46 protein-coding genes, 2 pseudogenes and 1 riboswitch are annotated in these 57,671 nt (G+C 34.1%); of the genes and pseudogenes, 35 read left to right on the top strand and 13 right to left on the bottom strand.

What is annotated here, in order from left to right; all coding sequences use genetic code 11:
- Positions 1-398: 398 nt before the first annotated feature.
- Positions 399-743, top strand: a pseudogene (locus CN946_RS19055) (hypothetical protein); the annotation flags it as partial.
- A 236-nt stretch (positions 744-979) separates the two neighbouring features.
- Here the strand turns inward: CN946_RS19055 and CN946_RS19060 are convergent.
- The 4 genes and pseudogenes from CN946_RS19060 to CN946_RS19075 all read right to left on the bottom strand — a co-directional run bounded on the left by CN946_RS19060 (position 980) and on the right by CN946_RS19075 (position 6,404).
- Positions 980-2,794 (bottom strand): annotated as a pseudogene (locus CN946_RS19060) (sensor histidine kinase).
- Positions 2,791-3,471 (bottom strand): response regulator transcription factor, encoded by a 681-nt coding sequence (locus tag CN946_RS19065; protein ID WP_098232390.1) that lies wholly within the window; start codon positions 3,469-3,471, stop codon positions 2,791-2,793. The pseudogene CN946_RS19060 and the gene CN946_RS19065 overlap by 4 nt, the downstream one beginning before the upstream one ends.
- Positions 3,472-4,140: 669 nt before the next feature.
- A complete protein-coding gene (locus CN946_RS19070) occupies positions 4,141-4,440 on the bottom strand; it encodes a hypothetical protein (RefSeq protein ID WP_098862532.1) in 300 nt (99 codons plus the stop codon).
- A gap of 122 nt (positions 4,441-4,562) precedes the next feature.
- The gene (locus CN946_RS19075; protein ID WP_098862533.1) at positions 4,563-6,404 is read right to left on the bottom strand and encodes a terpene cyclase/mutase family protein; all 1,842 of its coding nucleotides are present in this window, start codon (positions 6,402-6,404) and stop codon (positions 4,563-4,565) included.
- Between the two features lie 397 nt (positions 6,405-6,801).
- On the opposite strand from CN946_RS19075, the gene CN946_RS19080 reads away from it, so the two are divergent.
- The 12 genes from CN946_RS19080 to CN946_RS19135 all read left to right on the top strand — a co-directional run bounded on the left by CN946_RS19080 (position 6,802) and on the right by CN946_RS19135 (position 21,828).
- Positions 6,802-8,136, top strand: a complete 1,335-nt coding sequence (locus tag CN946_RS19080; RefSeq protein WP_098862534.1) for an aspartate aminotransferase family protein — start codon at positions 6,802-6,804, stop codon at positions 8,134-8,136.
- Entirely contained in the window at positions 8,133-8,831 is a 699-nt protein-coding gene (locus CN946_RS19085) for a CoA transferase subunit A (RefSeq protein ID WP_098862535.1), read from the top strand. Before CN946_RS19080 ends, CN946_RS19085 begins: the two co-directional genes overlap by 4 nt.
- A complete protein-coding gene (locus CN946_RS19090; protein ID WP_098862536.1) occupies positions 8,816-9,478 on the top strand; it encodes a 3-oxoacid CoA-transferase subunit B in 663 nt (220 codons plus the stop codon). Before CN946_RS19085 ends, CN946_RS19090 begins: the two co-directional genes overlap by 16 nt.
- A 15-nt stretch (positions 9,479-9,493) precedes the next feature.
- Entirely contained in the window at positions 9,494-10,807 is a 1,314-nt protein-coding gene (locus CN946_RS19095) for a peptidase (RefSeq protein WP_098862537.1), read from the top strand.
- On the top strand, positions 10,785-11,648 hold the full coding sequence (gene ablB / locus CN946_RS19100) for a putative beta-lysine N-acetyltransferase (RefSeq protein ID WP_098862538.1): 864 nt from the start codon (positions 10,785-10,787) through the stop codon (positions 11,646-11,648). Before CN946_RS19095 ends, ablB begins: the two co-directional genes overlap by 23 nt.
- Positions 11,649-11,713: 65 nt before the next feature.
- Complete coding sequence (locus CN946_RS19105) at positions 11,714-13,102, top strand: sigma-54 interaction domain-containing protein (RefSeq protein WP_098862539.1); 1,389 nt, start codon at positions 11,714-11,716, stop codon at positions 13,100-13,102.
- Between the two features lie 253 nt (positions 13,103-13,355).
- Positions 13,356-14,786, top strand: a complete 1,431-nt coding sequence (gene kamA, locus CN946_RS19110; protein WP_056474596.1) for a lysine 2,3-aminomutase — start codon at positions 13,356-13,358, stop codon at positions 14,784-14,786.
- Entirely contained in the window at positions 14,786-15,064 is a 279-nt protein-coding gene (locus tag CN946_RS19115) for a YokU family protein (RefSeq protein ID WP_098429402.1), read from the top strand. Before kamA ends, CN946_RS19115 begins: the two co-directional genes overlap by 1 nt.
- Positions 15,065-15,248: 184 nt before the next feature.
- Positions 15,249-16,670 (top strand): amino acid permease, encoded by a 1,422-nt coding sequence (locus CN946_RS19120; protein WP_098862585.1) that lies wholly within the window; start codon positions 15,249-15,251, stop codon positions 16,668-16,670.
- 535 nt (positions 16,671-17,205) lie between these two features.
- The gene (gene licT, locus CN946_RS19125) at positions 17,206-18,039 is read left to right on the top strand and encodes a BglG family transcription antiterminator LicT (protein ID WP_098862540.1); all 834 of its coding nucleotides are present in this window, start codon (positions 17,206-17,208) and stop codon (positions 18,037-18,039) included.
- A gap of 407 nt (positions 18,040-18,446) precedes the next feature.
- Positions 18,447-20,309 (top strand): beta-glucoside-specific PTS transporter subunit IIABC, encoded by a 1,863-nt coding sequence (locus CN946_RS19130; protein WP_098862541.1) that lies wholly within the window; start codon positions 18,447-18,449, stop codon positions 20,307-20,309.
- Between the two features lie 76 nt (positions 20,310-20,385).
- On the top strand, positions 20,386-21,828 hold the full coding sequence (locus tag CN946_RS19135; protein WP_098862542.1) for a glycoside hydrolase family 1 protein: 1,443 nt from the start codon (positions 20,386-20,388) through the stop codon (positions 21,826-21,828).
- Between the two features lie 86 nt (positions 21,829-21,914).
- Here CN946_RS19135 and CN946_RS19140 read toward each other — a convergent pair whose 3' ends face one another.
- Complete coding sequence (locus CN946_RS19140; protein ID WP_098862543.1) at positions 21,915-23,348, bottom strand: APC family permease; 1,434 nt, start codon at positions 23,346-23,348, stop codon at positions 21,915-21,917.
- 528 nt (positions 23,349-23,876) lie between these two features.
- Here CN946_RS19140 and CN946_RS19145 point away from each other — a divergent pair.
- The 5 genes from CN946_RS19145 (at position 23,877) to CN946_RS19165 (ending at position 29,902) form a co-directional block, all read left to right on the top strand.
- A complete protein-coding gene (locus CN946_RS19145; protein WP_218012666.1) occupies positions 23,877-25,214 on the top strand; it encodes an APC family permease in 1,338 nt (445 codons plus the stop codon).
- Positions 25,215-25,578: 364 nt separating this feature from the next.
- Entirely contained in the window at positions 25,579-26,877 is a 1,299-nt protein-coding gene (locus CN946_RS19150; RefSeq protein WP_098862544.1) for a Glu/Leu/Phe/Val family dehydrogenase, read from the top strand.
- A gap of 20 nt (positions 26,878-26,897) precedes the next feature.
- On the top strand, positions 26,898-27,182 hold the full coding sequence (locus CN946_RS19155; protein ID WP_098862545.1) for an SAV0927 family protein: 285 nt from the start codon (positions 26,898-26,900) through the stop codon (positions 27,180-27,182).
- A gap of 106 nt (positions 27,183-27,288) precedes the next feature.
- Positions 27,289-27,537, top strand: coding sequence for a biotin/lipoyl attachment domain-containing protein (locus CN946_RS19160; RefSeq protein WP_098428243.1), 249 nt, complete (start codon positions 27,289-27,291; stop codon positions 27,535-27,537).
- A gap of 232 nt (positions 27,538-27,769) precedes the next feature.
- On the top strand, positions 27,770-29,902 hold the full coding sequence (locus tag CN946_RS19165) for a sigma 54-interacting transcriptional regulator (RefSeq protein ID WP_098862546.1): 2,133 nt from the start codon (positions 27,770-27,772) through the stop codon (positions 29,900-29,902).
- Between the two features lie 35 nt (positions 29,903-29,937).
- On the opposite strand, the gene CN946_RS23880 is transcribed toward CN946_RS19165, so the two are convergent.
- Complete coding sequence (locus tag CN946_RS23880) at positions 29,938-30,072, bottom strand: hypothetical protein (protein ID WP_286133985.1); 135 nt, start codon at positions 30,070-30,072, stop codon at positions 29,938-29,940.
- Positions 30,073-30,313: 241 nt separating this feature from the next.
- On the opposite strand from CN946_RS23880, the gene CN946_RS19170 reads away from it, so the two are divergent.
- From CN946_RS19170 to CN946_RS19200, 7 genes are all read left to right on the top strand, one after another.
- A complete protein-coding gene (locus CN946_RS19170) occupies positions 30,314-31,807 on the top strand; it encodes an aldehyde dehydrogenase family protein (RefSeq protein ID WP_098862547.1) in 1,494 nt (497 codons plus the stop codon).
- A 71-nt stretch (positions 31,808-31,878) separates the two neighbouring features.
- Positions 31,879-33,249, top strand: coding sequence for a putrescine aminotransferase (locus tag CN946_RS19175; protein WP_098862548.1), 1,371 nt, complete (start codon positions 31,879-31,881; stop codon positions 33,247-33,249).
- 101 nt (positions 33,250-33,350) lie between these two features.
- The gene (gene gabT / locus CN946_RS19180) at positions 33,351-34,721 is read left to right on the top strand and encodes a 4-aminobutyrate--2-oxoglutarate transaminase (protein ID WP_098862549.1); all 1,371 of its coding nucleotides are present in this window, start codon (positions 33,351-33,353) and stop codon (positions 34,719-34,721) included.
- On the top strand, positions 34,718-36,175 hold the full coding sequence (locus CN946_RS19185; RefSeq protein ID WP_098862550.1) for an NAD-dependent succinate-semialdehyde dehydrogenase: 1,458 nt from the start codon (positions 34,718-34,720) through the stop codon (positions 36,173-36,175). The genes gabT (CN946_RS19180) and CN946_RS19185 overlap by 4 nt, the downstream gene beginning before the upstream one ends.
- Before the next feature lie 111 nt (positions 36,176-36,286).
- Complete coding sequence (locus CN946_RS19190; RefSeq protein ID WP_098862551.1) at positions 36,287-37,471, top strand: CaiB/BaiF CoA transferase family protein; 1,185 nt, start codon at positions 36,287-36,289, stop codon at positions 37,469-37,471.
- A 13-nt stretch (positions 37,472-37,484) separates the two neighbouring features.
- Positions 37,485-38,702, top strand: coding sequence for an acyl-CoA dehydrogenase family protein (locus tag CN946_RS19195; RefSeq protein ID WP_098862552.1), 1,218 nt, complete (start codon positions 37,485-37,487; stop codon positions 38,700-38,702).
- A 343-nt stretch (positions 38,703-39,045) separates the two neighbouring features.
- The gene (locus CN946_RS19200) at positions 39,046-39,480 is read left to right on the top strand and encodes a DUF488 domain-containing protein (RefSeq protein WP_098862553.1); all 435 of its coding nucleotides are present in this window, start codon (positions 39,046-39,048) and stop codon (positions 39,478-39,480) included.
- 119 nt (positions 39,481-39,599) lie between these two features.
- On the opposite strand, the gene CN946_RS19205 is transcribed toward CN946_RS19200, so the two are convergent.
- Complete coding sequence (locus CN946_RS19205) at positions 39,600-39,950, bottom strand: hypothetical protein (RefSeq protein WP_098862554.1); 351 nt, start codon at positions 39,948-39,950, stop codon at positions 39,600-39,602.
- Positions 39,951-40,290: 340 nt separating this feature from the next.
- Between CN946_RS19205 and CN946_RS19210 the strand changes: the two genes are divergently transcribed.
- Positions 40,291-40,836, top strand: a complete 546-nt coding sequence (locus CN946_RS19210; RefSeq protein WP_098862555.1) for a hypothetical protein — start codon at positions 40,291-40,293, stop codon at positions 40,834-40,836.
- A gap of 288 nt (positions 40,837-41,124) precedes the next feature.
- Here CN946_RS19210 and CN946_RS19215 read toward each other — a convergent pair whose 3' ends face one another.
- Complete coding sequence (locus CN946_RS19215; protein ID WP_141546944.1) at positions 41,125-42,135, bottom strand: LacI family DNA-binding transcriptional regulator; 1,011 nt, start codon at positions 42,133-42,135, stop codon at positions 41,125-41,127.
- 459 nt (positions 42,136-42,594) lie between these two features.
- Between CN946_RS19215 and CN946_RS19220 the strand changes: the two genes are divergently transcribed.
- The 3 genes from CN946_RS19220 to CN946_RS19230 all read left to right on the top strand — a co-directional run bounded on the left by CN946_RS19220 (position 42,595) and on the right by CN946_RS19230 (position 47,085).
- Positions 42,595-44,016, top strand: coding sequence for an aldehyde dehydrogenase family protein (locus CN946_RS19220; protein WP_286133986.1), 1,422 nt, complete (start codon positions 42,595-42,597; stop codon positions 44,014-44,016).
- Between the two features lie 228 nt (positions 44,017-44,244).
- Complete coding sequence (gene gabT, locus CN946_RS19225) at positions 44,245-45,549, top strand: 4-aminobutyrate--2-oxoglutarate transaminase (RefSeq protein ID WP_098862558.1); 1,305 nt, start codon at positions 44,245-44,247, stop codon at positions 45,547-45,549.
- A 153-nt stretch (positions 45,550-45,702) separates the two neighbouring features.
- On the top strand, positions 45,703-47,085 hold the full coding sequence (locus CN946_RS19230; RefSeq protein WP_098862559.1) for an amino acid permease: 1,383 nt from the start codon (positions 45,703-45,705) through the stop codon (positions 47,083-47,085).
- 308 nt (positions 47,086-47,393) lie between these two features.
- Here CN946_RS19230 and CN946_RS19235 read toward each other — a convergent pair whose 3' ends face one another.
- Positions 47,394-48,056 (bottom strand): HAD family hydrolase, encoded by a 663-nt coding sequence (locus tag CN946_RS19235; RefSeq protein WP_098862560.1) that lies wholly within the window; start codon positions 48,054-48,056, stop codon positions 47,394-47,396.
- A 61-nt stretch (positions 48,057-48,117) separates the two neighbouring features.
- Positions 48,118-49,167: an NAD(P)/FAD-dependent oxidoreductase gene (locus tag CN946_RS19240; RefSeq protein WP_098862561.1), complete on the bottom strand. Its 1,050-nt coding sequence runs from the start codon at positions 49,165-49,167 to the stop codon at positions 48,118-48,120.
- Positions 49,168-49,369: 202 nt separating this feature from the next.
- On the opposite strand from CN946_RS19240, the gene CN946_RS19245 reads away from it, so the two are divergent.
- The 4 genes from CN946_RS19245 to CN946_RS19260 all read left to right on the top strand — a co-directional run bounded on the left by CN946_RS19245 (position 49,370) and on the right by CN946_RS19260 (position 53,292).
- Entirely contained in the window at positions 49,370-50,215 is an 846-nt protein-coding gene (locus tag CN946_RS19245) for an ABC transporter ATP-binding protein (protein ID WP_098862562.1), read from the top strand.
- Positions 50,166-51,086, top strand: coding sequence for an iron-hydroxamate ABC transporter substrate-binding protein (locus tag CN946_RS19250; protein WP_098862563.1), 921 nt, complete (start codon positions 50,166-50,168; stop codon positions 51,084-51,086). The genes CN946_RS19245 and CN946_RS19250 overlap by 50 nt, the downstream gene beginning before the upstream one ends.
- Before the next feature lie 188 nt (positions 51,087-51,274).
- Positions 51,275-52,285 carry a FecCD family ABC transporter permease gene (locus tag CN946_RS19255; RefSeq protein ID WP_098862564.1) on the top strand — a complete coding sequence of 337 codons (1,011 nt, stop codon included), beginning with the start codon at positions 51,275-51,277 and terminating at the stop codon, positions 52,283-52,285.
- Positions 52,282-53,292, top strand: coding sequence for a FecCD family ABC transporter permease (locus CN946_RS19260; protein ID WP_098862565.1), 1,011 nt, complete (start codon positions 52,282-52,284; stop codon positions 53,290-53,292). The genes CN946_RS19255 and CN946_RS19260 overlap by 4 nt, the downstream gene beginning before the upstream one ends.
- 60 nt (positions 53,293-53,352) lie before the next feature.
- Here the strand turns inward: CN946_RS19260 and CN946_RS19265 are convergent, their stop codons facing one another.
- The 3 genes from CN946_RS19265 to CN946_RS19275 form a co-directional block, all read right to left on the bottom strand.
- Positions 53,353-53,940 carry a xanthine phosphoribosyltransferase gene (locus tag CN946_RS19265; protein ID WP_098862566.1) on the bottom strand — a complete coding sequence of 196 codons (588 nt, stop codon included), beginning with the start codon at positions 53,938-53,940 and terminating at the stop codon, positions 53,353-53,355.
- 103 nt (positions 53,941-54,043) lie between these two features.
- Positions 54,044-54,145, bottom strand: a riboswitch (purine riboswitch).
- 73 nt (positions 54,146-54,218) lie between these two features.
- Positions 54,219-54,785 carry an HD-GYP domain-containing protein gene (locus CN946_RS19270; RefSeq protein WP_098862567.1) on the bottom strand — a complete coding sequence of 189 codons (567 nt, stop codon included), beginning with the start codon at positions 54,783-54,785 and terminating at the stop codon, positions 54,219-54,221.
- 34 nt (positions 54,786-54,819) lie between these two features.
- Positions 54,820-56,253: a BglG family transcription antiterminator gene (locus CN946_RS19275; RefSeq protein WP_098862568.1), complete on the bottom strand. Its 1,434-nt coding sequence runs from the start codon at positions 56,251-56,253 to the stop codon at positions 54,820-54,822.
- Positions 56,254-56,643: 390 nt separating this feature from the next.
- Between CN946_RS19275 and CN946_RS19280 the strand changes: the two genes are divergently transcribed.
- Together CN946_RS19280 and CN946_RS19285 are read left to right on the top strand one after the other, a co-directional pair.
- Positions 56,644-57,126 (top strand): hypothetical protein, encoded by a 483-nt coding sequence (locus tag CN946_RS19280; protein ID WP_098862569.1) that lies wholly within the window; start codon positions 56,644-56,646, stop codon positions 57,124-57,126.
- Between the two features lie 279 nt (positions 57,127-57,405).
- A complete protein-coding gene (locus CN946_RS19285; RefSeq protein ID WP_098428227.1) occupies positions 57,406-57,639 on the top strand; it encodes a heterocycloanthracin/sonorensin family bacteriocin in 234 nt (77 codons plus the stop codon).
- Positions 57,640-57,671 lie beyond the last annotated feature (32 nt).

Raw genomic sequence — 57,671 nt, forward strand, 5'->3', positions numbered from 1 at the left:
GTTTCGTTCATTATGACTAACCTGCCATTTTGTTGAATAAAAAAGGAGCTCCAAAGCAACTCATGTTGTACAACTAATGCATGAGTTAGTTACATAAGAAAGTTTCATTTCAACTTTATCTCATCTTCATTTCATCTTTACATAGTCTGGTTATCCTTGTACCTGTAACACCCAATATAACTATGAAAAGAGGTTTTAAAATGGTAAAGCATAAAACAAAATTATTCACTGTACTTGGAATCTCAACAGCATTATTAGTAGGAGCTGGCACTACATACGCTGCTCAAAAGGAAAAAAACGAGTCAGTAAAAACTGTACGATCTAATCAAAATAAACAAGTAAAAACAACAGTAAAAGCACCAAGCGCTAAAGAAATTCAATCGGTATTAAAAGGTCAACCTACACCTTCAAATATTAAAGTGGAAGGCTTTTTTTCTACAAAAGGTCAACCTGATTATACTGCAGATTATTTTTTAAACGATGGAAAATTATTTTCTATATTAAAAATAAACGCACAAGAATTAAAACAAGAATTAGCAACAGGAAAGACTGTAGTTGAGATTGCAGCTTCTAAAAACGTTTCTAAGCAACAAGTGATTGATGTTATTGCAAAAACACAGGTTGATGCACAAATTCAAGGTGGAAACACTGGCGATCATTCAATGGAGCAAATGTTAAAAGATATTGAACCAAAAGTATTACAAGTCATCGAGCATAAAACTGAAACTCCATGGAAGAAATAAATTAACCAATCAGTAATATAACTATGGTCTCCCCTACCATACAATAAAAGAACCCTATTCTTCTTCTAAGAGAACAGGGTTCTTTCTTTTTGCTTCCTTTTCCTCTTACAATTTAATAATTTCCTTATAGAACTATACTGCCCGATAGTATGCGTTAGCTTGAAATAAAAAATCGCCCTTTTGACTAGGGCGATCCAACAAAAAGAATTGTATGCTTAAATTTTTCAAACACATTTTCACTTATTTTTATTTAAACAAAAATAAAATAATACACCATCCGACGTATTCATGACCCCGTACCTAGCATCATGTAAGTCCAATATATTTTTTGAAATGGCAAGTCCTAACCCAGTGCTACCTTCTGATCGTTGTCTAGACGTATCTCCACGATAGAAACGTTCCCAAACTTTATCTAATTGGTCATTTGGAATATGTGACCCCTTATTTTCCACACTTACTTTCACTAGTTCATCTTCAATTGTCGTTGAAATATAGATATGTTCATGAACAGGTGTATAGCGGATCGCATTTGTTATATAGTTCGTGATGACTTGTTCAATTCGATGTTGATTTGCGAACACTTCGATTGAAGTTAAATCTTTATGAATCGTAAGTTCCTTTTCCACAATTTCTAAAGATAATTGACTACAGATTTGATCAATTACTTTATCAATTAAAAAGGGCTCCATTTTCATTTTATACGTTCCAGACTCGTATTTTGCAAGGTCAAGCATATCGACAATTAATAGATCCATCTTGTCGACTTCCTTTTCCATCGCTTCAAAATAATAGTCCTTCTTATGACTAGCAACACCGTCTTTCAGTATCGATATACAGCTTTTCATAATACTGAGTGGAGTCTTCAATTCATGAGAGACACCTGAAATGAACTCTTTTCTTGTATTTTCTAATTGCTTTTCTTTCTCAATATCTTGTTGTAGTTGTGTAATATGTGAGTGTAGCGTATTTGAAAGCAAATTAATATTCTGAGATAAGTCGCCTTACTCATCTTTCGAATGATATTCAATTCGTTCTGAAAAATCTAAGTGCGCAATTTTTCTTGTTGTATCGTTAATTCTTAATAAGGGTCTTGCAATTTTGATTGAATAATAAATGGATGCCAAAATTGTAAGAAGTAAAACAAACGCAATTATATAGACAAAATAATCTTTTACCATCCGCACAGCTTCATCTACTGGTTGTAAAGAAGCCATTGAAAAAATATAATTTGTTTCACCATTTTCATCTTTAACCGGATCGATAAATAATTTATACTTGATTCCATTTTGTTCATAATCAAGCGTTTTGAACATTTCGTACTTAGTTTGTTCATCAAACAATAAGCTCGTTTGAAATTCATTAATACGATCCATAAATAAGTTATTTCTATAAATAATGCTAGAAACATCATTCCGATCAGGAATCCGAACAGTTTGTACAATTCCTTTCCGTTGATGGATATCCGCAATATATTTTTGGGATAGTTCTACTTTTTCCTTTAAATCGAATTTCTTATTACTAACTTGAAGGGACTTATCAATATTTTCCCATATGGATTGATTAATCCAGTATGAATTACGTTGAACTACGTAAAGATAATAAGGGATTGTTACGTTATGTTTCTCAATCGTATTAACATCTACAATATCACCTTTTGAAATAGGTGGAGTATCCTTTAACAGGTCGACTTCTTTTAATAAATGATACAAAGGAATCTTTATTATTTGATTTGAATTTTTATTAGTTCCTATCTTAATTTCCACATAATAATCTTGTGCTGTTTTTATATTTCCATTTTGATCTAGTGTTGTAATCCATGTATTTTGAGCACGATAAAAGTCTTGCTCTAATTGCTGGATTGTTTGAACATTACCTTTACTTTTTAGGTATTGTTTCTCAAATGATTTGATACTTGATTTTAGATCATTTACTTTACGATTGGCATAGTATTGTTTAAAAAAGATTGTTTGACCAATATAAATGGATCCAGTGATAAGCAAACATAAAGTTGTTGTTAATAAAAACAGTTTTAAGACTATCCCAAATTTCATACGGTTTCCTCAAATTTATATCCTGTTCGAATGATCGTTGAAATCAGTTTTGATTTACTGCCTAATTTCGAGCGTAAATTACGTATATGTGTATTAATTGTTCGATCATCACCATTGTAGTCATAACCCCAAACCTTTTGCACGAGTTGTTCCCTTGTAATCACAATCCCCTGGTTTTGCATTAAATAAGTTAATATTTCAAATTCAGTATGGGTTAAATTGATATTTTCACCATCTACTTGGACTTTCCGTGAAGAAAAATCGACCGATATGCCTTGTTTAGATAATGTAACTTTTGAGTTCTGATTCGTTTTATATCGACTTTCAAGCAAACGTTTAATTCTTGCCAGCAAAATTGGAGGACTATAAGGTTTTGTAACATAGTCATCGGCACCTAACTCAAACCCCAGAAGTGTATCATCCTCATCAACACGTGCAGTTAACATGATAATTGGTACATTTGAAGTTTTACGTATTCTTCTACAAACTGCCCAACCATCGACATTCGGCAACATGATATCAAGAAGAATGAGATGAAAATCTTGTTCTTGAAATAACTCCAATGCTTGTTCACCATCAATCGCTTCGATTACTTCATGACCTTCATTTACTAAATAATCTTTCACTATTTCACGTAAAATCGTTTCATCTTCTACGATTAAGATTTTGTACTGCATTATTTTCCCACACTTTCTTTCGAAACTTTACTTTTCCCTTATTTTATCCAATTATTATTTAATATCTGAACGATTCCACTGTGAAAATAGCTACCAAGAACAAACTTACTTAACTGAAGACCTAATTTTCAGTTCATTAAGATACGTATGCATGTGAGTTTTAGTTTCTTGAAACTTTTTACTAGAATTCAGGATATTTATAAAATCGCCTGTTCCGAAAAAATTATAGACTAATGAGATAAAGATGAGATAAAGATTTAGCGAAAAAGTAATTAAAAAACAAAAATAAAAGCTAACAAATTTGTTAGCTTTTAAACTTTATTTTTAATATTTTTCACTTGCATTGCAACAAATAGGATAAATACTTGATTAAAAAAGGATATCTTAATCCTTTTTTAAACTATTAATATAGTTAAAAGCTTATGCTACAAGGCCATTTTTTACCAACAAATTTAATTATATTTCCATGGAATTGATAACTAATTTTTTCACGTTCTTATTCAACTAAACTGCCATTATGTTGAATAAGGCATCTATCGTATATTTCTTATTTTTATATAAAATCATCCACACAAAGAGGCCTATAAAATCCCTCCTAGAAATAATTCAAAAGAGTAAGCTTATAGGCCATTTATTTAAAAAAATATAAAAATTACTGTCTGCAATTAATTAAAACCAAGAACGTCTTCTACTGCTTCTTATCATATTCCACATTTCTTTTTGGTGATCAGGATCTTGTGGGTTTACGTTACAATTCATTAGCCATTGAGCCGCGTTTTCACGTTGTTCTGCAGTTATTGATACACTGCAGCAATCGGATAGTCTATCGATCATATGACATGCACCTTCTCGGGTTTTTAAATCATTTTTACGATATGATCGAAGAATACTATAAATACGTGGAAACTTGCGAGGATCACAAACTTTACCACAAAATTCTCTCATTAAGCTTGGGTCAAGATTTCCCATAAAGCCACTCCTTTATTGTTTAAACCATTAACTAAAATGACATACACACATATATTTTTTCAACAATGTAGTATATGCCGTCAAGGAAAATAAGGACAAGGCGTTTAACTAGAAATCGCAAATTAGTCACTTGTCTCATATTTTTTTAGATAATGACTTAAAGTCAATAAGGGCCAAATATGACGATAACTATGGTAATTTATATAAAAATGACCTGGTAATCCTCCACCTGTTGGATAGGTCAATCGCTTATCATGGACCTTTAACCAGTTTAAAATGTTTGCGATTCCATCATCAATTTCACTAGTGGGATAATCGTTGATCGAAATGAGCGTATCTACAACCCATGATGTATGAACAATTGTCGAATAAGAAAGAGGGATATACTTTCTTTCTATGTCACTTTTACAAGATTCACCCCAGCCACCATCTTCGTTTTTTATATTGAGTAGCCAGTTATTAGCTATTTGAATGCTAGGGTGACTTGAAGGGATTCCGACCGATTTCATACCAGTAATAGCGGCCCATGTTCCATAAATATATGAAATTCCCCAACGACCATACCAAGAACCATCTTCGTGTTGATGATGGATTAACCAATTAACCCCATCCTCAATTCTTGGATGAACCATATTTAACTTTAATTTGGATCCAAGAAATTCGAGTGTTCGACCAGTCAAATCTGCTGTAGATGGATCGACTGCAGTATCAACAAAATTTTGGATAGGGAAGATGAGTTTTAAGTACTTGCTACTGTTTTTTTCAAACGATGCCCATCCGCCGTCCTTATTTTGCATATCAAATAACCATTTCACTCCAGCGTTCCAAGATTTTCGATAATCGGCATCTATTAAAGAGAAATCCGTTGTTGCTCTTAAGACTGCTTGTGTATCATCTACATCAGGATTTTGAGTATTGCTGTCTGAAAATCCCCATCCACCTAAACAAATCTTATGGTCTTTCTCGACAAGTGTATGTTGGAGGGAGACTAAGTAGTTAGAAGCGGACTCGATCGCTTTATCATTTATTGGCACACCTGCTTCCTGCAACGCGTAACTAGTGAGTGCTGTATCCCATATTGTCGAAGGGGAATTTTGGATATGAAGGGAATCTTCCAATTCAAATAGGAAAGATTTTATACCTAAAACAGCATTTTGAGTTACGGGAGAAGTAGCTTGATAGCCTAATGAAAGAAGTGCATAAATTCCAATAAAAGTAGCGCTGGCATAACTAGATAATGTTCCATCCCTTTCAATATTTTGAAGAATATATTGCTCGGCCTTCTTAATAGCCACTTTGGATAATGAATTAATGAAAGGCACTTTAAAATTTGGGAATTTCCGCTTTTTGTTCATCGCTTTAAATTTACTGTTTGTAAACAAATGTTGTATTGTAGGCGTCCATTTATTTTTAATCGTAAATCTTTTTTGTCCTAATATTAAAAGTGGAGCAAAGTGGAATCGAACATAAGAACTAAATTTAAAGAAGGACAAAGGAAAAAACTTTGGTAAATTCATTAAAAGGAGAGGGACTGGAAAAAAACTGGGCCATGGATACAATTCATGTAAAGCAAGCATAAATTTTGTGGAGATGTGTACACTCTCTAATCCTCCATTTTGACGAATGAACGCTTCTGCTTTCTTCATTTTTTCATCTGTAATTTCTATATAACCCGAAAAAAGCAACGCGGTGTAAGCTTCTACAGTTACGGATAAATTTCCTGAGTCATCATCAAAAAGCTTCCAGGCCCCACTGACGTCTTGCTTTATTAATAAACGATTTACCAGTTTCTTAATTAGTTCTTCATCATGACAATCAATCGTTCTTAAAATAATAATCATATAGGCATCTGTCATAGGACCACTCTCGAAACAATATTTCCAAGATCCATCATCACTCTGATCCAATTTAATTTTATCTATTAAACTATCTATCTCAGTTCTAACTTTCTCCGATAAATCCATTTTTAATCTTCACCGCCAACTGATTGTGATCCCTATTTTTTTACGTTAAAAATTATAAATTGGCAGCAGGGAATCTAACTCGACGTGGTTGCCAATTTTAAGGGTTAAGTATAAGTGCAACTACGCCTCTGACTTCACCTAAAAGGTTCTTCAGTCAACGAGTTTTCTTTATATAGATATGTATATGGCTATCAATTGGGGCGGGCAACTATCTGTACAAATCTTTTGTTAAGAAGTAAAAACAGTTAATTAATTTTTGATTACAGAGATTAAGTGTAAAAAATAAAAAGGAAGTATCTCAGAAAGCAAGAATACTAAAAAATACCCTCTATTTAAATTTCCAATATTTAGTAGTGTGGCTTTTTTCGTTTTATATAAGGAAGGGTGGGGATAAAAAATGGAAAGAGATTATTTAATTAAACCATTACTTGGCCAGCATTACCCTATGATTTCGCATGGAAAGGGTGTGTACCTATTTGATAAAGATGGTAATAGGTATATTGATGGTTCATCAGGCGCAATTACTGTAGGTATTGGGCATGGGGTTGAAGAAATCATTGATGTTATGACTGAACAAGCAAAACAAGTTTCTTTTGTTTATCGTTCACAGTTTACTAGTGAACCTGCTGAGAAGTTAGCAAAGAAGCTGAGTGATATCACTCAAGGTGATTTAAATTGGACGTTCTTTGTTAATAGTGGTACGGAAGCAACAGAAACTGCTATGAAACTAGCGATACAGCATTACCAAGAAAAGGGAATGAAGGGGAAGAATAAAATCCTCTCACGCTGGATGAGCTACCATGGCATAACAATTGGAGCACTATCTATGTCGGGTCACCCTTTAAGACGTCAAAGATTTGTACCAATCTTGGAGGATTACCCTTCAGTTTCACCACCATATTGTTATCGTTGTCCTTTCAACTTAGAACATCCATCTTGTGATTTAGCGTGTGCAACTGAATTGGAAACAGCTATTGATCGAATTGGCCCTGAACATATTGCAGCGTTTATTGCTGAACCAATTATCGGTGCTGCAGGTGGTGCGATTGTACCATCTAAAGGTTATTACCAAAGAATTAAAGCTATTTGTGAAAAGTATGATATTTTACTGATTGCAGACGAGGTTATGACTGGCCTTGGACGTACTGGGAAAATGTTTGCAATGGAGCATTGGGGTGTTCAGCCTGACATCGTTACGCTTGGAAAAGGATTAACATCTGGCTATACACCAATGGCTGCAATGATTGCTAGTGATCGAGTTATTGAACCGATTATGCAAGGTTCAAAGCTTGTAATGAGTGGACATACTTTTAGTGCCAACCCACTATCAGCTGCTGTTTCATTAGCCGTTATTGAGTATGTTGAGAAACATAATTTAGTACAAGCCGCAGAAGAAAAAGGTAATTATCTGTTGAATAAGCTCCAAGGATTAAAAGAGAAATTTCCATACATAGGAGATGTTAGAGGAAAAGGTTTGTTAATTGGCATTGAATTTATACATGATATTAAATCAAGTTCCTTTATTCAAAAAGTAATGAGTAAGGGGTTACTTTTATACCCTTCTGTTGCTGGAAAAAATGGAAAAGAAGATTCAGCTTTCATGATTGCACCACCTTTAACGATTACTTATGGAGAACTGGATGAATTGCTTCAAATTCTTACAGAGGGTTTAAAAGAATTGGAAATGGAACAATCCCATCTAACTTATACAGCTCAGGGGGAAATCGTATGAATTTAGTTGAAAATACTTATAAAAAAATAGCAACAATGGAACAAATTCTTCAATTTTTTCATGACGACATGACACTAATGGTTGGAGGATTTGGTGGAGTCGGTTCACCGCCAACTTTACTTCAAGCATTATTTGATAGTGGAGTTAAGGATCTTCACTTGGTTTGTAATGATACTGGATTTCCGGACATTGGTATCGGAAGGATGGTAAGGAATGAAAGGATTAAGTCAATTGTGACATCTCATATAGGATCGAATCCGTTTGCAGGAAAATTAATGACGGAAGGTAAGCTCAATGTAGAATTTTCTCCGCAAGGTACGTTAGCAGAGCGTATCCGAGCTGGAGGAATGGGGCTTGGAGGGGTATTAGTAGATGTAGGTCTTGATAGTATGGCAGAAAACGGTAAAGAGAAAGTATCTGTAAAAGGTAAACAATTTCTAGTTGAAGAAGCTCTTAAAGCAGAAGTCAGTATTATTTTTGCAAAGAAAGCCGATCCATTTGGAAATTTGGTTTTTGACAAGAGTGCAAGAAATATGAATCCTCATATGGCTATGGCAGGGGATATTACGATTGTAGAAGCAGAAGAAATCGTTCCACTTGGCTCGTTGAATCCTGAGGAAATCGTAACTCCAGGTGTGTTTGTTGATTACATAATTTCATCAGAAGGAGTGAACTGGAAATGGGCATGGGAATAGACTTTCGTCAAAAAATTGCAATGCGAGCTGCTAAGGAAATAAAAAACGGAATGATCGTAAATTTAGGAATTGGAATTCCATCCATTGTTCCTGATTACTTACCGGAAGATGTACATGTTATGTTCCATGCGGAAAATGGCGTTATGGGAATTGGACCGAGTCCCGAAAAAGGAAAAGAAGATGAAAATTTATGTAATGCAGGTGGTTTTCCGATAACTGTTCTAAAAGGATCTAGCTATTTTGATAGTGCTACTGCTTTTGGCATTATACGAAGAGGCTTACTAGATTTAACAGTTCTAGGGGCATTACAAGTTAGTGAAAAAGGAGATTTAGCAAACTGGATAGTACCTGGAAAGCGTGTACCAGGAATAGGTGGAGCGATGGATTTAGCTCAAAAGGCTAAAAGAGTAATAGTCGTTATGAATCATACCGATAAAGCTGGAAATCCAAAAATTGTGAAAGAATGTAGTTTACCATTAACATCCAAATCTTGTGTTGATTTAATCATAACTGAAATGGCTGTCATTGAAGTAGTCAATGATACTTTAGTGCTTAAAGAATTAATGAGTCCATATACTGTAGAGGATGTAATCGAAAAAACTGGTGCCAAACTAGAAATTAGTACAGATTTAAAAATGTTTATATAGAAAAGGGTGAAGTGGATGAGTCATTACAAAAAAGTTATTCAAGATTATATAAGTGATCATAAAGAAAAAACAATTGATCTTCTTAGACAGCTAGTTATGGAAAATAGTGTGTCTGGTAATGAGAGTAAGGCACAAGCAATTGTCCTTGAAAAGCTGAGAGAGCTTGAATTGGATTTAGACGTATGGGAACCAGATCTAAAAGAAATGAAAGAGCATCCTTATTTTATTTCAACAAGAGATAGTTTTACTGGTAGTCCTAATATTGTTGCTACGCTTAAAGGAACGAGCGGAGGGAAGTCCATGATCCTAAATGGACATATTGATGTTGTTCCAGAAGGAAATATTCAGCAATGGACTTACTCACCTTACAGTGCAACCGTTGTAGATAACAAGCTTTATGGGCGTGGGGCAACTGACATGAAAGGTGGAAATGTTGCGCTAATTTTAGCAATTGAAGCAATAAAAAGAAGTGGAATTACACTAAAAGGTAATGTTTATTTTCAAAGTGTAATCGAGGAAGAAAGTGGTGGTGCTGGTACACTTGCTACAATTTTGCGAGGATATACAGCTGATGGTGTTATTATCCCTGAACCAACAAATATGAAGTTTTTCATTAAGCAGCAAGGATCAATGTGGTTCCGTCTTAAGGTAAAAGGTAAGGTAGCACATGGAGGTACTCGTTACGAAGGTGTAAGCGCTATCGAAAAAAGCGTACTCATCATTCAACAAATCCAAAAACTTGAGCAATTACGAAATGAACGAATAGCTGATCCGTTATATGATGGAGTACCGATTCCGATTCCAATTAATATTGGAACAATTCAAGGTGGAACATGGCCATCTTCTGTTTCTGATTTAGTGACTTTAGAAGGAAGATTCGGAGTAGCGCCAAATGAAAGATTAGAAGATGCGAAAATAGAATTTGAGAATTGGATAGATAATATTAAAAATCTTGATGATTGGTTCGTAGAAAATCCTGTAGAAGTAGAGTGGTTTGGAGCAAGATGGGTTCCTGGTACTGTTGAAGCTGATAGTGAATTAGTGCAAACTTTGCAACGAAACTATCTTGAAACAATGAAACAAAACCCAGTCGTTGAAGCTGCACCATGGGGAACTGATGGTGGATTATTTACACAAATTTTAAATATTCCAATGATTGTTTTTGGACCAGGGGAGACAAAAGTAGCTCACTACCCAGATGAATTTATTGATTTAGATCAAATGTTTTTAGCTGCAGAAATCATTGCCTGTACATTAATTGACTGGTGTGGAGTTGAGGGCCAACAACAAGAAGGTGAGGGAGCATATGAAAACGAAAAAGTATTATGAAACAATTAAAGTTCAACAGGAAAACTATTATTTCGAAGGTGCTTTAGATTATTTTAATGAGCGAATTCGAGTCGATTTTTACTTAGGGAATGTATCACTACTAATCGAGAGAATAGAAAAACTAGCAAAAGAAAACAAATTTACTAAGCTGATTATTAAAGCAAGAAGTGAACATTTATATTCCTTCTTACAATCAGGATATATGATTGAATCTGCACTGAAAGGCTATTTTCAAGGTAGTGATGGCTTTTTTGTTACGAAATATGTCAGCCAGGATCGAAGAAATAGTCTTTATTGGGCTGCTGGAGATGACATTTTAGATGCTGTATTAAAGAGTGATCGATCAAAAGAAAAAGTAATTCCTGACGATTATGTTTTACGAAGAGCTGAAAAAAATGACTCAACTAAACTTGCAAAATTATATGGTCAAGTTTTTAAGGTATATCCTACACCTTTAAATGAATCCGCTTATGTTGAAAAGACGATGGATGAAGGGACTATTTATTGGATTTATGAGAAAGATGGAAATATTGTAAGTGCAGCATCTGCTGAAGTGGACTTCGGTCAAAGAAATGCCGAGCTAACAAATTGTGCGACACTTGAAGAGCATCGTAAGCATGGATTGATGAAAGAGTTAATGAAGAAGTTGGAACAGGATTTAGTAAGCCAATCAGTTTATTGCTCTTATACGATCGCGCGATCATTATCATATGGAATGAATGCAGCCTTTCATCAATTAGGGTATAAGTATACTGGAAGAATGACAAACAACTGCTATATCTTTGATAAATTAGAAGATATGAATGTATGGGTGAAGGATCTTTCAAAAGTAGTCTTTTAATGTCAAACTGCCGAAAAATGAGCGTCAAATTGCTAATTTTTCGGCAGTGAAAGGATGGTTATGAAATGAACGCAACAATTCCAACTAATGAAATGATTAGTGCCATATTAAACAGTATCGATGAATCAATTCACGCAGTCGACAAAAATGGAATGACTATATTTTATAATCAAGTTGCGGCTGACCATGATGGTGTTTCAGTTGAAGAGGTTCTGGGAAAGCATGTACTAGAAGCTTTCCCTTCTTTAACGAAAGAAACAAGTACCTTACTGAAAGTACTAGAAACAAAGCAAGCGATTATTCAACAGCCTCAACGCTATGAAAATATTAAAGGCCATTTTATTGATACAGTTAACACGACAATTCCAATTATTTTGGATGATCAATTGATCGGTGCTGTTGAAATTGCAAAGGATTATTCTACAATTAAAACGCTTGGTGAGAAGGTTTTAGACTTACAAGCGAGAATTAAACCGCAAGTGAAAAAAGGAAAAGCTAAACAAATTCACTCATATACGATCTCAGATATATTAACGGATGACCCTGCATTAATGGCCGTTAAAAATCAAGTAGAAAAGGTAGCAAATGCAGACTCTGCAGTACTGGTAGTTGGTGAAACTGGAACTGGAAAAGAACTTTTCGTACAGTCAATTCACTATTGTTCAAATAGAAGTGAAGGCCCTTTTATTGCTCAAAACTGTGCTGCTTTACCAGAATCATTATTGGAAAGTATACTATTTGGTACGACAAAGGGTAGTTATACGGGAGCGATAGATCGAGCAGGGTTATTTGAACTTGCAGATGGTGGAAGTTTGTTTTTAGATGAACTAAACTCAATGCCATTAGAGCTTCAAGCCAAGCTATTAAGAGTACTAGAGGATGGAGTTGTTCGCCGGATAGGTGATCAAAAGACTCGTAAAGTTAATGTAAGGGTAATCGCTGCAATTAACGAATCACCTTTAGATTGCGTTCAAAACGGTATCATGCGACCGGATTTGTATTATCGTTTGAATGTGTTTTCTTTGTTCATACCGCCTTTAAGAGAAAGGAATTATGATATCGAGCTGCTCACGTCTCATTTTGTTGAGCAATTCAATGAACGTTTCTCAAAGAATATTCGTAATGTAGAACATACTGTATTTGAGTTATTCCACCAATATAATTGGCCAGGTAATGTCCGAGAACTAAAGCATACGATTGAGCATGCTATGATTATGGTAGAAGGGCATACTCTTACAGTTAAACATCTTCCGATTCAACTACAACAAATTAAGAAAAGTACTGACACTAAAGGAGTTCAGCCTTTACGTTCTGCAATGCAGGAGATGGAAATTTCACTTATTAAACAAGCATTGCTACAAACGAATTCTAATATTCAACAAGCTGCAGCGCTACTTGAAATACCTAGGCAAACTCTTCAATATAAGATTCAAAAGTTAAATATCGTAGTTTAAACTACATTTAAATCTCTAAAAAATCTAGTTTTAGCACTTCATTCTATAGCCAAACCGCCTAATTTTAGGCGGTTTTATTATTTTTGATTCATCTTGAGAAGATACCAACTTAAGATTTTAACTTTAAAAAATAAAAAAACAGGCTGAATAGTTTGAATTTTCTATATTTGTGGCGTTTTTATTAAATAATTGTAAATTTTTGGCACGACTCTTGCTATATATTAAAACAAACAGTTTGAAAGGGGATGTAAGTATGGTAAATGCAGTCTATGCTCCAAAAAGACATTGGAAAGAAGTTGAATTATGGAAAGATGTAACAGAGGAACAATGGAATGATTGGGTTTGGCAACTTACAAATACCATCAAATCATTGGATGAGTTAAAGCAAATAATTAACCTCACGCCTGACGAAGAAGATGGGGTACGAATTGCGACAAAAACAATTCCATTAAACATTACCCCATATTATGCATCGTTAATGAATCCGGATGACCCACGTTGTCCAGTTCGTATGCAATCAGTTCCAATCTCTGCGGAGATTCATAAAACTAAGTATGATTTAGAGGACCCACTTCATGAGGATGAAGATTCTCCTGTTCCAGGTTTAACACATCGTTATCCAGATCGTGTCCTATTTTTAGTAACAAATCAATGCTCAATGTACTGTCGTTACTGTACTAGACGTCGCTTCTCAGGACAAATTGGGATGGGAGTGCCAAAGAAACAGCTTGATGCTGCTATTAATTACATTAGCAAAAATCCTCAAGTGCGTGATGTACTTATTTCAGGTGGAGACGGTCTTTTAATTAACGATAATATTTTAGAGTATATTTTAAAAAATTTACGTGAAATTCCACATGTGGAAATTATCCGTATTGGTACAAGGGCACCTGTAGTATTCCCACAACGTATTACTGAAAATCTTTGTAATATCTTAAAAAAATATCATCCAGTTTGGTTAAATACTCACTTTAATACTTCAATTGAAATTACAGAGGAGTCGAAACGAGCTTGCGAAATGCTTGCAAATGCTGGTGTACCGTTAGGAAACCAAGCTGTAATCTTGGCTGGAATTAACGACAGTGTACCAATTATGAAAAAGCTAATGCATGATTTAGTTAAAATTCGTGTTCGCCCGTATTATATTTACCAATGTGATTTATCAGAAGGTATTGGACACTTCCGTGCGCCTGTTTCAAAAGGTTTAGAAATTATGGAAGGATTGCGCGGCCATACTTCTGGATATGCAGTACCAACATTTGTAGTAGACGCACCGGGTGGCGGAGGAAAAATTTCTCTTCAACCAAATTACTTAATTTCTCAAAGTGCTGATAAAGTTGTTCTTCGTAATTTTGAAGGTGTAATTACTACTTATCCGGAACCACAAAATTACGTACCAGGTAGAGCAGAAGCATACTTTAAAGAAATTTATCCTAATATGGATGAAAAACGTTCCAATGCAGGAATCGCAGGATTGATGAATGAAACAAAATTCAATCTTGTACCAGAAGGTTTACAACGTATGGAGGTTCGTAAAACATATGCAACAAACCCAGAGCATGCTTCATTGAAAGATAAGCGCGATAAACGCGACGAGTTAAAAGAAAAGAAATTCCAAGCACAGCTTACAAAAATCCAAGTTAGTGAAAAACTAGTAGGAAGTGCGCAAGGAGACGCTGAATGATGAAATGTCAGTGGTGTGAATCAGCTAATATAGTTGAATCAACAAATACGGTCTACTGGGAACTTCCTGATGGTACGAAGGCAATTGAGATTAAAGAAACACCATGTATCATTTGCTTAGATTGTAAAATAACATATCAAACAGATGATACTGTTGGTGCAATTGAGGAGCAATTATATTTAATTAACACAAAGCTGCTTGGTAAAACAACTTCATATAATGAGTTGATCGAGCAACAAAGATTATTAAAGAAGAATTATTTTGATTTTTCCAAATAAGAAATGAGAAGCGACTATTCGCTTCTCATTTTCTCTAATGTTCAAACTTTTTCCTAATCCTGCCAATGGATGTTAAAAAAAGCAGAAAATTATCGAATCCAAAAAACGACTGAAAAGGAGTATTTTAATGAAAAATACGGTAAATACAATAACAGTCATTGATTCTGAGAATCATATTTCTTCTATGCCTCAAGAGTTAAAGCGGGGATTAAAACCTCGTCATATTACAATGATTTCACTAGGAGGCACAATTGGAACAGGTCTATTTTTGGCAAGTGGAGGTGCAATCCATAATGCAGGACCAGGTGGTGTTCTGGCGGCATATATAGCGATTGGAATAATGGTGTACTTTTTAATGACAAGCCTTGCTGAGATGGCTACATATATGCCAGTTGCAGGATCTTTTAGTACATACGCAACAAAATTCGTTGATCCTGCACTTGGTTTTGCACTTGGCTGGAATTACTGGTATAACTGGGCGATTACTATAGCAGCTGAATTAGCTGCAGTTACAATGGTTATGAAATTTTGGTTACCACATACATCCTCACTATTATGGAGTTCATTATTTCTAGCTATTATCTTTCTGTTAAACTATCTGTCTGTTAAAGGATTTGGGGAATCTGAATACTGGTTTTCTATTATAAAGGTTGTTACAGTAATCATTTTTTTAATTTCGGGATTTTTAATGGTTTTTGGAATTATTGGTGGAGAAGCAGTAGGGTTTAAAAACTTTACAGTTGGTGATGCTCCTTTTCATGGAGGATTTATGGCGACACTTGGAATCTTTATGGCAGCTGGATTTTCTTTCCAAGGCACCGAGTTATTAGGAGTAGCAGCAGGGGAGAGCGAGGAGCCAGAGCGAAATATTCCTCGTGCGGCTCGCCAAATATTTTGGCGTATTTTATTATTTTACGTATTATCTATATTTGTAATAGGTCTACTAATACCATATACAAATCATAATCTAGCAAGTGGAGATGTAGCAGTTAGTCCATTTACATTAGTTTTTGATAAAGCTGGCATTGCATTTGCAGCGTCAGTAATGAATGCAGTGATCTTAACGGCGGTTTTATCAGCAGGAAACTCAGGAATGTATGCTTCAGCACGAATGCTGTGGGATATGGCTCGTCAAGGGAAAGCCCCAAAAGCATTTGGTAGGTTAAATAAAAGGGGTGTACCTGTTAATGCATTAATCATTACAGCGGCAGTCGGTACATTAGCATTTTTAGCTTCACTATATGGTGACGGAGTTGTTTACATTTGGTTACTTAATGCTTCTGGTATGTCTGGTTTTATTGCTTGGCTTGGAATAGCAATTTGTCATTATCGTTTCCGTAAAGCATACGTAGCACAAGGGAAGGATTTAAATGACCTACCGTATAAAGCGAAATGGTTCCCGTTCGGACCAATATTTGCTTTCGCCCTATGTGGGGTCGTTATTCTTGGACAAAACTATGCAGCATTTATGGGCAAAGCAATTGACTGGAATGGTGTACTTGTTTCATATATAGGTTTGCCATTATTCCTTGTTTTATGGATTGGATATAAACTAATAAAAAGAACAAAAATTGTTCAGCTTAATGAATGTGATTTGGAGAATTGAGTGTGAACGACATATTTAAAGTCTAGCTTTTAATTGAATAGTAAATTGTTTGGAGATGTAATTCGTATTTGAATTAGCATCTCTTTTTTTTATCTGAAAATTCGGTATCATTTATAATTTAAATCTGATATAGACCGAAGAAGTACTAAGTTGAAAAGCTATATTTTAACAGACGACAGAGAGTACTCAGTCATTCCTCCATCTAAAGAATTTGGAATAAACTAGCAGAGCAAAATAGTAAAAAGTACACTGGTTTTTGTAAGTACATAGCAATCTTATACTCTTACAGAATCAAAAAATAAAAATATCTTGTTAATAAATATGATATTTTTTATAATTATCTGTATCTTATAAGTAAAAGGATTGTTACTGCAATGCAGGCAAAACCTAGGTAATCAATGTCTTAATGTTAGACATTGGTTATTTAGGTTTTTTTACCTATAGATGTAGTAAAATTGACCTGTAAAAAAAGAAGATATAGTATAGAAATAATAAATGGTACTGCAAATAATCCTTCGCAAGAGAGGTGAGATAGATGATCATCCATAAAGTGATTAATAACAATGTAGTAAGTGTTTTGAATGAGCAAAATCAAGAAATGGTTGTTATGGGGAGAGGGTTAGCCTTTAAGAAAAAGCCAGGCGATCCTGTTGATGAGCAACTGATTGAAAAGGTTTTCAAGTTGGATAACAAGGATTTATCTGAGCATTTTAAGAAGCTGCTTGAAGAAATTCCTTTACAATATATGGAACTGTCAGATGAAATTATCCGCTTTGCAAAAGAGACGTTGGGAAAAAAATTAAGTGAAAGTATTTATGTGTCTCTAACAGATCATATTCATTTTGCCTTATATAGACAGAAAAATGGATTGGAAATCAAGAATCCTTTACTTTGGGAAGTAAAACGACTGTATAAGGAAGAATTTTCAGTTGGGAAACATGCATTAAATATTATTGAGCAAAAAACAGGAATCCGTTTACCTGAGGATGAAGCAGGTTTTATTGCTTTGCACGTAGTAAACGCGGAATTGAATGAGGAAATGACGAACATTGTAAATATTACAAAGTTCATTCAAGAAATATTAACTATTGTAAAATATCATTTTAAAATTGAGTTTGATGAGGAATCTTTAAACTATTATCGCTTTGTTACACATCTTAAATTTTTTGCTCAAAGGATTTTTAGTAAGACATATTTAAATAATGAGGAAGATTTTCTGTTCAATACAATAAAAGAGAAATATAAAGATGCTTCTGTTTGTACAGAAAAAATCAAAGATTTTGTTCTAAAAAAATATGAGTATGAATTAAGCACAGAAGAAAAACTTTATCTAACAATTCATATTGCTCGCGTTGTAAATAGAAATTAATTTTTTGGTGAAAGCGTTGACAATGTTAATTTACAGTGATAATATCAAGTTATCAATTAAATACATCCGATTTTATAGGATTGTTACTGGTCGTGCAGGCAAAACCTAAATTGTCGTCTCTTATGTTTTCCTGAGGCGTGCAGTTTAGGTTTTTTGTTTTCTTGGGACACTTTTGATCCGGACGAGGGAGCTCAAGATGGGCCAGTTTACATATCATTGTATTTAATTAAAAATTAAATAACAAAATTCAGGATTGTTACTGGTCATGCAGGCAAAACCTAAATTACAAGAGTGTATGATGATTTTTACATGCACCTGTAGTTTAGGTTTTTTATTTTACTAAAATAACAAATTGAAAGATTTCTTAATTATTTTTGGAATTTTCCATAATTTAAGGAGGGGTATTTATGGATTATAAGCGAACTGCTAGTGAGATTATAGATTTAGTCGGTGGGGAAAAAAATATAACCAATTTGATTCATTGTATTACTAGGCTTCGATTTAATTTGAACGACGATAGCTTTGCAGATAAAAACAAGGCTAAAATCGAAGCAATTGATGGTGTCATGGGGGTAAACAGAAGCGGCACTCAGTTTCAAGTAATCATTGGAAACGATGTTGTAAAAGTATTTGATGAAATAAATAAAATTGCCAATATTAATTCTGGTAATTCAGATGGTAATAAAAAGGCTAAAGGTAAAGGTATAGGAAGTATTTTTGATGTAATATCTGGAACATTTGCACCAATATTACCTGCAATCACTGGAGCGGGTATGATCAAAGCAATTCTTGCTATTCTTTTGACATTCCACTGGATTTCAGACAAAAGCCAAGCATATATCATTATGAATGCAATCGGAGACGGTGCATTCTACTTCATACCGTTCTTAGTTGCTTTTAGTGCAGCGAAAAAATTTGGGTCCAATCAATTTGTTGCAGTTTCAATCGCAGGTGCGATTATGCATCCATCCATTACAGCGTTATTAAGTAGTGGCAAACCAGTACACTTTATCGGTCTTCCTGTAACGGCTGTAACATATGCTTCATCCGTTATTCCAGTCTTATTGGCCGTTTGGATCGCATCTTATGTTGAAAAATGGACTGATCGTGTAACTCCGAGCATGGTTAAACTAATTATCGTACCGACTATTACTCTATTGGTAATGGTTCCAATCACTTTAATTGCTGTTGGTCCACTTGGTGTATTCATTGGCACTGGTCTTTCTAAAGGTGTTACTTTCCTATATGCTCATACAGGCATTTTTGCAGGACTTCTGCTTGGAGGTACATTCTCTTTAATCGTTATGACTGGGATGCACTACGCGTTTCTTCCAATTGTAGTTGGAAACTTAAGTACAAAAGGATACGATACAATCCTTCCAGCAATGTTTATGGCTAATATGGGGCAAGCTGGAGCGGCTTTTGCAGTATTCTTAAAATCAAAAAACAAATCATTTAAATCATTAGCACTTTCAGTTAGTATGACAGCTTTAATGGGAGTAACAGAACCAGCTATGTATGGTGTAAATATGAGACTTAAAAAGCCATTCATTGGAGCTTTAGTTGGTGGAGCAATCGGTGGAGCTTACTATGCATTGATGGCCGTAAAACTATACGTTATTCCAAGTAACGCTGGTCTTCCAGGAATTCCTTTCTTTATTGGTGAAACATTTGTTTATGCATTGATCGGTTTACCGATTGCGTTTATCGCAGGTACAGTTGCTGCGTACTTTATTGGCTTCGAGGATGTAGAAGTAAAAGAAGACCAAAAGGAAGAAAAAGTAGTAAATGAAGTAAAAAACGTTGATAAAAACCGTGTTCAAGAAGTAGTAAGTCCTATAAAAGGAAAAGTTGTACCTTTAACTGATGTTAAGGATGCTACATTCTCAAGTGAAGCTTTAGGTAAAGGTATTGCTATCGAACCTCAAGAGGGAAAAGTTGTTTCTCCTGTAGATGGTGTTGTTACAACTTTATTTAGAACGAAGCACGCGATTGGCATTACATCCGAAAATGGAATTGAAATTCTAATTCACGTTGGTATGGATACAGTTAAATTAGATGGGGAATTTTTCACAGCACATATTAGCCAGGGTGACGTCGTGAAAGCTGGAGACTTACTAGTAGAATTTGATTTAGTAAAAATCAAAGAAGCAGGCTATGAGGTTACAACTCCTGTCATTATTACAAATAGTACTAACTATCTTGAAATAAATGCAGTAAATAAAGAAAACGTTAAAGAAAATGAAACACTTTTAACGATTTGTGGTTAATTTAGAAAACGATTCTGACTGTTGATTTAAAGTTAGCAGTCAGAATATTTTAATAAAAATTGTGGAGGGGAACATTATGACAAAAAACTATTCATTTCCTAAAGGATTTTTATGGGGTGGAGCAACTGCTGCCAATCAATTAGAAGGTGCTTACCAAGAAGGTGGAAAAGGGTTAAATTTAGCAGATGTTATGCCTGGAGGAAAAGTAAGACTAAAAGTTATTCAAGAACCAGGATTTGATTTTAAAATAAATAAAGAAAAATATGTCTATCCAAATCATGATGGAATTGATTTCTATCACCGTTATAAAGAAGATATTGCACTTTTTGCAGAAATGGGATTTAAAACATATCGTATGAGTATTGCATGGAGTCGTATCTTTCCAAAAGGCGACGAATTAGAGCCAAACGAAGCAGGTTTAGCATTCTATGACCGTGTGTTTGATGAATTGAAAAAATATAATATTGAACCGGTTGTAACAATTTCTCACTACGAAATTCCATTACACTTAATTACAGAATATGGTGGCTGGCGCAATCGTAAAGTAATCGAATTCTTTAATCGATATGCAACAACATTATTCGAGTACTATAAAAACAAAGTAAAATACTGGTTAACTTTTAACGAAATTAATGGTGCAACGCATTTACCACTATTAGGTCTTGGTTTTTCTCCTGAAAGTAAAGAAACACAATTGCAGGATAGCTTCCAAGGACTTCATCACCAATTTGTAGCAAGTGCGTTAGCTGTAAAAGCAGGCCATGAGATCATTCCAGGTAGCCAAATTGGTTGTATGCTTGTGTATGTGCCAACTTATAATTACGACTCAAATCCTGAAAATGTGATGTATGCTCTACAAGAGTCTCGCCTTTGGAATAACTACTGTGGCGATGTTCAAGTTAGAGGAGCATATCCAGCATTTGCAAAACGCTTCTGGAAAGAAAATGTTATCAATTTAGCTATTCAAGATGGTGATTTAGAAATCATTAAAGAAGGTACAGTTGATTTCATTTCGCTAAGCTACTATATGTCACGTACTGAGAAAAAACATAAAACGAACGAAGAGAATAGCCAAGGTAATTTAGTTGGTGGCGTTAAAAATCCATTTTTAAAAGAAAGTGATTGGGGATGGGAAATTGATCCAACTGGTCTTCGCATTGGATTAAATCAATTATATGACCACTACCAAAAACCATTATTCATCGTAGAAAATGGTCTTGGAGCATACGATCAAATTGAAGAAGATGGTACGATTAACGATGATTACCGTATTGATTACCTACGTAGTCATATTGAGGCGATTGGTGAAGCAATCGAGGATGGTGTCGAACTGATAGGTTACACTCCATGGGGATGCATTGACTTAGTAAGTGCGTCTACAGGTGAAATGTCTAAACGTTACGGCTTTATTTATGTAGACAAACAAGATGATGGAAGCGGAACTTTAGAGCGCAAAAAGAAAAAATCATTTTATTGGTACCAAAATGTTATTCAAACTAATGGGGAACAACTTGATTAATTAAAAATATAAGAAATAACGTACATATTTGTAAATGAATATGTACGTTATTTTTATATTAATCTATTATTTTATAATTCCATAATTTAAACATCCAAATCCTTCTCTAAATTAATACCAATTTTACCTTCCTGTATTCTAGATCTGAATACAGCCCAATAAATAACAATTCCAGCAAGAAATAAATAAAGGATAACCTTAGTCGTTGGTAAAAAGTCTTTTGGTAGAGTTAAAATACCAACTTCAAATACTAACCAAATAATCGCAAGAATCGTAACAGGTAGTCGCCATTTTCCTAACTTAAAACCATCTGTATCCGGTAAGGTCTTAATTTTAGTAGCATATGCGATTACAGTAATTAAGTAAATTATGGCTGGAAGTGCCGCAGAAGTACCTATTAATAAAGATAGTTTCCCAAAATAGAATACAGCAATAATGCCTAATACAGAAACTAAAATTATCGCATTGTACGGTACATTATGTTTTTTATCTACCTTTTTAAACACATTAGAAGCGAAAAACACATTGTCTCTTGAAAGGGCATAAATAAGTCGAGAAGCAGAAGCCATAATGATTAATCCGCACGCAAAAATTGACACAATAACTAATGCAAGGAAGAAGTCAGCAACTGCAGTGCCCAAACGTGATTGTAAAATATCAGAAATGGGGGAAGCAGAAGCCATGATACTATTAATATCTTTTATACCCGATGTAACAATGATTAAGAAAACAAATCCAATTACACCTGCAAGTAACATTGAGTAAACGATGGCCTTAGGTACAGTTTTATTAGCATCCACTGTTTCTTCTGCTAAATTTGCCGCAGCTTCAAAGCCTACTAATGTATAAGAGCCCATTACGACTGATAGTACAAATGCTGTTAAATAGCTTCCATTTGAGCCAACCTTATGAGCAGTGTAAGTTAATAATGAAAAATCTGCTCCTTTGAAAAATAAGACAAAACTTAAAATAATAATAATGCCAATAAATCCGATTACTTCTGTATAGACAGCTGAATTATTAATGATTGTAGCAATCCTTACTCCGTAAATATTTAATAATGCTTGTATAACGATTGTAATTATTACGACAGTTGTGAGAACAGTAGTTGTACTCTTAATACCAATTAAATCAAGAAAAATTGGAGCTACACCATAATCAACAGTAGGTACAACAATAATTAAGTAACATAAAGCTGCCCAACCTGTAAACCAACCAAATCCTCGATTCGTTAAACGGCTAACCCACTGGTATACATAGCCACTTAAAGGAATTTTGCTCGATAAATCTGCAAAAATTAAGGCTACAAGTAAATGTCCCACCATGACAAATGGCCACGTCCAAATTCCAGCAGGTCCGGCTGCTCCTAAGGCAAGACTATAAGAGCTAAAAATACCAGTTGTAATCGAGATAAACGAGAACGCAACTGCAAATGAACTAAAAAATTTTAATGATCGCTGTAATTCCTGTTTGTAATTAAACGATTGTAAACCATCTGAATCAATACCTTGTTTACTCATAAATCATCTCCTCCAGATTCGAAATTTATTAACAGAATTTTCTTATAATTAAACTCGTAGTTAGTCCGATTAGATTAACTAGAAGTTTTATTATCGATCGGGTAAAAAAGCTACATATTTTTCTTGTACCTAAAATTGGGCAGAGTGATAGTTTACCGTTAACAATGCAACTTCCGTGCCAGTCTAATAGATGTGAGTAATTTTAAAGATTCGTATAAAAAGAGAAGCAAATCTTATGAGGTCTTGAATAATGTATGCAGGACTGAATAACAACCAGACTGATCATAAAGGTAGATTTTAGTGGAAGGAATTTCGTTTTTTCTATTAATACTTAATAATTTCAAAGCAATTGAAGCTGTTCTTTATAACGTTTACAAAAAATTAATATTTTGGCATAAAACTTGCAGTTCTAGAAAACGACTTATTTAAATATTCAAAAAAAGGAGGTTTCTGTCGGAAAAGTAAGAATTATAAGGAAGTAGTAATTGTAGTGTAAGCGCTTAATCTAAAACGAAGGGGATATGATAGGTGGAAAATAAAACACAGTTAAAAAGATCCTTAAAGTTATGGCAAGTAGTTATGATGGGGTTAGCCTATATGACCCCTATGGTTGTTTTTGACACATTTGGAATTGTATCTGATGTAACTAATGGTCACGTACCAAGTGCATATATAGTAGCTCTAATAGGAATGTTATTTACAGCGGTTAGCTACGGTAAGCTTGTAAGAGAATTTCCTGAAGCTGGCTCTGCTTACACATACACCCAGAAAGCGATTAGTGGACACTTAGGCTTTCTAGTTGGCTGGTCATCATTATTAGATTACTTGTTCCTACCAATGGTAAATGCTTTATTAACTAAAATTTACTTAAATGCACTTTTTCCTAATGTCCCAACCTGGATTTGGGTAATTGGATTTGTAGCACTAGTAACTTTCTTAAACTTAAGAAGTATCAATATGCTGGCGAATTTCAATACTTTCTTTGTATTAGTCCAGCTTGCGATTATGGTTGTCTTTATCGTTCTTGTAATCCAAGGCTTACATCATGGAGAAGGATACGGCGGATTTAGTATTAAGCCACTTTTTAATGCAGGAATGCATTTTGGCACATTAGTAACCGGTGCAACAATCCTTTGCTTCTCATTTTTAGGATTTGATGCTGTGTCAACTTTATCAGAAGAGGCAATAAACCCTGCAAAAACAATCCCTAAAGCAATTCTTTACACAGCACTTTGGGGAGGCGTAATCTTCACAGTTACATCATTTTTCATTCAATTATACTATCCGGACATATCTAGATTTAAGCATCCAGATGCTGCATCACCAGAGATTGCATTATATGTAGGTGGCAAATTATTTCAATCAATTTTCTTATGCATTACCTTTATTAATACACTTGCTTCTGCATTGGCTTCACATGCGAGTGTATCACGTTTGTTATATGTAATGGGGCGCGACAAAGTTTTCCCAGATAAATGGTTCGGATTTGTTCATCCGAAATGGAAAACACCAGCATTTAACGTAATTTTTGTCGGTGTGATTTCATTATCAGCAATCTTTTTTAACTTGGTAACAGCTACTTCATTAATTAACTTCGGAGCATTAATGGCATTTACTTTTGTTAATTTATCAGTCATTAACCATTTTTACATTCGAGGAAAGCATAGATCAGTCAAGGGCACTTTTTCTTACCTAATTTTGCCTTTAATTGGGGCCGCATCTGTAGCAATCTTATGGTTTAACATTGAAAAAAGCTCGCTAATAATGGGAACAGTTTGGTTCGTCGTTGGATTATTATATCTAATTTACTTAACTAAGGCATTCCAAATTGCACCTCCTAAATATGAAGAAGAGGCTGCTGTATAGTAAACTCACAATGAAGAAAAGTCACAAGGAAATTTACTCCTTGTGACTTTTTTTGTGTCTACTCTGGAATATTTTGTTCGCATCTCTGATAGTGCATTTTAAGTGATTCAATTTTGAATAATGATTAATGCAAAATTGAATAATTCATGCATTCAATCATATTTTCACTAAAGGAACGAATTAGGTTGTTGAAGGAAAAAACACTAAAAAGGATCATTCAAAAAAATATAAAAGTAATGAAAGTCTTATAATTGCCTTTCTAATAAGCTTTTTTCTATTTATCACTTCACAAAATGATGACATGAATTCAAGTTGGCACAGGAATTGCTATTAAATTTTTAAAATAACTAATGAGGTGTAGAAAATGAGCTCAAATTTAACTGAAGTAGAACAAAATGAAAAGAGTAGTGAACAGGCAGAAATAGATGATTCCCTTCAAGAGTTTAGAGAAACGTTAAATGAAGCAATCAGCATAATGAACTATCCGAGCCAAGTATTTGATTTCCTTAAAACACCAATGCGATTTTTAGAATTTAGTATTCCCGTTCAAATGGATAATGGTGAGACAAAAATATTTCAAGGATATCGAGCTCAACATAATGATGCATTAGGACCTACAAAGGGGGGAATTAGATTTCATCCTGATGTAACGCCAGAGGAAGTAAAAGCATTAGCTGGCTGGATGAGTTTAAAGTGTAGTATTACTGATTTACCTTATGGGGGAGCAAAAGGTGGGGTTGTTTGTGACCCAAGACTATTAAGTATGAATGAGCTAGAAAAATTAAGTAGAGGTTATGTAAGAGCTGTAAGCCAAATTGTAGGACCTACTAAAGATATTCCAGCACCTGATATGTATACAAACGCCCAAGTTATGGCTTGGATGCTAGATGAATATGACCATATTAGAGAGTTTGATTCACCAAGTTTTATTACTGGTAAACCTCTAACTTTAGGAGGTTCAGTAGGTCGGGAGACGGCAACATCAAAAGGAGTATTTTATGCTCTCGAGCTAATTAGTGAAATACAGAAAATTGAGATTAAAAATATGAAAGTCATTATTCAAGGCTTTGGAAATGTTGGTAGTTACTTAGCACAATACTTACATGAAGCTGGAGCAAAGGTTGTCGGAGTTTCAGATGTACTTGGAGGAATTTATGATCCAAAAGGTTTAGACATTCCATATTTATTAGACAATAGAGATTCATTTGGAGTTGTTTCTAACTTATTTAAAAATGCGATTTCTAATCAAGAGCTATTAGAAAAAGAATGTGATGTCTTAATTCCAGCAGCAATAAGTGGGGTTATTAACAACCGTAATGCGGATAAATTGAAATGCAAGATTGTTGTTGAAGCAGCGAATGGACCGACTACTAAAGAAGCTCTAGAAATCCTTGATCAAAAAGAGATTTTAGTCGTTCCCGATATTTTAGCTAACTCAGGTGGAGTAGTTGTTTCGTATTTTGAATGGTGTCAAAATATGCAAGGTTATTATTGGTCTGAGAGTACTGTAGACGAGAGATTAAAAGAAAAAATGACAGATAGCTTTTTAAAAGTTTATAAAACATCGCAAAAATATAATGTAAACATGAAAATAGCAGCTTATATCGAAGGTATTCGTAAAATTGCTGAAGCTTGTCGCTTGAGAGGTTGGATAAAATACTAAAACAAAGGGAGAGATCTAGAATGATCGATATTATTTCTGAATCAACGGAAAGACAGCTTGTACACCACTATTGTTTATTAACTCAAAATAATAGATATGATTTATCGATTGCCTTTTCAAGTCACTTTTATGGAAAATCAATGGTTACATCAATTCAATCTAGTAAAATGGCATTATTATGTTTAGAAGATATTCATTCTGAACATTATTGGGCTCCTAAGTTAGGTATTGCTGAGGAGGATATTTCAGAAATCCAAAATTTCTTTAGCATGGTTTTACCATCAAAACACATTTGCGAGTTATAATACCAGGAATTTTTTTAAAGAAAACTCGCTATTTGGTGAACTTTAAGGCGAGACAGAGTCGGAGAAATTTAGAATATTCTTAATGTGCAAAAAAGGAGTGAGCTTTATGTATTATGGAGTCATTGTCAGTGACTACCATGGAACAGTTGAAGAGACTGCTATTCAGAAAGATTCGAGAATTTATGAATGGGAGCCTTTATTCTTTATTAAAACTACAGATGGATTTACAAAAGTTATTCATCAAGGAATTAGTGGTGAAGTTGTTTCATTGGAGGTCTCAATTGGAGACAAGATAGTTCCTGGAATGGTCCTTGCGTATGTTAAAGAGGATTTGTTTGTGACCGCTAGCGATTGAGTAAAGTGTGATTAATATTTCTAAGATTACAAATAACAACCTTGATTCAATTAACGCGTTCTCTTTTCTAACAAATAAAGGGTGTCTCTGGTCGAATAGACTTAAGAGACTGCCCTTTCTTTTTGTTTGTATTAAATAGATTAGTAAATTATAATTTTAGATTTTTATGATAAATTTAAAAATTCTGCTAAAATAGGAATGTATAATGGTATAGACATAAGGGGGGAAAGAAATGTTATCAATAAATGAGAAACAAATAAGACCAGTCATCACAATAGATATCGATCAATTTAAAGAAAATGATGAAATCGATTTATCCAATATAAATGAACCCTTTTTATTCTTACGTAAGCAAAATCAGATTGTTGGTTATGTTCAATTAAATAATATTATTCAAAGTAATAATAAAAAGAAAAATATAGCAATTTCAAAGATTACTAGCTCTTCCCAATCAATTGATAGTGTATGTCGTTTGAGTGGACAAATTTTATTAACAGAACTATTCCAAATTATTGGTGAACCAATCTCAATCGTAAAAGAAGAGGAAGATATGCCAATAAGTTACATACTTCGAGAAGATATATTGGCGGAGCTTTTCAAGCAAGAAAATAAAAGTGTAGATTTATTAAAAAATATTTTAACATCAATACCGATGGGCACGTTTGTAGTAGATAAAAATAAAGTGATTATTAATTGTAATGATGCTGGGTTAAAAATGATGAAATCAACATTGGGAAAAGTAATTAATGCAAAAGCAGAAACTATTTTTAGCGGAGAACAAGTTGAAAATGTATTTGCTACAGGTAAAACAATTCTTAATCAGATTCAAATAAATGACGATATCGGTGTTCTTGTCGATTATAGCCCAATTTTCGTCGATAACGAGGTTGAAGGAGTAGTTATTGTTGTACAAGATCTTCCAATGGTTGAAGAAATGGCATCTGAAATTGAATACGTAAAAGATTTAAATAAAGATTTGAATGCTATTTTATCGAGTATTTATGATGAAATCCTTGTAGTAAACCGTAAAGGTGAACTAATTCGTTACAGTGAGAATATAATTCCTGGATTTTGGAACGTAGATTTAAAGGAATTACTTGGGAAGAGTATTTTAGAATTTGGAAACCAGGGACTTTTTACGCCATCTGTTACAAAGTTAGTTTTAGAAAAAAAGAAGAAAGTATCAATCGTTCAAGAAACTATAAGTGGACGTAAAGTGCTTGCAGTAGGAAATCCCGTTTTTGATGAGAATATGGAGATTGAACGTATTATTATTGCTTCTAGAGATATTACAGAAACTTCACGCCTTAAAACGGAATTAAAAGAAATGAAAAAGATTTCTGAGCAATATAAAAAGGAACTTGAAGATATTAAGAGCAAGGATCGTTTTGTCAAAAAACTGATTTACTGTAGTCCCAAAATGGAGCAAATCATCAACCAAGCGAAAAAAATTGCTGATTTTTCTTCCACTGTGTTACTGCATGGAGAGTCTGGTGTAGGAAAGGAAGTAATTGCACAGGCTATTCATCAATTAGGAAATCGTTCTTCGAAACCGTTTTTGAAACTAAATTGCGGTGCGATACCTGAAAATCTTCTGGAAAGTGAGCTTTTTGGCTATATTAAAGGTGCATTTACAGGAGCGGATCAGAATAAGGACGGCTATTTTAAGCAAGCAGATGAAGGCGTTTTATTTTTAGATGAAATTGGTGAAATGCCATTGCATTTACAAGTAAAACTACTTAGAGTCCTTCAAGAACAAGAAGTAATTCCAGTTGGAAGTACAAAGCCTATTAAAGTAAATGTGCAAATTATTGCAGCTACAAATAAAAGATTAGAAAAAATGGTTGAAGAACGTACATTTAGGGAGGATTTGTATTATCGCCTAAATGTTATTCCTTTAAATATTCCACCGTTAAGAGAAAGAATTGAAGATATCTCATTATTAGCTTTCAGTTTCTTACAGCAATTAAATGAAAAGTATAATAAGAGCTTTCATCTTACTCCAGATGCAATCAATGTATTAGAATTTTATTCTTGGCCAGGGAATGTCAGAGAACTTCAAAACATTATAGAAAGATTAGTCGTCTCAGCTGAAGATCAAATTATTAATGCAGAAGACGTTAATCAATTCTTACCAAATAGCTATGACTTTAATAAATCAAAACCAGTCATTAATAAAGTAATTCCTCTCCAAGAAGCAATTGATTATGTTGAGGAGCAACTCATTGTGCTTGCGATAAAGCAATATAAAACAACAACGAAGGCTGCACAAGTTTTAGGCATTAGTCAGTCTTCGGTTAGTCGTAAGTATCAAAAAATAATGCAAGATAAGAGTTTACAAAGTGATTTCATGTCGTTTAATTAAGGTAGTAAAAAAACGCACCAAGTGGGTGCGTTTTTTTATTTCTCTAAATCCCCTATATTTTCAACATTACTATCAATTACTTTAGTCATACTAACTTGATCCCCCGAGATACTAAATGCCATGAATATGATGATGAGTCCCACCGCAATGCATGTTCCTGCAAGCAACATAATATCGCCTCCTTTCATGGTGTTCTAGCCTATGCAATGAATTTTCTTAATATGTCGTTTTACAGAAATAGTTTTAATTTTACGAGTTTTAAAGATTATGCAAATTGTAATAGTGTTATGCAAAATTGAATAATAATTGTACAGAGTATTTTAGTAAAACCCTTATAAATAGGAGTATTAAAGTTGGCACAGTTCTTGCAATCTAATAAATTGTTAAGTAATTAAGGAGGGTTTATATACAATGGTCGATGTTCAATTTAAAACAATTGATTTAAAGATGTTTATTAATGGCGAATGGAAAGATTCTAGCAATCATGAGAAACGCCCTGTTATTAACCCAGCAAATGGAGAAATCATTGCATATGCTCCTGAAGGAACGGTTGAAGATGCGAAAGAAGCAATTGATGTTGCTCGTAAAGCATTCAATGATGGAAGATGGTCTGATTTATCTGCTCAAGAAAGAGCAACTTACTTATTTAAAATTGCGGACAAAATAGAAGAGTACCAAGAAGAATTAACGAAACTTGAAACCTTAGATAATGGGAAACCGAACCGTGAAGCAGGCTTCGATGTAGCTGATGCAGCAGCGTGTTTCCGTTATTATGCGGGGTTAATTACAAAGCCGGATGGGTTTACTTATCATGTAGCAGATCCTATGCAAGCGATGGTTGTTCGTGAACCAATTGGTGTATGTGGATTAATTGTTCCGTGGAACTATCCATTATTAATGAGTGTTTGGAAGCTTGCTCCAGCATTAGCGGCAGGTAATACGATTGTTTACAAACCATCAGAAGTTACACCAGTTACTCCGAAGAAATTATTTGAGATTTTTGAAGAGGTTGGTCTTCCACACGGTGTAGCAAACATGGTTATGGGTGCAGGTCCAGTAGTTGGAAATGAAATCGCTTCAAATCCTGATGTAGATATGGTTTCATTCACAGGTGGAACAAAAACAGGTAAACATATCATGAAAACAGCGGCCGATACGATGAAAAAAGTATCGCTTGAGCTTGGCGGGAAATCTCCAAATATCATTTTTGCGGATGCTGATTTTGAAACGGCTGTAGATTATGCTCTATTCGGAATTTATGCAGGTTCAGGCCAAGTTTGCTCATCTGGATCAAGAATTTTAGTTGAAGAATCAATTTATGATCGCTTTGTAGAGCGATTTGTAGAGCGTGCTGAGAAAATTAAAGTTGGTCCTGGAGATGCACCTGAAACAGAAATGGGTCCACTTGTAAGCAAAGAGCATTTAGAAAAAGTTTTAAGTTATATACAAATTGGTAAAGAAGAAGGCGCTAGAGTTGCTTGTGGTGGAAATCGCATTGAAAAAAATGGTTTAGAAAAAGGTTACTTTGTTGAACCGACTGTTTTTGTAGATGTTGAACAAAATATGCGTATCGTTCAAGAAGAAATTTTTGGCCCTGTTGTATGTATTCAAAAGTTTAAAACTGAAGAAGAAGCAATAAAACTAGGAAATGGAACTGTTTATGGTTTAGCAGGTGCAGTATTTAGTAAAGATGGAGCGAAAGCTTTAAGAGTGATCAAAAAGTTACGTTCAGGAATTACTTGGATTAACTCCTACCACCCAACATACAATGAAGCTCCATGGGGAGGCTACAAACAAAGTGGTGTAGGGCGTAGCTTAGGTACATTTGGATTAGAGGAATTCCAAGAAATTAAGCAAATTAACATTAACTTACAAGTTGAACCAATTGGATGGTTTGCAGAATAATTTTAGGCAGTAATAAGAAGAAATATATAGGAAAGAAAAAAATAGATAAAACGACTATAGGAGTGAATAAAATGAGTATCAATTTAAAAAACGAATTAAAAAGTGAAGAAAAAAATGTAACCGAGTACATTAATAAGGTTTTAAGTTTAATAGAAAAAGAGACTGTTACAGAAGAAGACGCTGCTTGGATCACAAAGGAAACAGTTGATGGTTTTAGAGAGCATGTAAACCCAGGTTTCCTTGCTTACCGCAAAACTGTTACAGAAGGCGGTCAATTTGCATCTGTTGAATGGTCTGATAGCGGCTCATGCTTTAAAGACGTAAATGGTAAAGAGTATATTGACTGTTTAGGCGGATTTGGAATTTATAATGTTGGGCACCGTCATCCAAAAGTTATCAAGGCTGTTACAGATCAGTTAAAAAGACAAGCACTTCATAGCCAAGATTTATTAGATCCATTACGTGCAATGCTTGCTAAAATTTTAGCAGATATTACACCTGGTGATTTAAAATACTCATTCTTTACAAATAGTGGTACTGAAAGCGTAGAAGCGGCATTAAAGCTTGCAAAAATGTATGGTGAGCGCAGTACATTTATTTCAACTACACGTGCATTCCACGGAAAAAGCTTAGGTTCATTATCTGGTACTGCAAAAGGCATGTTCCGTAAACCGTTTTTACCATTAATTCCTGGATTCCGTCATGTTCCATTTGGGGACATTGATATGATGAGAAAAACATTTGAAACTTGCTCTTTAGTAGGCGAAGATGTTGCAGCAGTTATTCTTGAGCCAATTCAAGGTGAAGGTGGAATTATTCTTCCTCCTCCAAATTACTTAAAAGAGGTTCGTGAACTATGCGATGAGTACGGAGCACTATTAATTTTTGACGAAGTTCAAACAGGTATGGGACGTACTGGTAAAATGTTTGCTGCTGATTTATATGAAGTAGTTCCAGACATTATTTGTCTTGCTAAAGCATTTGGCGGCGGAGTTATGCCGGCTGGAGCAGTAGTTGCAAAAGAAGAAGTATTCAAAAGCTGGTTCCCAAATCCATTTATGCATACAACAACATTTGGTGGAAATCCATTAGCATGTGCAGCTGCTATTGCAACAATCAGTGTGCTTCTTGAAGAAAAATTACCTGAAAGAGCAGAAGTGGTTGGGGCTTACTTCTTAGATCAATTAAAAGAAGCAGCAAAAGGACATGAAGACAAAGTTTTAGAAATTCGTGGTCAAGGTTTAATGATTGGAATCGAGTTCCATCAAGATGAAATTGGCTATGAAGTTTCTAAAGGAATGTTTGATAAAGGGATTCTAGTTGCAGGTACATTAATTAACTCAAAAACAATTCGTATCGAGCCTTCTTTAAAAATTAGCTATGAAGAAGTTGATACTGTAGTAAGTGCATTTAAAGAAATTTTATCTACTATTCAAGCTTAATTTATTCATCCAGCATGTCATGAAAAATAATCATGACATGCTTTCATTACAGTCGAAAAAATGAACATTTCTAAAAACGCTATAGATAGGATGGTGTAATGATGGCAGATCGAAAATTCGTTAAAATCCAAACGCCAATTCCAGGACCAAAATCACAGGAGTTACTTGCTCGAAGAAACAAAGTGGTTCCAAAAGGAATTAGTAATAATAGTGAAGCATTTGTAAAAAAAGCAAAGGGTGCACTAGTTGAGGATATTGATGGTAATACGTTTATTGACTTTGCAGGTGCAATTGGAACGATAAATGTGGGCCATTCCCATCCTAGAGTAGTAAGGGCGCTTCAAGCTCAGGCCGGCGATTATATTCATACAGGCTTTAATGTCATGATGTATGAATCTTATATTCAGCTTGCAGAAAAATTAGCAGATCTTTCACCTGGAAGTTTTGAAAAACAAGTTGCATTTTTTAATAGTGGTGCGGAAGCAGTTGAAAATGCAGTGAAGATTGCTAGAAAGTATACAAAGCGTCAAGGAATTATTTCTTTTACTAGAGGATTCCATGGTCGAACATTAATGACAATGACGATGACAAGTAAAGTTAAGCCATACAAATATGGATTTGGACCATTTGCTCCTGAAGTGTATAAAGCACCATATCCATATGTTTACCGTCGTCCAGATCAAATGGATGAAAAAGAATATAGTAAATTTATCATTGAACAATTTGAACAGTTTTTGATTGCAGAGGTTGCACCGGAAACGATTGCTGCAGTCGTAATGGAACCAATCCAAGGTGAAGGTGGCTTTATTGTTCCTGATCTTGATTTTGTAAAAAGGGTTAGAGAAATCTGTACGCAATATGGAATATTGTTTGTAGCAGATGAAATTCAAACAGGATTTGCTAGAACAGGTAAATATTTTGCAATTGAGCACTTTGGAGTTGAGCCTGATTTAATTACAATTTCAAAATCAATGGGTGCAGGAGTACCTATTAGTGGCGTGATCGGTAGAAAAGAAATTATGGAAGCTTCTGATGCCGGAGAAATAGGTGGAACATACTCTGGAAGTCCACTTGGATGTCGTGCAGCATTAGCAGTACTCGATATCATTGAGGAAGAAGGATTAAATGAGCGAGCTGTTGTAATTGGCGAAAAAGTATATGAGAAAATGCGTGGTTGGGCTAAACAGTTTGAACAAATAGGAGATATTCGCGGAATTGGCGCAATGTGTGCAATGGAGATTGTAACAAATAAGATAGATAAAACACCAGATAAAGTAACAGTTGGAAAGATTGTAAAAGAAGCTAACAATAGAGGGTTAATGTTGTTAAGCGCAGGTATCTTTGGCAATGTTATTCGTTTGTTAATGCCACTAACGATTACGGATGAGCAGCTTGAAGAAGGACTCGATATTTTAAGGGAGTCAATTGAAGCTGTATTAGTACCAGAATTTCAATTGGAGGTAAACTCATGAGCCAAATTAAAGAGAAATATGAAGTCTACCCAATGTATATAGATGGTACATGGGTTGGGAACGATCATGAATATTATACGAAGGTTACAAATCCAGCAACCGGTGCAGTTGTAGGGGCAATTCCAACTGGTGGTACATATGAAGCTAGATTAGCTGTTGATGCTGCTTATACGGCATTTAAAACTTGGTCAAAAAAGACAGCAGAAGAAAGATACCATTTATTAATGAATTGGTATCGTCTAATTGACGAAAAGAAAGAAGAAATTGCTAAATTAATGACAATTGAGCAAGGTAAACCATTAAAAGAAGCGTTAGGTGAGACGGTTTATGCAAATGGTTTTATTTCGTGGTATGCAGAAGAAGGCAAACGTATATATGGAGAAACAATTCCTGCATCACAACCTAATAAACGAATTCTAATTAGGAAAGAACCTGTAGGAGTTGTCGCAGCAATTACTCCTTGGAATTTCCCTGCAGCTATGATTACAAGAAAAGTTGCTCCTGCACTTGCAGCTGGTTGTACAACGGTTATTAAACCAGCTACTCAAACACCTTTAACAGCATTAAAACTTGCGGAGCTTGCTCATGAAGCGGGAATTCCAAAAGGTGTAATTAATGTTGTTACTGGTAAGTCTGCTGAAATTGGCGATGTATGGCTAAAAGATCCAAGAGTAACAAAGATTACATTCACTGGCTCTACTGAAGTTGGAAAAACGCTAATGGTAGGAGCAGCAGAGAATGTCAAAAAGGTTTCGCTAGAGCTTGGTGGAAATGCACCATTTATTGTCATGGATGATGCTGATTTATCAAAAGCAGCGGTTGGCTTAGTTCAGTCAAAATTCCGCAATGCAGGTCAAACTTGCATATGTACAAATCGTATTTATGTACAGGAAAGTGTAGCCGAAGAATTTACAGCGTTATTTACAAAAGAGCTAGAAAAATTAAAAGTGGGTAACGGTTTAGAAGAAGGAATTGATGTTGGTCCACTTATTGATCATGCTGCTTTAGAAAAGGTAAAAACGCTAGTTGAAGACGCTACTAATAATGGTGGAAAAATCGTATATAGTGGTAATAAACCTTCAGAAGAAAATGGATATTATTATGCACCAACTATTTTAACGGGTATTACGGATGAAATGGCATGTATGAAGGAAGAAATATTTGGTCCACTTGCACCAATTACTACATTTAAAACCGAAGAAGAAGTAATTGAGAGAGCAAATAATTCAAATTACGGTCTAGCTGCATATGTGTATACGGAAAACTTAAGTCGTTCTTTCCGTGTTACAGAAGCACTTGAGTACGGAATTATCGGACTAAACGATGGCACACCTTCTGCTGTACAAGTTCCATTTGGTGGTTATAAAGAGAGCGGTCTTGGAAGAGAAGGCGGTCATTTTGGACTTGAAGAATTTTTAGAAGTTAAATATATATCAATTGGGTTAGACATCTAATAAATCTACTGTTAATACAAAGCGCAGTTGTAAGCCAGTTAAACATTCAATTCAACTATTGTGATTGATCGTTTTACTGGCTTATTAACTAGATTAATAGAGGTGGAAAAATTGCCAGGTGCATTACATGGAATAAAAATCATTGATTTAACAAGAGTACTAGCCGGACCCTATTGTACGATGATTCTTGGGGATTTAGGAGCAGAGATTATAAAAGTAGAAAGTATAAATAATGGCGATGAAACTAGGGGATGGGGTCCACCTTTCGTTGAAGGTGAAAGCGCTTATTATTTATGTGCGAACCGCAATAAAAAAGGTATAACACTAAACTTAAAAAGTGAGCAAGGTAAAGAAATTTTAAAAAAGCTAGTTTCAGAGGCTGATGTAGTTGTTCAAAATTTCAAACCTGGAACAATGACAAAATTAGGTTTTGGGTATGAGGATTTGAAAAAAATAAAAGAAGACATAATACTAGCGTCCATTAGTGGGTTTGGTAGTGAAGGACCGAATTCAAGTTTACCAGGATATGATTATATCATCCAAGCGATGTCTGGATTAATGAGCATTACTGGAGAGAAAGAGGCAGAGCCAACAAAAGTAGGTGTAGCCATTTCGGATGTTTTAACTGGTCTATTTACATGTATTGGGATTCTTGCCTCACTGCAGAATCGCGATCGTACAGGAGAAGGTCAGGAAATCGATATTTCATTGTTTGACTCTCAGCTAGCTGCTTTAGTAAATGTAGCTAGTAATTATTTATGTAGTGGAATTGTTCCTGAACGAATGGGGAATCAACACCCAAATATCGTTCCATATCAAGTCTTTACTGCAAGTGACGGTGAATTAGTCATAGCGGTAGGTAATGACGAGCAATTTAAAAGGTTTACTTTACTAATTGATGAACCAATTTTATTGGATGAAAAATTTAAGACAAATACTGGCCGTTTACAGCATAGAAAACAAATAGAGCAATTAATTCAAAATAAGTTGAAGTTGAAAAGTAAAAATGAGTGGAAACAATTATTAGATCAAATAGGGATCCCAAATGGCCCAATAAATAATGTGAGTGAATCTCTACAGTCTGAACAAGCTAAATCGAGAGAAATGGTGTTGGATGTAAACCATCCTTTTATAAAGGATCTAAAATTAGTCGGATCACCGTTAAAATTATCAAAAACACCAATTGAAGTATTAAGACATCCACCATTACATGGTGAGCATACAGAAGAAATAGTAAGTAAACTAGGATATTCCCAAATTGAAATAGAAGAAATGAAACGAAATAAAACAATTTAAGGAGGAAATAAAAATGGATTTCTCATTATCAGAGGAACAAATTAGTGTAAGAAAAGTAGTCAGGTCATTTGTAGACAGAGAAATTATCCCTTTTATAAAAGAATGGGATGAAAAAGGTCATTTTGAAGCTAATATTCTAAAACGACTTGCAGATTTACAACTAATGGGTGTATGTATTCCAGAACAATACGGTGGAGTAGGAATGGATTATAACACATTAGCGATTGTATGTGAGGAATTGGAACGAGGAGACACTGCCTTTAGAACGGCCGTTTCTGTTCATACAGGATTAAATAGCATGACATTGTTACAATGGGGTACTGAGGAACAAAAGAAAAAATATTTAGTACCTCAAGCTGAAGGAAAGAAAATTGGAGCATTTGGATTAACTGAACCTAATGCAGGTTCTGATGTAGTAGCAATGACAACAACAGCTGTAAAAGATGGAGATAGTTACATCTTAAACGGATCAAAAACATGGATCTCTTTATGTGATGTAGCTGATCATTTCTTAATTTTTGCGAAAACAAATCATGACTTAAAGCACCATGGAATTTCTTGCTTTATCGTAGAACGGACTTTTGAAGGCGTTTCCACAAAAGCAATCAAAGGAAAAATGGGAATTAGAGCAGGGAATACTGGAGAAGTATTTTTAGATGATGTAAGAGTCCCAGCTGAAAACTTATTAGGTTTTGAAGGTGAAGGGTTTAAAATTGCAATGTCCGCGCTTGATAATGGCCGATTTACAGTTGCAGCTGGTGCTTGTGGATTAATCCAGGCATCACTTGAAGCAAGTGTAAAATACTGTAATGAGCGAAAAACATTTGGTAAAGAAATTGGTAAACATCAATTAGTACAACAAATGATCGCGAAAATGTCATCAAACCTTGAAATCTCACGTCTATTAGTTTATAAGGCTGGTTGGTTAAAAAATAACGGAAAGAGAAATACAAGAGAAACATCACTAGCAAAATGGATTTCTTGTAATGCCGCAAACGAGGCAGCAAATGATGCAGTTCAAATTCACGGTGCATACGGATTCTCAAACGAATTCCCGGTAGAACGCTACTTAAGAAACTCAAAAGCACCTGTAATCTACGAAGGAACAAGAGAAATTCACACAATTATGCAAGCTGAATATGACCTTGGATATAGAGAAGATAAAGTGTTAAGAAAAATGCTTCCAGCTTGGCCATTTGAAGAGGTTACAGTAGAAGCAGTGAAGTCTTAACACTAAATTTTGAGGATATTTGTTTTGGTAAGCTCAGCATATGCTGAGCTATTTTTTGTATAGGTAAGTATTTGAAATATTAAACTATCATTAATTGAATGCTTTAAAAAAGGATTATAAATGACTTGCGAATCATTTAATAACAACTAGAAATTTTTCCGATGTAAGAAGGGGATTTTGATATTAACAAGAATGAAAATATTTATGCAGTTTTCTGTAGCTATCTATTCTATATGGGTTGATAATGAGAGAGTCAATATTAATAATGAATTTTTATAGCAACAAAATTTGATTTCTAAATTCAGATAGTAAATAGTAATCGTTAAAGGAGTAGTTAATCAAAATGAACATAACAACAATCGGATTCTCAAAAAAATCTTTAAGAACATTTGCATCAATGCTCCAACAAAATAACGTAACTCATCTTATTGATACTCGATTACATAACAATTCACAACTAGCAGGATTTGCAAAAAAAGATGACCTACATTTTGTAATGGATTTATTAAATATTCAATATACACATGAAACAGAATTAGCACCAACAGAAGAATTGCTTAAAGCAATTAAGAAAAAAGAAATATCGTGGAATGATTTTGAAAAAGAATTTTTGAACTTAATACAAAATCGTAAAATTGAAACAAAAATAAATGATTTTATAAGCAATGGTGTTCCGTGCTTCATGTGTAGCGAAGAAAAACCACACCACTGTCACCGCAAATTAGTCGTAGAGTACTTAAGAGAATTCGATAATCGTTTTGAAATTATTCATTTATAAATACATAAAAATGAGCAATCTTTTTATAATGATTGCTCATTAGATTCGAAAAAAAGAGGCTATAAAGGTGTTTTTTTAAGGTGATAAGACTGTACGTTAAAAGTATTATTCTAAATTAACTAATCAACATAAGTACGTAACTTATTCTTTATTTGCTCGCAAACGTCATCAGCATGATCCAGTTCTAAAATAATTTTATCGTACTTGTGATTGTTTAAAGTTAAAACTAAATTACCATTATGGGTACTTGAAGCCATAAAATAGCTTACACCGTCTTTTTTAAAATATCCATATTTACTTGCTCCTACGTGTGTACCATATACTTTCCATAGAAATTGATGGATATCCTCTATTGAAACGTCCTTAATATCACAATAAGGTACCTCGATTTTATGTTTTAACCCTAATATTGTTTCTAAACCAGACAGTGTAATGACTAATTGATCTTCTTCAAATATTATTGTTTTCATAAAAATCCCTCCTTACTTCTTATACGATTGAGGATTTCATTTCGTTCATTTATTTTTGTTTCATATTTCATAGTCCATATATTTAAGTATAAATACATAAAAATGAGCAATCTTTTTTTCTAGATCGCACATCCATACAAAACTAAACAAACGTTTAATTAAATTTAGTACTCTTGATCAGACGATGTAACTCGCTTATGAAATTTATATAGGTTTAGTATTAGTAAAAATACGAAAAAAGTTGGATGATAGTTAATTTTTTTTTCATAGCTAGAAAATGATAGGGAATGATATCATCTAGATATAAGAATTATTTATTATTTTCAAAGAGGTACGCGATATGGATCAACAAGTACAAACTTATTTTAAAAACCTTGAATCAAAGGACAAGAATTTGCAATACGAAGCTTTTAACTATATTATTTCCGTTACAAAAGAGAATGTGGATTGGTCGTATGATGTATGGGATCAATTAAAATCGGATCTAACTCATAAAGGAAATCATAAAAGGTCAAGAGCTGCACAATTTCTCTCAAATTTAGCGATTAGTGATCCAGAGAAGAGAATGCTAAATGATTTTCCTGCAATTTGGCAAGTTACATTTGATCCAAAATTTGTTACGGCAAGACATACTTTACAGTCAATATGGAGAGTAGGTTTAGCTGGTCCAGAACAAAGAGCAATCGTCCTTGAGCACCTAGTAAATCGTTATTTAAATTGTAAAGAAGAGAAGAACTATACATTGATTCGTTACGATATCATTCAATGTATGAGAAATTTGTATGATGCAGTTAAGAACGAAGAAATTAAACAGAAGGCAAAAGAGTTGATTGAAGCAGAAGAAGATCCAAAATATCGAAAAAAATATATGACAGTATGGAAGTAAAGCACATTTAAGATGAACCGAAAAAGTTAGACAAATAGTTTTAAGCTGCTAAAGGGGATTGGACTCTGTATTCTACAGGGGACAGCCCTTTTTGTTTTATCTTGAGAGTAAAAAGAAAAAGGAAAAAGTTTTAATTTAACGACAAATGATAACAAGCGAGTTAAAGAGTAGAATATCGGATGGGGTTATTGTAAGTGAATATAATGCTCTAGAAAAATGGAGTGGAAATAGGAGACATGAGTTATTCACGTCTCCGTTTATTTGTTAAAATAGTTTCACATCTAAAATCTATTTTATTCTAGGCTTTCCAGTTGATCGTCGAACAATTAAATGAGGTGTGATTGTAGTTGTTACGGAATTTATTTGTTCGTTTTTATTTTCAATCAAATTAATTAGATGTTCCATAGCCAGATTTCCTAGAGATTGACTTAAATGAGTTCCCACTGTTGTTAATTGAATAGATGCATGGGCAGAAAACTCAATATTATCAATTGCACCAATGCTGATATCTTCCGGTATTTTAAAGCCTTTATTAAGTAGGAAATCCAAGCAAATTAATGCAATAGCATCCGTCGCAGCGACAATGGCTGTTGGAAATTCAATACCTGAAAATAGCTCCTTACAGGCCTGGACGATGGATTCTATAGTTGTATCAGTCGTTTTTATCCAATCCTCACGAACTGCTATTTTTTGTCTATTAGCCTCTAATTTAAATCCTTCTAAACGACCGTGAAATGTAGATGCTTGTAGCGGGCCACCTATATACGCTAGATTTTTATGTCCTAATTCGATCATATGATTTGTTATTAGTTCGCCGGCTTTTACGTTATCAATCTCAAAATAGTTTGTCCCACACGAATGCTTCCTATTGAAGGTCACATACGGTTTGCCTTCCAAACTTTCTAAAACGGGAAAAATAGAATCATTCATTAATATAGAAGACATTATGATTCCATCAACAGGGGCGCTTAATACTTGGTTGTAAAGCATTTTATCGTTATCTATTTTATGGAAAAATACGAGTACGTTATATCCTTTTTTTGCTGCGATCGATACAATCCCACGGGTAGATTCTTCATAAAATGGATCATGAGTATGTCCTGTGATTAACGCAATCATATTGGTTTTCTTTTTTACGAGATTTCTAGCATTCAAATTCGGATGATAGTTTAATTCTTTAATGGCTCTCTCTACTTTCTCTACTGTAGATTTTTTAATATTTTTAGATCCATTTAATACACGAGAAACAGTAGATTGAGAGACGCCAGCTAGCCTCGCAACATCGTGTGAAGAAACCAAATAAATCACTCCAAGCTCATATAATATAAATTTTAAAATAATAGTGAATTAATTAAAAAAGCAATGAATACGGCAGACGCACTAAATCTTGTTACTCCCAAAACAATATAATTTTGGAATTTTCTAGGGAGTATTTTAACATTATAGCAAATAAAATCGAATTTGATTAGAAGTTTTGTGTAAATTAATGAAATTTTTGCATACGTATTCATAGAATTTGAATGTAAGTGTAATTATTATGAAGATTAGATTCTTGCAGATAAAATTTTTATAAAAATCGAAAGCATTCTTACCTGAACCAACATACAATCACAATTAAGCACCACTAATTAGTGTATATAGATAAGTTTTCTAGATAGAAATTAAATATTTATAAAATGCTAAAAAATAAAAATTGTTTGACAATTATTAAAAATGAAGCTTATTATTAATACGTATTCATAAGATATGGAGGGAACCATGAGACAGAATATTTGGATTAACGGACAATACGTGGAAACAGAAAATTATTCAGAATTGCTTTCTCCTTATTCACAAGAAAAAATTTCTGATATTGCTATGGCGAATAAAGTACAAACCCAAAATGCAATTCAAGTTGCTTATGATTCTAAAGAAGTAATGGCTAAAATGCCTGCCCACCAACGAGCAGCCATTTTAGAGAAAGTTTCGCAACTTCTTGAAGAAAATTTAGAAGAAGCTGCAAGAGTAATTTCTCTCGAGTCGGCTAAACCACTTATCTTCGCTAAAGCAGAAGTAATAAGAACGATTGAAACTTACAAATTTGCATCAGAGGAAGCAAAACGAATTCATGGAGAAACAATCCCTTTTGATGCGGCAGTTGGCGGTATTGGAAAAATAGGTTATACCGTTCGAAATCCAATTGGAGTTATTGGTGCAATTACTCCATTTAATTTTCCGATGAATTTAGTTGCGCATAAAGTGGGACCAGCTATTGCTTCTGGGAATACCGTGGTATTGAAGCCAGCTTCACAAACACCACTTTCTGCATTTTATATAGCAGATTTGTTTAAAAAAGCTGGTCTACCAGATGGTGTATTAAATGTTGTTACAGGACCAGGAAGAGTTGTAGGTGACGCCATTGTAGAAAGTGATCTCGTTAGTATGGTGACTTTTACAGGAAGTTCCTCAGTTGGAATTGCACTTCGAGCAAAGGCAGGGCTTAAGAAAACAACACTTGAACTAGGTTCAAATGCGGCATTAATCATTGATGAGGATATTGATGTAAAAAAGGCTATTGATCGTTGCTTAATGGGCGCATTTTCAAACCAAGGGCAAGTATGCATCTCTTTACAACGTATATATGTACACGAAAAAATCTATGATGAGTTTGTTTCGCAGTTTGCAAAAAGTGCTAGTAAACTCAAACTAGGTGACCCTCTAGATCCTGAAACCTATGTTTCATCGCTTATTTCATCGAATGACTTGGATCGTGCTTTAAGCTGGATCGAAGAAGCAAAAGCACAGGGTGCAACTATTGCAACAGGTGGCAAAACGCTAGGCAATATTCTTGAACCTACAGTTATTTTAGATGTAACAAGTAACATGAAAGTATCATGTAATGAGGTTTTTGCTCCAATTGTTTCAATTTGTAAAGTATCTTCGGTTGAAGAAGCAATTGATGCTGTAAATGATTCTCGATATGGTCTGCAAGCTGGAATCTACACTAATAGTGTTATTAATGCACTGAAAGCAGCGGACGATCTACACGTAGGAGGCGTAGTTATTAATGATGTACCTACGTTCCGTGTTGATCAAATGCCATATGGAGGCGTAAAAGAAAGTGGTACAGGACGTGAAGGATTGAAATATGCAATTGAAGAAATGACTGAAATGAAACTCGTTATTTGGCACAAAGGATAAATTTTAGACATCATCTAAACTGGTCTTCGTTTTTAATTGGACCGACCGTTTAGCTTTATCGTTTTTTAGACGGTACATGTTTTTAACTGTTTATAGGTTCTCATACTGGAATTTGAAATGAGCGTTTAGGCAGTTATACATATTAGGTATGATTAGCTCGTTATTAATTCAGTAATTGAAAAATAAAACATCGAAGAGAAATTTTTATAAAAACGGAGGAATCAAATAATGATTAAGCAACTATCCACAAAAGAATGGCAAGAAAAGCGAGATAAATACGTTGTAAAAGGCGTTAGCAATGGAAATCGAGCAGTTGCTGTAAAAGGCAAGGGAGCTACATTATATGATTTGGAAGGTAAGAAGTTTATTGACTTCGGTGCAGCTATAGGAACTATTAACGTAGGGCATTCACACCCAAAAGTAGTAGCAGCCATACAAGAACAAGCAGAAAAAATCATTCATCCTGGCTTCAATGTCGTTATGTATCCGTCATACATTGAAGTTTGTGAAAGATTGTGTGAAGCTACACCAGGAGATTTTGCAAAAAAAGCAATTTTATTAAACAGTGGTGCTGAAGCAGTTGAAAATGCCGTGAAGATCGCAAGGAAATATACAAAACGCCAAGCAGTTGTCACATTTACTCGTGGATTTCACGGACGTACGTTAATGACGATGACAATGACTAGCAAAGTAAAACCATATAAACTTGGTTTTGGTCCTTTTGCTCCTGAAGTATATCAAGCACCTTATCCATATATGTACCGTAAGCCAGACGGGATGACTGATGAGCAATACGAAGCAGATGTTATTGCACAGTTTAATCAATTTTTTGTAGCAACAGTAGCACCAGAGACTGTAGCGTGTATTGTTATGGAGCCGATTCAAGGAGAAGGTGGATTTGTAATACCGCCAAAATCATTTGTAAAACACGTTCGTGAATTTTGTTCAAAACATGGCATTGTGATGGTGGCAGATGAAATTCAAACCGGATTCGCAAGAACAGGAACACTATTTGCGATGGAGCATTTCGAAATTGCAGCAGATCTTATGACAGCCTCTAAATCTATCGCAGGTGGTATGCCACTAAGTGCTGTTATTGGTAAGGCTGAAATTATGGACATAGCAGATCCGGGTGAATTAGGTGGAACTTATTGTGGAAACCCAATTGCATGCGAAGCCGCGTTGGCAGTATTAGAAGTCATTGAAGAAGAAGAATTGTGTGAAAAAGCAGAATGGATTGGTGATGTACTTGAGAGACGTGTGAAAACATGGCAATTAGAGTACAACTTCATTGGAGAATTCCGTCGTCTAGGAGCAATGTGTGCAGTAGAGATTGTAACGGATCAAAAATTAAAAACACCAAATAAAGAGCTTACTACAAAAATTGCAAAAGCAGCAAATGAAGCTGGGCTTCTATTACTTACTGCAGGTTTAGATGGAAATATTATTCGTTTTTTAAGCCCACTAGTGATAACAGAAAATGAGTTAAACGAAGGTCTTGCTATTTTAGAAAACGTATTAGCTAATTGTTAAATTTTGTTGAAACTGATCATTCAATGATTTTCATATGTTCAAACTTTTTAAAAGTAACGTCCGAATGTGTAGGCTAATAGGACTTGCTCGAGTCTTTTACTGCAAGGTTTTTATAAATACTTTTATATTAACGGAAAAAAGGATAGGGTGAATATGGAGAAACAACACAATGGTTTACAACAAAATCTAAAACACCGTCATATTCAAATGATTTCAATTGGAGGAATCATAGGGGCAGGTTTATTCGTAGGTAGTGGGAATGTTATTCATAGTGCGGGTCCATCAGCAATTGTTGCTTATATAATAGCGGGATTATTAGTTGCACTACTTATGAGAATGTTAGGAGAAATGGCTGCTGAGAACCCAGTTAGTGGTTCGTTTTCAACGTATGCAAAAGAGGCGATTGGCCCTTGGGCAGGATACACGATTGGTTGGTTGTATTGGTTTTTCTGGTTAATTACAATCGCAATCGAAGCGATTGCAGGTGCAAATATAATGAATTCATGGTTCCCAAGTATCCCATTATGGGGATGGGCTTTAATTCTTACATTTGTACTTTCACTCACCAATATTTTATCAGTGAAAACATTTGGAGAGTTTGAATATTGGTTTGCCATTACAAAGGTAGTGGCGATCTCTGCGTTTATGTTATTAGGTCTTGCGATTTTATTCAAATTAATCCCTACGATTCAGTCTCCGGGATTATCAAATTTGACACAACATGGCGGATTTTTCCCGAAAGGTGTAAGCGCAATATTAGGTGGTTTTATGACAGTTATGTTTGCTTTTTTTGGGTCTGAAATTGCAGCGATTGCTGCTGGTGAATCAAAAGACCCTCAAAAATCTGTTGTTACTGCCATTAATACTGTTGTTTGGCGTGTAGCATTGTTCTATATTGGGTCAGTTTCTATTTTAGTTTTATTACTGCCTTGGGATGATGCAAAATCATTAAGTAGCCCATATGTAACGTTGCTTAACAATTTAGGAATTCCAGGAGCTGGGACAATCATGAAGATTGTTGTACTTTTTTCAGTACTTTCTTGTTTGAATTCAGCACTTTATACGAATTCTCGAATGCTTTATTCTTTGGCGCAGCAAGGAAGTGCTCCGAGAATCTTTACAAAAGTAAACAAAGGTGGATCACCGTATTGGGCGGTCTGGGCAAGTTCAGCTTTCGCCTTCTTAGCTGCAATTTTTAACTTTATTTCACCGGATAAACTTTTTTCATTTCTCCTGAATGCATCAGGTTCAATCGCGCTTCTAGTGTATATTGTTATTGCAGTATCACATGTAATAAAGCGAAGACAAGCTGAGAAAACAGGTAAAGTGTTACGATTAAAAATGTGGGGTTTCCCATTTGTTACTTACATTACTATTCTAGCGATGGTTGTCATTTATTTTTCGATGTACTTTATGAATGATCTCCGCTCTCAGTTCTATTTAACATCATTAATTACAGTTTTAGTTATTTCTTCATTCTTTATTTTTAAAATTGGAAAGAAAGAAGAAGTTGTATCAAAACAACATGCGGGTTAATATACTTGTTGTTAAGCTATGCAGGGTAATCTTCTTTCCAGGCAACGATCAACATTACGTTTGTGTTTGTTGATAAAAAAAGAAACCAAAAGCGAATTTAATATGAAAGCGCTACTACTTATTGGATTTGATTTACCTAGAGTATTTAAGAAAAAATGGCTTACTTTCTAAACGAGTTTTTTCGTATTAATTACATTGGAAAATTAAAAAAGAAGACCATGTAAAAACGGTCTTCTTTTTTTATGAAAATTACTACAAAATGACATACCAATTATAAAATGTTACGTCTTTTTAGAGTAAGTTTGTTTTTAACTTAATAAAAATTTGCTAAATTCATCTATTGTTTCAAAATAAAATTTTGATTCATTTTTCATTTGCTGTTTAATTTCAGGAATATTATGTGACCAACCTGCAGCTGCGAAGTCTACGTGACAGGATTTAGCCATTTCCAAACCTGGCTTAAGGTCATCTAACATCAATGCATCTGATTCTTTTAGATTAAAACGTCTCAATATTTCTTTAATCGGATAAGGATATGGTTTTCTTTGATGCTCAGGCAGTTCCCATCCAAAGATTGCATCTGGGATAAAACCGCAATGCTGCAAGTAATCTCGTTCAATTCGGTTTCTCTCAGAATGAGATACTACGGTTAGTATGCCACCCCGTTCTTTAAATTCCTTTATTGTTTCAGGAAATTTCTCGTAAAAGTCGGGAATTGTGGATGAAGTATAGCTTTGCCAAATTTCTTGTTGAACGGTCATTTCATCTTCGTTGAATTTCATAATGTCTTTACATAAAGAATGAAACCCAGGTTCAAAGCAATATTCTACAAACTCTTCAAAAGAAATAGGTTCATCATTTGGTCGAAGCTTTTTAATTGCTTCAACAAAGGATGGGTAGTGAATTTCAGGTGTACTCATTACGGCAGTATCATCATGATCTAAAATGATACATTTATACTTTAAATTCATATAAACCACTCTCAATCTAATCTACATAAGTTTCCTATAATTTAACATAAAAAAAGAGAAGTTAGTTCATCATCTGTTTAATTAAATCACGATTTCGTTGTTTAAATACGTCATTATGAGAAGAAACCATAGCAGATCCACTAGCATCTGGTTGAATATATTGCTTCGCTTTATTAACGGCATTAGCGGCATCTTGAAATGCACCAGCAATTAATTGTAACTTTCCTTCATGCATTAATATATCTCCAGCTGCGTAAATCCCTTCAATCGAAGTTTCACTCGTTGTATTCCCTTTTATATAGAAATCTTGAATCATTTCTACTTTTATTTCACTGTTATTTAATAAAGAAGTATCTTGTTCATAACCGTGGTTTATGATTACTTCATCAATTGCCAAATGAGATATTTCACCAGTTTCATTATTTGTCAGTTCAACCTTTTCTATTTCTTCATGGTTTTCACCAGCAATTAGTTTTGTAATAGATGTATTGAAAAGACATTCAACTGAACTATTCATTAATTGAGAGACTTGTGCTTCATGACCCTTTAGAGCATCTTTTCGGTAAGTTAAATAAACTTTCTTAGCAATTGGCTCTAACTCATTTGCCCAATCAATTGCAGAGTTACCACCACCGGAAACGATTACAGTTTTATTTTGGAAATGTTTAAGTGATTTTACTGTATAGTTTAAATTTGAAACTTCGAATCTTTCTGCACCATCTATTTGAAGCTTTGTTGGATTTAAAATACCGCTTCCAACTGCCACAATAACTGTTTTAGAATAATGTTTTTGACCTGAAGCTGTATGTAAAACAAAAATGCCATTATCGTCACGAGTGATTGTGTCGACTTTTTCATTTAACACAATAGTCGGATCAAACGTTAATCCTTGCTGAACAATTTGTCCGATAAATCTCTCGCCAGGGATTGGTGGTTGTCCTCCAACATCCCAAATCACCTTTTCAGGATAACAATGAACTTTACCGCCTAATTCAGATTGAAATTCTATAATTTTTGTTTTCATTTCTCGTAAACCACTATAAAAGGCAGAGTAAAGTCCAGCAGGACCTCCTCCGATTACTGTTACATCATAAAGATCATTCATGTTCATTATGTTCTCACTCCAGAATATTCTGTCATTGATTATCATTCTCAATAAAATATAAACCATTTTTGAGAATTTTTCAATGATTTCACTAAAAATTAATATTGACAATAATAGTAAATAGACTTATATTTACCTAGTAACAACAACTGATAATAATTATCATTATCAATAAAGGCTGAAATACTAAATGAATGGAGGTCCCTTTATGGTACGGTTATTTACTAATGAATTGACCATAGGTTATGGTGATCGTTTGATTGTAAAAGACCTTAATATAAAAATTCCAGATAAAAAAATTACAACAATCATTGGTTCAAATGGTTGCGGTAAGTCGACTCTTTTGAAGGCGATTACAAGAATAATCTCACATCAATCCGGAACGATTATCTTAGATGGGGAAAACATTGCTTCAGAGAATACTAAATTACTAGCTAAAAAAATTGCAATTCTTCCTCAAACACCAGAGAGTGCAAGTGGTTTAACAGTAGGTGAACTAGTATCTTATGGTCGATTCCCATATCAAAGTGGTTTTGGCAGATTAACTAAAAAAGATATTGAAGTAATTGACTGGGCACTTGAGGTTACAGGTACAAAGGAATATAAGTACAAGTCAGTTGATTCACTTTCAGGAGGTCAACGTCAACGAGTTTGGATCGCAATGGCGTTAGCACAAGAAACTGAAATCATTTTCCTTGATGAGCCTACTACATATTTAGATTTAGCTCATCAGCTCGAAATTTTGGAGTTGTTACAAAAGCTGAATCAGGAGCAAGAACGTACGATTGTAATGGTTTTACATGACCTAAATCAAGCTGCGCGATTTGCAGATTATATCATCGCACTTAAAGATGGGGAAATCGTAAAATCAGGTTCTTGCGAAGAAGTCATTACACATGAAGTTCTAAAAAAAGTTTTTTCAATTGATACAGTAATTGGAAGAGATCCAAGAACAAATAAACCAATGTGCATTACATACAATTTACTTAAGGGAGAAGAGAAAAATGAAGAAAATCTTAATACCATTTCTTTTAATATTCGTGCTAATTATTAGTGCATGTAGTAAAGGAGCATCAAGTACAGAAGGCTCAAAGAATGAACCAAAAAAGTCTGGAACTATTACATATCAATCTCAAAATGGTCCAGTTAAAGTTCCTGCAAATCCTAAGCGTGTAGTAGTGTTATCTTCGTTTGCAGGAAATGTAATGTCTTTAGGCGTTAACATTGTCGGTGTTGATTCTTGGTCTAAGTCGAATCCTCGCTGGGCTGAAAAATTAAAAAATGCTGAAGTAGTTTCAGATGATAATATCGAAAAAATTATTGAGTTAAATCCAGATTTAATTATTGGTTTAGATAATGTTAAAAACCTTGATAAATTAAAGAAAATCGCACCTACTGTAGTTTATACTTACGGCAAAGTAGATTACTTAACTCAACATATTGAAATTGGTAAATTATTAAACAAAGAAAAAGAAGCGCAAGCATGGGTAGATGATTTTAAAGTCCGTGCACAAAAGGCTGGAGAAGAGATTAAAGCTAAAATTGGTCCAGATGCAACAGTTTCTGTAATTGAAAAATTCGACAAGCAGCTTTATGTATATGGTAACAACTGGGGACGTGGAACAGAGATTCTTTTCCAAGAGATGAAATTAAAAATGCCTAAAAAAGTTGAAGAAAATGCATTGAAACCAGGATATTATGCAATCTCCTTAGAATTACTTCCTGAGTTTATGGGTGATTATGTAATCTTCAGTAAATTTGATCAAACTGATACTTCTGTAGAAAAAACAGAGACTTACAAAAATACATCAGCAGTAAAGAATAAGCACGTTTTCGAAGTAAATGGAAGTGAATTCTACTTCAATGATCCGGATACTTTAGACATGCAATTAGAATTCTTTAAAAAGCAATTTTTAGGTAATTAACAAAAATAAGAGTAGGAATTCAATTATTCCTACTCTTATTATTTAGACATTGTCCAAAAATTTTAACTGATTGAAAACATTGTCTTTCGAGGCTCGAAACTATCTTATTCGGTAATGAGCACTGCAGAAAGCGAGGGTTTGGCGGGCAGTCTAAAAGACATTCTATAAAGAGAAGATGAGAGAGGCTAATGGCACAAAAAAACAAAGGTTCTGTTCCATTCATTTTTAAATTTATATTGGGGATTATCATTTTTATAATTATGTTTGTAATTGCGATTGTTTTCGGCGCAGCGGATACAACTGTTGGTGATGTATGGAATGCAATTTTTACAAACATGAATAGTCAACAGATTTCTATTATTAGAGAGTTACGTTTACCTCGAGAGGTGGCAGCAATATTTGTAGGGGCAGCTCTTGCGGTGGCAGGCGCAATCATGCAAGGAATGACAAGAAATCCACTTGCAGATCCGGGTTTGCTTGGGTTAACGGCAGGAGCAAATGCAGCTTTAGCAATAACAATGGCTTTCCTACCAAAAGTAAATTATTTTGGGATTATGATAGCTTGTTTTATTGGTGCAGCGGTTGGTTCACTAATCGTTTTTGGTATTGCTACAGTGAAAAAAGGCGGCTTTTCTCCATTTCGTATTGTTTTAGCAGGGGCGGCTGTTACAGGTTTTTTAACTGCTTTTTCTGAAGGGGTAGGGATTTACTTTAAAATATCTCAAAATATATCAATGTGGACTTCAGGTGGATTAGTTGGTACTTCATGGGGGCAAGTAAAAACGATTACGCCTTTTATTGTACTTGGTATTCTAGTAGCAATTTTCTTGGCACGTCAATTAACAATACTTAGTTTAAATGAAGAGGTTGCTGTAGGTTTAGGTCAAAATATCCCAAGAATAAAAGCAGTCTTATTTGTAGTAATCGTTTTACTAGCTGGAGCGGCAGTTGCTCTAGTAGGAAATATGGCATTTCTTGGCTTAATGGTACCTCATATGGTACGTGGATTCGTCGGAACTGATTACCGATTTATTATACCGATGTCTGCTATTTTTGGTGCTACATTCTTACTTTTGGCAGATACACTTGGGCGAACAATTAATATACCTTATGAAACACCTGTTGCAGCGATTGTTGCAATGATTGGCCTTCCTTTCTTTCTATTTATCGTACATAAAGGAGGCAAAGAATTCTCATGATACACCCTGCTATTATTAGAAAACAAAGGTTTATTCTTTTGATACTCTTTATACTTATTCTATTAACAATGTTTATTGGAATGAGTTTGGGATTTTCAGCAATACCATATAGTAGATTACTTCCAACATTTTTAGGTGATGGTACATTTAAAGAAGAATTTGTTATCTTTTCAATTCGATTACCTAGAATGATTATAACTTTTATGGCGGGAATGGCACTTGCACTATCTGGTGCAATTTTGCAAGGGGTAACACGAAATGATATGGCTGAGCCTGGAATACTAGGTTTTAATGCTGGTGCTGGTGTAGCTATTACAGTATTCTATTTATACTTTCCAATTGAAGCAGGATCGTTTGTTTATTTAATCCCAATCGTTGGATTTTGTGGTGCTGTTGTTACAGCAATTATTATTTACTTATTTTCTTATAAGAAAAATTCGGGTTTACAACCTATAAGACTAGTTTTAGTAGGTATTGGTTTCTCGATGGCTCTTTCAGGAATCATGATTGTATTAATTTCATCTGCGGAACGTGCTAAAGTAGATTTTATAGCAAAATGGTTAGCAGGTAATATATGGGGGACGGATTGGCCGTTTATTTGGGCATTCTTACCTTGGCTAATTATATTAATTCCTTTTACTTTATATAAAGCAAATACATTAAACCTTCTTAATTTAAATGAGCCTGTTGCAATCGGGGTAGGGGTCTCTTTAGAAAAGGAAAGAATTGTTTTAATGTTAGCAGCAGTTGCATTAGCAGCATCTGCTGTTTCAGTAACAGGAGGAATTGCATTTATCGGATTAATGGCACCACATATTGCTAAAAGTTTAGTTGGCCCAAGAAATCAATTATTTATACCCATCGCAATTTTAATGGGTGGATTATTACTATTAGTTGCCGATACAATCGGGAGAAACTTAGTCGATCCAGAAGGAATACCAGCAGGGATTATAGTAGCCCTAATCGGTGGACCTTACTTTGTATATTTAATTCTAAAAAAGGCTTAATTAATAGAAAAAAGACATTGTGAACAACACAAATCGTTCAAACAATGTCTTTTTTTATTTTTAAACAGTTAATTCTTCATTGATGTATTTAATTTGTCCGTCTTTTAAAGATTGAATACGAGCAAGAGATTCAACTCGATAACCACGATCACGCAGAATCTTTCCGCCATCTTGGAATGATTTTTCAATTACGATTCCAAAGCCAACTGTTTCTGCCTTCGCTTGTTCCATGATTGAAAGTAATCCAAGAGCTGCCTGTCCGTTTGCTAAGAAGTCGTCTATGATTAAAACTTTATCGCCTTCGTCTAACCATTTATGAGAAATTGAAATTTCATTTTCTTCTTTTTTTGTAAATGAATATACTTTAGCAGTATAGACATCTTGCTGCATTGTGATTGACTTTTTCTTACGTGCAAAAACTAGAGGGACATTTAAAGCAAGTGCTGTCATTAGCCCAGGTCCGATACCTGAGGATTCTATAGTAACTACCTTTGTTATTTTTTCTTCAGAAAATAAACGTGCAAATTCTTCTCCAATTTCTTTCATTAAAACAGGATCCATTTGATGATTTAAGAAAGCATCCACTTTTAATACATCATTTGCTAAAACGATTCCTTCTTGTTCAATTTTTTTTAGTAATAATTCCATAATGATCCCCCTTAATCTAAACAAAAAACTCAAAACATGTACTTCACTGTATAAAATGAGTGAAGTAACACATTTTGAGTCTTTGATTCTCTAGAGCTAAAATGTCAGATGTGTTACCACTCATAGTCGGTAAATTTACGGTTAACCGGTAGAAACTTGTGAGCCATATCCTCACTATTATACGAGTGAAATTTATAATTTTAATGAAACTATAACATGTTAATAGATTCTGGTCTAGCAATTAATAGGTGTAAATAATTAGCATTATTGAATACTACTTAATACAGTTTATAAATAAACTTAGTGAATTCCTTTATTAAATCCTGGTCATAAACAGTACCACTTTCTTTTTGAACTTTTTTTAACGATATTTCAATTGAACATTTTTTTCTATAAGAACGATCATGGGTTAGTGCATCAAAACTATCAATTATTCTAATTACTTTCGAATTAAAATCAATTTCGTTACTATATAAACCTTCATAGCCAGTCCCATCAATATTTTCGTGATGATACCGTACAGCATTTAAAATATCATTATGATATGAAAAATTTTTTAATAAATCATACCCATAGATTGTGTGATTCTTCATTAGATTCCACTCGAAATCGGTAAGAGGACCTCTTTTTGTAATGATTGAATTTGGTATTTTAAGCTTACCAATATCATGTACATAACCAATAAAATGTAATTGATTGGATTGATGCAAAGAGAGATCTAAATATCTACTGAATTTATACGACATTTCACCTACACGCATCCCATGTAAAAAAGTATCATGATCAAGTTGCCTTAATAGTTCAACTAACTCATTTGTGACTAAAATTGATCTTTCTTTTATCATAAAATCACCTTTGAATGCTTATTCAAAATAAAATTTATTTTAATAAATGGGCGATATGATTAATATCGCGCTGTGAAAGAGTAGAACTAATTACTGCAATTGGAACTATTTCTATATCAATTGGAAAATCAGCAATGATAAAGTCTAAACGTAATTCACTAATCGTTTCAGGCCTCAGTTCTCCGTTTTGGAGTTCAACAAATTGTATTTTATCTCCAAATTCTTTTATTAGTTTAGTTGTTATATACTGTCTTACACCATAACCTTCACTACTTAACAGTAGTACCCTTTTTTTTACTAATGATAATTTAATGATGATTGCTTGAATATTTAATGTGATTTTAGCAATTACTTCATTATTTATTTCTGGGTATGAAAAGTAATTGCACCAATTGCTAAATACAGTTTTTACTTTATTAAATAACTCCGGATAACGCTTTTTAACGTATTCGGAAATGAGACAAGATCGATCAATTCTACTGTTTAAAAAAAGAACTAGGGAAAAGGCTTTAAATTGTTTTTGAAGAGTGAGAATAAAATCATTATGATCATGTAATTTTATACTAAGCTTTTTTTCGAACATCGTAACGAGCTCGTGTATTTCTATATATTGTTTTTCTGATTTATTATGGTAACTATTTATAATTTCATCTTGAGGTTCATTATCACTAGAAAAATAAGGGGATGCAGATAACATTATAGAAAGAGCGTTTAGTTCATTTAATGGAATTGATACTTTATAAATGTTTTCTAGCTGTACGCATATATCAGTTGCAACTGAAAAAAACTTTGAGTCTTTAATATTGTTAGAAGGATTTAAATCCAATTGTATATCTCGATCGATTCTTTGAAGCATCGTACCAACATAATAAATATATTTATATATAGTAGGTGGAAATAAAAGTAAATTATTTTTTTCAGCTGACTGTATAACTACTTTTTTTATAATAGAAAACGATAGAGAATCATAAGGCCATTTATTTGTGTGGGAATATAGACCATACAAAACGTCACAGCATAAGATTCTTTTTTGAAACTCATTACCTACAATTTCAAGTGGTGCACGCTTCAAACTTAAATTATACGACTTCAATAAGGTGTCTACTCGTTCGAGAATTTTATAAACAGTATTGTGATGCGTATATAAGACTTTTCCTAAATCACTAATATGTTCAATCTCTTTTATTAGAATAAACATGATTACCTGAAGCGATAAAGAGTTCTTAACAAAAAGTGAACGAACTTGGTCAAGCGAGGAATTAATTGGATTATTTATATAAATACCTTTTCCTTTTATCGTTTCAATATGCCATCCTTCTGGGAATGTTGCATTGATAATTTGTATATCAGTTCGAATTGTTTTCTCAGTACAATTTAAATTTTTAGCAAGCTCCTCCGTTTTAAACCATTTTTCTTGACTACTTAAAATATCGATTAAGTGTAATCTTCTTAAACTAGCCTTATCCATCTCATCTCCTACTTTGATCTAGAATAATATTTTTACTAACATAAATAAACTAACTATTTTGTGACAATAATCACAAAAAATGTTGTTGAGATAATGTTTTCAAAATTAGTTTAAACTTAGATGATGAATAAGGATATGACTATTTTTACCGTTAAAAACGGTAAAAAATATTAATTAATCGAAAATCTCCTGTTATTTAACGAAGGGCATACATCATTTAATGAAACTTTATATATTAACTGTTTTTACCTATCAAAACGGTAAAAAAGAGCATTTGAAACTTTAATAAGCAAGGCTATAATTTTTTTTAAAAGGAACTCGTTAAATTTGTGATTGTATTCGGATGTGATCACGAGTGGTGCTCTAAAAGGAGAAATGAGGAGGGAAATGATGGGTATAGTGTTACTCTTTTTTATCCTAGGAAAACTTTTGCTAGTTCAGTCTATGTTACATAGCCGTATTACTTTGTTAGGATTATTACTTAGTATGTTTATTGTTTTTTTGCTATATTTACTTCCAATCTTTTTAGAATTCAATAAAAGAGAACGATCTATTGGTTATAGCTTTACTTCATTAGTAGTTGGAACTATATTGTTAATCTGTACTGTTTATGAAAGATATGCTGTTTTTGTATTTTCTACTCTTGATCAAACAGAAGAAATCTCCAACACAATATTCTCGTTTTTTATGATAGGGGACTTACTTTTCATATTTGATTTTCTATTTTTACTATACCTCATACCATTCAAAGTACTTAAAATAAAGCCAGCGCAATTAACTTTTGGAAAAGAAATCAGGAGAAATAAAAGAGCAATTAAAAAGAATGTATATTCATATTCACCCCTTAATAACATTAAACTTAATGAAGATTAAGGAATACTGATTTTAATGTTGAATGAGTATAGAAAAAAATGAATGGCGTACGAAAAACCTTACTTTTGAAGTGAGGTTTTTTTGCACTTTCAATCGGTTCATCATTTTACTAAGCAACAATAAATTGGGCAATTGAAACGGTAACATTGCCCAAGTCCTCAACATATTTTGTTGTTGAGAGTCTGCATTTTAGTAGATTCAAATTAGGGAATCGTATTTATTTTATTTAAGTGCGGTGTGTTTTATTCGCTTTCAAATTTTATGTCGGAGGTTATAAAAATGTATGATTTTCAAAGAGAGCTTCAACAATTAAACGTTGATCAGTTTCAAGCTAGTCAAGTAGTTCCATGGGATTATAATCAGTATGAAAATTACGATGTTAGAATGTGCTTTGGTTTCTTTCCTTTTTTTAGTTGCTTTGGTTGTGGAGGCTGCGGCGGTTGTGGAGGCTGTGGAGGCTGCTTCCGTTGCGGAGGTTTCCGTTGTGGAGGCTGCGGTCGCTGTCACCGTTAATTGTAATGTTTCATAAAAACTATTTGTCCATT

The organism is Bacillus sp. AFS053548 (assembly GCF_002575105.1).
Taxonomy (GTDB): Bacteria; Bacillota; Bacilli; order Bacillales; family Bacillaceae_G; genus Gottfriedia.

Excerpts from the sequence above, each read along its gene's own strand:
- CN946_RS19065 (WP_098232390.1), bottom strand. The coding sequence starts at position 3,471 with ATGCAGTACAAAATCTTAATCGTAGAAGATGAAACGATTTTACGTGAA.
- CN946_RS19185 (WP_098862550.1), top strand. The coding sequence starts at position 34,718 with ATGAGCCAAATTAAAGAGAAATATGAAGTCTACCCAATGTATATAGAT.
- CN946_RS19200 (WP_098862553.1), top strand. The coding sequence starts at position 39,046 with ATGAACATAACAACAATCGGATTCTCAAAAAAATCTTTAAGAACATTT.
- CN946_RS19155 (WP_098862545.1), top strand. The coding sequence starts at position 26,898 with ATGATCGATATTATTTCTGAATCAACGGAAAGACAGCTTGTACACCAC.
- ablB (WP_098862538.1), top strand. The coding sequence starts at position 10,785 with ATGAAAACGAAAAAGTATTATGAAACAATTAAAGTTCAACAGGAAAAC.
- CN946_RS19235 (WP_098862560.1), bottom strand. The coding sequence starts at position 48,056 with ATGAATTTAAAGTATAAATGTATCATTTTAGATCATGATGATACTGCC.
- CN946_RS19135 (WP_098862542.1), top strand. The coding sequence starts at position 20,386 with ATGACAAAAAACTATTCATTTCCTAAAGGATTTTTATGGGGTGGAGCA.
- gabT (WP_098862558.1), top strand. The coding sequence starts at position 44,245 with ATGATTAAGCAACTATCCACAAAAGAATGGCAAGAAAAGCGAGATAAA.
- CN946_RS19165 (WP_098862546.1), top strand. The coding sequence starts at position 27,770 with ATGTTATCAATAAATGAGAAACAAATAAGACCAGTCATCACAATAGAT.
- CN946_RS19250 (WP_098862563.1), top strand. The coding sequence starts at position 50,166 with ATGAAGAAAATCTTAATACCATTTCTTTTAATATTCGTGCTAATTATT.
- gabT (WP_098862549.1), top strand. The coding sequence starts at position 33,351 with ATGGCAGATCGAAAATTCGTTAAAATCCAAACGCCAATTCCAGGACCA.
- CN946_RS19070 (WP_098862532.1), bottom strand. The coding sequence starts at position 4,440 with ATGGGAAATCTTGACCCAAGCTTAATGAGAGAATTTTGTGGTAAAGTT.
- CN946_RS19195 (WP_098862552.1), top strand. The coding sequence starts at position 37,485 with ATGGATTTCTCATTATCAGAGGAACAAATTAGTGTAAGAAAAGTAGTC.
- CN946_RS19210 (WP_098862555.1), top strand. The coding sequence starts at position 40,291 with ATGGATCAACAAGTACAAACTTATTTTAAAAACCTTGAATCAAAGGAC.
- CN946_RS19090 (WP_098862536.1), top strand. The coding sequence starts at position 8,816 with ATGGGCATGGGAATAGACTTTCGTCAAAAAATTGCAATGCGAGCTGCT.
- CN946_RS19245 (WP_098862562.1), top strand. The coding sequence starts at position 49,370 with ATGGTACGGTTATTTACTAATGAATTGACCATAGGTTATGGTGATCGT.
- CN946_RS19175 (WP_098862548.1), top strand. The coding sequence starts at position 31,879 with ATGAGTATCAATTTAAAAAACGAATTAAAAAGTGAAGAAAAAAATGTA.
- CN946_RS19085 (WP_098862535.1), top strand. The coding sequence starts at position 8,133 with ATGAATTTAGTTGAAAATACTTATAAAAAAATAGCAACAATGGAACAA.
- CN946_RS19140 (WP_098862543.1), bottom strand. The coding sequence starts at position 23,348 with ATGAGTAAACAAGGTATTGATTCAGATGGTTTACAATCGTTTAATTAC.
- CN946_RS19115 (WP_098429402.1), top strand. The coding sequence starts at position 14,786 with ATGAAATGTCAGTGGTGTGAATCAGCTAATATAGTTGAATCAACAAAT.
- CN946_RS19285 (WP_098428227.1), top strand. The coding sequence starts at position 57,406 with ATGTATGATTTTCAAAGAGAGCTTCAACAATTAAACGTTGATCAGTTT.
- CN946_RS19095 (WP_098862537.1), top strand. The coding sequence starts at position 9,494 with ATGAGTCATTACAAAAAAGTTATTCAAGATTATATAAGTGATCATAAA.
- CN946_RS19205 (WP_098862554.1), bottom strand. The coding sequence starts at position 39,950 with ATGAAAACAATAATATTTGAAGAAGATCAATTAGTCATTACACTGTCT.
- CN946_RS19275 (WP_098862568.1), bottom strand. The coding sequence starts at position 56,253 with ATGGATAAGGCTAGTTTAAGAAGATTACACTTAATCGATATTTTAAGT.
- CN946_RS19255 (WP_098862564.1), top strand. The coding sequence starts at position 51,275 with ATGGCACAAAAAAACAAAGGTTCTGTTCCATTCATTTTTAAATTTATA.
- CN946_RS19230 (WP_098862559.1), top strand. The coding sequence starts at position 45,703 with ATGGAGAAACAACACAATGGTTTACAACAAAATCTAAAACACCGTCAT.
- CN946_RS19240 (WP_098862561.1), bottom strand. The coding sequence starts at position 49,167 with ATGAACATGAATGATCTTTATGATGTAACAGTAATCGGAGGAGGTCCT.
- CN946_RS19170 (WP_098862547.1), top strand. The coding sequence starts at position 30,314 with ATGGTCGATGTTCAATTTAAAACAATTGATTTAAAGATGTTTATTAAT.
- kamA (WP_056474596.1), top strand. The coding sequence starts at position 13,356 with ATGGTAAATGCAGTCTATGCTCCAAAAAGACATTGGAAAGAAGTTGAA.
- CN946_RS19260 (WP_098862565.1), top strand. The coding sequence starts at position 52,282 with ATGATACACCCTGCTATTATTAGAAAACAAAGGTTTATTCTTTTGATA.
- CN946_RS19280 (WP_098862569.1), top strand. The coding sequence starts at position 56,644 with ATGGGTATAGTGTTACTCTTTTTTATCCTAGGAAAACTTTTGCTAGTT.
- CN946_RS19080 (WP_098862534.1), top strand. The coding sequence starts at position 6,802 with ATGGAAAGAGATTATTTAATTAAACCATTACTTGGCCAGCATTACCCT.
- licT (WP_098862540.1), top strand. The coding sequence starts at position 17,206 with ATGATCATCCATAAAGTGATTAATAACAATGTAGTAAGTGTTTTGAAT.
- CN946_RS19150 (WP_098862544.1), top strand. The coding sequence starts at position 25,579 with ATGAGCTCAAATTTAACTGAAGTAGAACAAAATGAAAAGAGTAGTGAA.
- CN946_RS19075 (WP_098862533.1), bottom strand. The coding sequence starts at position 6,404 with ATGGATTTATCGGAGAAAGTTAGAACTGAGATAGATAGTTTAATAGAT.
- CN946_RS19105 (WP_098862539.1), top strand. The coding sequence starts at position 11,714 with ATGAACGCAACAATTCCAACTAATGAAATGATTAGTGCCATATTAAAC.
- CN946_RS19220 (WP_286133986.1), top strand. The coding sequence starts at position 42,595 with ATGAGACAGAATATTTGGATTAACGGACAATACGTGGAAACAGAAAAT.
- CN946_RS19265 (WP_098862566.1), bottom strand. The coding sequence starts at position 53,940 with ATGGAATTATTACTAAAAAAAATTGAACAAGAAGGAATCGTTTTAGCA.
- CN946_RS19120 (WP_098862585.1), top strand. The coding sequence starts at position 15,249 with ATGCCTCAAGAGTTAAAGCGGGGATTAAAACCTCGTCATATTACAATG.
- CN946_RS19130 (WP_098862541.1), top strand. The coding sequence starts at position 18,447 with ATGGATTATAAGCGAACTGCTAGTGAGATTATAGATTTAGTCGGTGGG.
- CN946_RS19270 (WP_098862567.1), bottom strand. The coding sequence starts at position 54,785 with ATGATAAAAGAAAGATCAATTTTAGTCACAAATGAGTTAGTTGAACTA.
- CN946_RS23880 (WP_286133985.1), bottom strand. The coding sequence starts at position 30,072 with ATGTTGCTTGCAGGAACATGCATTGCGGTGGGACTCATCATCATATTC.
- CN946_RS19160 (WP_098428243.1), top strand. The coding sequence starts at position 27,289 with ATGTATTATGGAGTCATTGTCAGTGACTACCATGGAACAGTTGAAGAG.